Source organism: Sunxiuqinia indica, from assembly GCF_009847015.1.
Classification (GTDB): Bacteria; Bacteroidota; Bacteroidia; order Bacteroidales; family Prolixibacteraceae; genus Sunxiuqinia; species Sunxiuqinia indica.
In genome coordinates this window covers 173,015-230,685 of the sequence record NZ_WVEM01000008.1, presented here as the reverse complement: position 1 = coordinate 230,685, position 57,671 = coordinate 173,015, and the positions used below count along the sequence as shown (strand labels likewise).

Here is a 57,671-nt window from a genome sequence, read left to right as displayed (position 1 = left end):
GCCTTTGCGCGGAAATTCATGGTATTTTTCACCGTAAGATTTACCGTTCAAAAACAGCTCAACTGTATCGCAGTTGGTGTAACAAATAACAGGTAGAATTTGTCCTTCACGATCTTCAGGCAGGTTCCAGTGAGGAAGAAGGTGTAAGGTTGGTTCTTCTGTCCAGATACTTTTAAAGAAATAGTAGCCATCTTTCTTGAATCCACAATTATCGAGATACCCCGAAGAAGCACCACGTGAAGGCCAACGCCACGATTCGCCATAGTAATCAATGCCTGTCCACATAAAGTCGCCGATTACATAGTCGTACAAAAGGGTGAATTTCCATCGTTGCTCAACATCGATAAGACGTCCATGGGCATAATCAGCCTGAATTTTTTCCGGGTTTCTGCCAAGATTATAGGCTCCGCGAACGCCACCCATACCGCCTGATTCAGTCGCAACAACCCTTCGGTTGGGATATTTTTGCTTATCCAGATGATAATTTAACTCTCTCCGGTCGTGCCACCGATCGGGGTAATTGTAACCTACTATTTCGTTTTCGTATTCGGCCAGGTATGCTTCCGAAGCAGGATTGTCATCGGCTGCAATTCGGTCGTTTCCGGCAGTCACCAAACGAGTTGGATCGACTTCTTTACAAATATTAATCATTTTACGGGCGAGAGCAGGTCCTTCTTCCGACGACTGATCAGGTACTTCGTTTCCGATGCTCCACATCACCACCGACGGATGGTTTCTGTCGCGATAAACCATGGCTTTCAAGTCCTTCTCATACCAATCCTTGAAATAAAGCTTATAAGTGTAATCACGCTTTCCGTGTATCCATTCATCAAAAGCTTCATCCATCACCAGGAAGCCCATTTTGTCGCACAGGTCGTAAAATTCGGGGGCCATGGGATTGTGTGCCGTACGTATGGCATTGCAACCACCTTCTTTCAATATCTCCAGGCGGCGCTCCCAAACCCTTTTGGGAACCGCTGCCCCAACAGGTCCACCATCGTGGTGGAGGTTAACACCTTTCATCTTTACTTGTTTGCCATTGAGAAAGAAACCATTATCAACATGGTATTCAATGGTGCGAATTCCCAGGTTATTGAACACACAGTCGGTTTCTTTACCATCAACCAGGATAACTGATTTGAGAGTATACAAATTAGGTGATTCGACCGACCATAAATCTGGATTGGTTATTTGAATTTCCTGTACCGCCGAAATTGTGCTTTTTGCATTTACGGGAACAGATGTAAGTGCAAAAGCAACTTCATTTTCTTCATCGTCCAAAACGGAATGCCTGATAGCTGCATCTTTAATTGCGTACTGATTATCATTGATTAGCGTTGCTTCAAGGTGCAGTACGGCACTTTCGTTTGCGATTGATTTCGTATAATAAAACACGCCCCATTTTTTGAAATGCAGTTTTTCGGTTTCAACCAGGCGTACATGCCTGTAAATCCCGGATCCGGTATACCAGCGTGAATTGGGCTGTTGTGAATTATCCACCCGCACTGCAATCACATTGTCTTTCTTTTTGAGTAACCCGGAAAGGTCGTACGAGAAACTGGAATATCCATAAGGGCGTTTGCCCAAGTAGGTGCCATTAATCCACACTTCGCTATTCATAAGAACACCATCAAATTCTACAGAATATTTTTTGTCGGTCTCAAATTCCGGAAGGTCGAATGTTTTGCGGTACCAGCCTACTCCTGTTGGGAAGAAACCTATATTTCCACCTCCTGGGGCATCCTGTTCATTTTCCAACCCAATACTCCAGTCATGCGGAACATCTAATGTACGCCAACCGTCATCATTAAAAGCTACGTTTGATGCTTTGGGAAAATCTCCCAGTGAAAATTTCCAACCGGCATCGAAATTGGAAACGACACGACTTTTACTTTCTTGTGCAAAATTTACAATGCTTAATGACAGCAGAATAATTGTTAGAATATTTCTCATAACCCCGGAGTTTAGTTCGTAGTATAATTTTCGTGTAATTCAGGATAGATATCCATGTATTCATTGGTTGACCCGTCGCGGTTAAAAAGACCGCCCCAACGGGAAGAGGTGGGCTCCCAGATAAACGTTCCCAGCCCCATTCCATTGGGGATGTTGTGTACAATGTCGTTGACCTCTTTTCGATTGTGATGATATTCAACAACAAAAATTGGTTTGTCGTAACGTACAACAAGATCGTTGAGGTTGGCTTCCAAATCTTCGAGTGTTCCGTGATATTCAGGGTAATAAGACTGTCCGATTACATCAAATTTTACATCGCGGCTAATGATTTTGTCGAAGAAGGCAACGGACTCCGGGTTCTGTCCGCCACAGGCAATGTGCACCATAATGGTTATGCTTGAATCTGCCGCACGTACGCCTGCACTCGCGCATCGCAACAGCACACAGAAGCTTTCCATTTCTTCATCCGAATCAACTTTTTCTTTGCCTTCCGGTAGTTTTCCCTCAGGCCAAACCATTCCGTTGTTAATTTCGTTTCCAACCTGAACCATATCAGGCCGTACACCTTCATCAATAAAACGCTTGATTGTTTCGTTGGTGTAGCTGTATATTTGTCCTTCCAAGGCTGAGCCATGAATGTCTTTCCACGCCGAAGGTTTAAATTGTTTGCCCGGGTCGGCCCAGGTATCGCTGTAGTGGAAGTCAAGCAGAAACTTCATGCCGGCAGCTTTTACCCGTTTCGCCATTTCGAGTGTTTTTTCCAGACCGCAGTAGCCTCCACCACCTCTGGAATAGCCATTTTCAGCATCCGGATCAACAAATAAGCGTAATCTTATCCAGTTAAATTTGTGATCGCTTAAGATTTCCAATACATCTTTTTCTTCGCCATTGTCAGAATATTTTGCTCCTCTGTCTTCCGATTGAGGAACAAAGGATATGTCGGCGCCAATGACCGGCTTTTCAATTTCAATTGACCGTACAAACGGTGGCTCAACAACGGGCTGCGTTTCAGGATTAGAGTATTGCGCATAAAGATTATTGTAAATACCGAAAATCTCTTCATTCGCTTGTCCTTCGCGATTAAAAAGTACGCGGGTAGGTTCCCAGGCCATTGTTCCGTATCCGAGGTTATTGGGCACCGAACGTACGATGTCGTTAATAATTTTAATATTTTCGGCGCTGGCACCATATTCAGCAACACAAACCGGTTTGTTATATCTGGCTGACAAATCGTACAGGTTTGTTTTCAGGTCGTTGTAAGTTTCGTGCCAGCGTTCGTAATACGACAAGCCGATAATATCGAACTCTGCATCGTATTTAATCATTTTATCGAGGAATTCGCGGCACAGTATGTTTTCTCCGCCAAGTGCCAGGTGAATCATTAATTTGGCATCGGGCAGTACTTCGCGACATGCTTTTTCGCCGGCATTGTAAAGTCCCATCAACGCTGCCCAGTTTTCTTCGGTAGCATTGTCGAGCACTTTGCCATCGGGCCAAACCATGCCATGGCTGATTTCGTTTCCAATTTGAATAATATCAGGTGCAGCACCAGCCTCTTTAAACGTGTTCAAAGCCATTTTTGTGTATTCATACAAGGTGTTTTCCAGCTCTTCACCGGTTTGTCCTTCCCATGCAGATGGTTTGAATTGCTTATCGGGATCAGCCCATGTGTCGCTGTAGTGAAAATCCAGGGTAAAGTCCATGTCCGCATCTTTAGCTCTCTTAGCCATTTTTACCGTTTCTTCCAAGCCACAGAACCCATCACCTGAATAGCCGCGCTCTGCCTCAGGATTGACAAAGAGACGCAACCTGATGTTGTTAAAATGGTGATCTGACATGATTCGACAAATATCTTTTTCTTCTCCGGTAACGTCTTTGTAGTGTGCGCCTCTGGATTCACTTTGAGGGACAAATGAGATGTCAGCACCGATAACAAAAGGTCGTACTTTCTGCCTCTGGCAACTAATAGCTATCGACACGATTAATAGAAATCCAAGACAAAAAATGTGTGATTTACAGGTAGGTTTCGTTTCTTTCATAAAGCTTGATCAATAAAGTTTCTCAATTTGAGTCAAAATTATCCATTGGAGAGGACACCAGAAGTACATTTTGGACAAATACAGAAAGAAAATGGAATTAGTATGACACTTGTATTTTCATAGGATCAAATTTGAATTCATTCGAAAACAGCGTGTGTCCTTCTCAGTATAATAGAAAATGCAACACATTTTTTAGTCTGTTTTGTAGACTCCGGATATAGAGAAGAATGCCAAATATTTCCACCTGAAAACGTAAATGTCAAGTTAGCTCTTTCTAAAAAGCCTACATAAGCTCTATAAATTGGCGTGGGGTTTTTCCAAATTCAGCATTGAAACATTTGGCAAAGTACGAATGATTGGAAAATCCTACTTTATACATGACTTCGGCAACGGTGAAATTTTTGTTTGTCAAAAGCATTGCTGCCTTTTTCATCTTGATCGATTTTATATAGTCGATAGCCGTTAAGCCAGTCAGGTTTTTGATCTTTCTATATAACTGCTTTTGTGATATATCCGCTTTTTCGCATAAAAAGCTCACGTTTAAATCCGGGTCGGCAATATGCTTTTCGATGATGTCGGTGATAAAAGCGAGGAATTTTTCGTCCGCTGACTCAACTTTTTCCATCGTTGGGGTAGAAATCTTTTCTACCCGTATTCTCTTCCGTAAACTTTTTTGGGTTTCAAGTAATTGTTTTACGCGAGAATACAAGATGTTGGAATCAAAAGGTTTTGCAATAAAAGCGTCCACCTTCAAATTAATACTTTTAAGTTCAGTTTCCTTATCATCTTTAGCTGTTAGCAGAATAACGGGAATCGTTGATGTGAACGTGTTTATTTTTAGTCTCTGGCACATCTCCAAGCCGTCCATGACTGGCATCATTATATCTGAAATAATAAGATCAGGTTTCAGGTCTGTACAAATCTTTAATCCGGTTTTTCCATTAGAAGCAATAATGCAACGAAACTCCGGGACGAAAATATTATAGATAAAATTCGCAATGGCAGCGTTGTCTTCTACAATAACAATAAGGGATTTATCTGTTGATTCTCTGTTGCTATTTATTTTTGTCGTTGATTGTTCAACAGAAGCATTCATTATTGCCGGCAACTTCACAATGAACGAGGTTCCTTCTTCCTTGTTTGAAGTTGCATTTACCGTTCCCCCGTGAAGTTCTGCAAAATTCTTAACGAGAGATAAGCCAACTCCGGTTCCCTCTTTTCCTGCGTTTGTATTCGATTGAAAAAATCGCTGAAAAATGAAAGGCAAGTCTTTTTCGGGGATTCCTATTCCGGTATCCGAGACTTTTATTTCTATGCTGCTATGTATTGCGTTGAATTCGAGAGATAATATAATACTGTCTCCTCCATTTGTGTATTTGCAGGCATTAGACAGCAGGTTGTTTATTATCGATTCCATTTTTAATATATCAATGTCAATAAAAATCTCATCTACATTAGAATCAAATATAAATTCAACTTGCTTGCCTTTCATATTTTCTTTGTAAGTCGTAAAAATGCTTTTGGTAAATTCTACCATTTCAACTCTGGACAATACAAGGCCCATTGGAATTTTACTATTATCCCGGTAGTAATCAATAGCTTGCTGAACAAGGGAGTTTAACTTGATCGCATTTTGATGGATCATCTTAAGAGCATCTTTTTCTTTGCTATTTTTTGTTTCGTAGATGAGGCCACTCAGAGGAGCAATAATCAGACTTAGCGGAGTTTTAAACTCATGCGCAATGTTGGTAAAAAAGTCAATTTTTAACTTCGCCTGCTCAAGTGTTTTTTTCTTCTCAATTTGCGCGAATTTTAATTTATGCTTTTGATTGAAAAAAGCGATTCCCCAAATAATAAGTCCCATCAATAGTACAATATAACCAATCTGGGCTGTGTTTGTGAGATACCACGGAGGATGTATAACAATCAAAAATGGTTTAAAAGTCCGAATCGGAGCGTTTGGTGATTCTTTTAAGGCAACGGTTAGGTTGTAGTGTCCTGGTGATAATCTATTTAAATGGATTGTCCTTTCATTTGTTTTTAAAGCCGTCCAGTTCTCATCGTCTTCCAATTTAAAAATGTATTTACCGCTCTTGTTCTTTTTTGAATATTGGAGGTCCGAAAACCGAATAATAAGGTTGTTTTTATGATACGGTAGTTCCAATTTATTTGAGTAACGAACTGCTAACTCATTGCTGTTGGATAGATATTCTTCATTGTTCACAGTGATAGAAGAGATAACGATATTTCGAATTTCATCTTTTGTTTTGTAAATGGCTGGAGAGCACTTGGCAATCTCGTCATGGGCTCCGAAAAGAATCTCCTCTGATTGCTTGTCGTAGTACATATCTAAGAATAACTTATCTGTCATCGGGATATGATGTATCGCAAATCCTTGCTTATCAATGATCCAAAGTCCCTCTGTAGACGAAGCCCAAATACGGTTTTCCACCTCCAGTATTGACAGTATCGATGCATTATTCGCATCCTCAAAATTAATGGTTTGAGCTTCCTGACTTATCGGATCAATTTTTACAATTCCGTTTCTGAAGCCCACCCAAATAGACCCATCGGAGTCGTTGATCATATAATCCGGTGTGCTTCCATTCGTATAATCCAATATGGGGTATTTCGCAACTATTCCGGTTGAACTATTTATGACGTCTATTCCAGCGCTTGTGTTTAATGCCCAAATATTTCCGGATTTGTCGGATATGATTTGGTCTATGTTGTTGCTTGATAGTCCGTTATTTGTAGAGTAGTGGGCGTTGGCTATATTTAAGTTCGGACTAGTAAAAAGTCGACTTTTGCTAATTTTAAAAATTCCTCCGTTGAAACTCGATATCCACAAATTCCCGGCACTGTCTTCCAACATATCGTAAGCCCAATTGGCGTTATAGGAACGATCTTCGCTACGGATGAAATGAGTCGTGAACTTCTCGTGCTCATAATCATATCTGCTAATCCCATAATCAGTGGCAACCCATAAGTTGTGTCCCGAGTCTTCAAATATGTCCCTGATGTGGCTGTGAGAAATATAAGATTCTCTTTTGCCCATATTATACCAAAGCACACTGTCATCAACAGTTGTGTAATTGCGGGTGCGAATTATCCCATTATCTCCCCCAAGCCAATAATAACCCTTTGAGTCCAGAAATATGGAATGAAATTGATTTCCTTGTCCAGTTCCACTGATTTGAAAAATTGGAAAGAATTCGAATTTGAGGTGACGTGGTGCCATTGAAATACCAAAATCCGTTCCTAACCAGATATTATCTGAATGATCTCTAAAAACATCCCATATAATATTGCTTGCAAGCGAATTTGATTCTCGGGAGTCATGTACAAAATGTTTCGTTTCTTTTTCATTAAAGATAAAGAGGCCATTGTCGGTACCCAGAACCAGGTTGTTGTCAGAATCAAGTTCCATTGATTTAACCACGGGAAAACCGGAGAAGCTTTCAAATGTATTTGTTGACGGATAATACTTTGTGAGCTTGGAGCCTTCTCCGATCCAAATGCAATCGCGGCTTTCGTCTTTCAGTAATGAGTTGATCAGACGTCCGCAACGGTCAGAACGATCGCCTTCAAGTTTTTCAAACTGGTAACTGTCTAGCGAAATTCTACTCAAACACCCATAAGCTTCTGCGTAAAGATAGCCTTCGTCTTCGAGAAGGGAGTGTATGATGCCGGCGTTTGCGTCAACTAAAATGGGAAACAACTTTTTTTGATGAAAATTGTATCGGTAGAGTCCGTCAGCGCATCCTAACCAAAGATCTTTGTCGGAGATAACCATCGCTCTGATATCCTTCGTAGATTCAAGTTCGAAAGGTTCATAGGTGTCATATTTATAATTGTAATTTAGAATTCCAGCTTCTGTTCCTAACAATAGAAGGTCATCTTTGTAAAACAAACCACAATTAATGACCCGATCTTCCGTGCTTCCCGGAGTAAAATGGGGAAACGATTCGTAACCATCATAACTGTACAGTCCTCGATTGGTACCAATCCACATTAGTCCCTGTTTGTCTTGAAGGAGAACGCGGATAGAGTTCGCCTCAAGTCTAAGCAATGAATTGTTGAAGGACTGATATGTCATATCCTGCCCGAAAAAAATAGTAGACGTTAATAAACATATCAGGATTAAAATCAATTTGTTAGTCATTTTTTTATGCTGCTAATAAAAAGTGCAATTGAGAAATTATTTACGACTGTCATCGGAGTTAAATTTATATAAAAAGAACGCAATCGAAAAAAGACCCGCAATCGTACGATTCGAATTTCCATCGAGAAACGATGCTGCAAGAGCCACTCTCATGAAATCCAATTTTCAATCGAACAAAGGCGAAAGTATTTAATTATAAGGCGATAAAGGAAGGCTTTTTTATCGTCGTTTTAGCATTTAATATCTCTTCTCAATCCGAAAAGAACAAGAACGAAACTTTTAGCTCTTTAGTCTAATTTGTATTCAAAATCGTCCAATCTGTGTTTGTTCTATAGCACGGTATGTGTGGTCGGTTCTAGAACTTTTATTCTAATTTTGAAACTCAATATGAAAGCAGACATAAATAGTAGGTTAAAAGTTGGGGATGCTGACGCTTTTGAAGATATCTTTAAGCTAACCCACCCACGTTTACTCAGTTATTGTCGGTTATTTGTTCCTGATTTATCCCTAAGCGATGATTTAGTTCAGGAGTGCTTTATGAGCTTGTGGGAAAAAAGAAAGACAATCAAACCAAACCAGTCGGTAGAGAGTTTGCTTTTTGTAATGCTACGCCATCGATGTCTAAATTATCTGCGAGACAATAAATTTTTATATTCTGAAACCGAAATCCAGAACGTAAAGGAAGTTGACTTACAACATTTGTTTGAACTCGACTTTACAGGAATCGAACGAAAATCAATCGAAGAAGAATTAATAGATGCTATAACAGTCGAAATTGAGAAACTTCCCGAAAAGAGAAAAGAGGTTTTTGTGAAATCGAAGATTGAGGGCCTTAAAAACAAAGAGGTCGCGGAGCAACTGGGAATTTCGATAAAAACCGTTGAAAAACACCTTAAGCAGGCGAAGGAGCAAATTCGGCGAGAAATATTGGACAAATATCCCATGATGGCATTCTTAATTGCAGTAATTCTTAAATAATTTTTTCTGAAAAAGGAAGTATTAAGGTAGGGTATTTATAGAATACTGTGTACTCCTCATGTAAAACATTCATGTAAAGACATAACTGTGAAGACGCTTATCAAAAAATACTTATCTGGAAAAAGTGCCGATGAAGAACACCGTGATTTACTTGGTTGGATGAGAGAGGGACGGCATCTGGAGAAGTTTCAGGATGTTAAGAAAGAGTGGGAATCTGAGATGTTATCGGAAGATATGCCTGGTCAGTCGAAAGATGCCTGGAATATCATGCAGAAAGTAATTCTGGAAGATACTCAGCGTGAGTTGAGAAAGTCTACTCGTTACCTGAAGGTTTTTCGGTATGCGGCAGTTTTAGTAGCCTTTTTCACTGTTGTCGGCATCAGTGCAAAAATGCTGGGACTTCAGTTTAACACCAGTCAACAGTATAGTATTATAAAAGCGGATGCGGGGCAGATTGCCAACGTCGTTTTACCCGATTCGTCTGAAGTGTGGCTGAATTCGGGTTCATACATTAAATACAGTAATGATTTTGCCTCTTCAAATAGAAATATTGAATTATATGGAGAAGCCTACTTTAGTGTTAAAAAAAATAAAAAACTCCCATTTCTTGTAACCGGTTCCTCAATACATGTAAAGGTTTTGGGTACAAAATTTAATGTTTCTGCCTATCCCGAAGACAACCTATTCAAAGTCACTCTGGAAGAAGGAAGCGTTAAAATGTATTCTGAAAAGTATGACGATATAGATAAAGAGATCAAGCCCGGAGAATTAGCTTCTTTTAATAAAGAAAATAAAACGTTTTTCATCAAAGATGTGAATGTTGATCTGCATACCTCATGGAAGGATGGAATACTCAATATTTATAACCTGTCGTTAGAAGAAGTTGCAGTTAAATTGGATAAACGATACAATCAGAAATTTGAGGTGGATGAAGATGTTAAAAAGCTCCAGTACACCTACACAATAAAAAATGAATCGCTCTTTGATATCTTGAAGTTAATGGAAACCATTACTCCAATAGAAGCGATTCAGGAAGGAGACGTCATTCGAATAAAAAAGAATAACTAACTGAAATAAAAACCGGAAAGTGTTGGTCGCACTTCCCGGCAATTTGAATCATTCATCTTGGTCGGATGAATAAATAGTATTAACAAATCAAACAAAATTATGAAAAAAAACTGTAGTACCAGTGGAGTATTGCCTCCAATCTGGAACAAAAAATTTTTAAGAGTTATGCGTTTAACATTTCTTTTTGTGTTGGTTGGTTTGATGCAAGTGTCTGCTGGCGTATACAGCCAGAACACAAAGTTGAACTTAGCCATGCAGAGTGCTACTCTGGAAGACATCATGCAAGCTATTGAAAAACAGAGCGAATATCGCTTTGCGTACAGTGCTGAATACATTAATCTGAAAAAAGAGGTTACTGTAGAGTTCAATGATAAACCGATTACCGAAGTATTGAAAGTTTTATTTGATGGAACGGATGTTAGTTACAACATTCAAAATCGACACATCATGCTTTATTCGGAAAAACAGACTGCAAATGCTGCGATGCAACAAAAGACGGTTGCGGGACAAGTGACTGATTCGTCTGGAGAGCCACTCCCTGGAGTAACTGTTGTTATTAAAGGTACTACGATTGGTACAATTACGGACGTTGATGGAGCTTTTTCATTGAATGGTGTAAGTTCGGACCAGACGTTGGTTTTTTCATTTATTGGAATGACTACGGTTGAAGTTCCTGTTGGAAACCAAACAATCGTAAATGTTGAGATGGAGACTAGCTCAATTGGCTTGGACGAAGTTGTAGCCATTGGATACGGTACTGTTTCAAAGAAGAACCTGACGACTTCTATTTCTAAAGTAAATGCAAGTGAAATAGCTAAATCGGCAAACAGTAATATGTCTCAGTTGCTATTGGGAAGAGCGGCCGGTCTTCAGGCATTGACAACCAGTGCACAGCCAGGAGGAAATGTTGATATCTCAATTCGTGGTGCTGATAATCCAATTTATGTTGTAGACGGTGTTGTAATGCCATCAGGGTCTCTGGAATCCGGATCGGGTGGTTCAGCAACCGTAATACCAGCTTCAGTTGACCGTGCCGGTCTTGCCGGTCTCAATCCTGAGGACATCGAGTCAATCGAAATATTGAAAGATGCTTCTGCTGCCATTTATGGTATTGATGCGGCAAATGGTGTAATTCTGATCACAACAAAGAAAGGTAAAAAAGGTCCGTTAAAAGTTACTTATGATGGAAGTCAGTCACTGGTAACAAACTATGAATACCTTCAGCCTCTAAATGCACCGGATTATATGACTCTCGTGAATAACTTCAGTAGAGATCAGTATTTGTTTAATAATGATATGGGCGTTTTTGGATCGAATGAATTCGATGGAGGTTGGACTGCTCCATTTTCCGGCGAGCAAATTAGCAATGCCGAAACTGTCAATTGGAGCGACCAGATTTTAAAAAATGGAAGTATCTCAAATCATAATATCATTATTAATGGAGGTGGTGAGAATGTAAATTACTATGTGTCGGGTAATTATTACGACCAGGAGGGTACGGTTACCAACTCGAGTATGAAGCGTTATTCGTTGAGAAGTAATATTGACCTTCAGCTTTTCCCATTCTTAAAACTCACCTCTACAGTGAATGTGAACCGTAACCGTTACGATAATTCATCGGTAGGTGGAACGTCAAGTGGCAGAGGCTCACAAGCCGCCGGTGCCCTAACCGCCGCGCTGTCCTATCCCTCCTATTTGCCAATTAGAGATGAAGATGGAGAGTACACCCAATATTTAAACATTCCTAATGCAGTGGCTTTGCAGGAGATTGGTGATGACACGGAAACGGAAGGAACTTATTTGAATTTTGTTGCCGATGTGGATATTATCAAGAACACATTAAAAGGTAGATTGCTATACGGTAACAATAAAAATAATACAAAGCGTTCCGTTTATATCCCTTCCTATGTATACTTCGATCAAATGTACAGTTCAAGAGGGAACCTTGCGACCGATAGCCGCGAAAATCAAACGTTTGAGGCAACTGTAAGTTTCAATAAATCAATCGAAAACTTGGTAACATTTGATGTTGTTGCTGGTGTTGGGAAATATTTGAATTCAGCGAATGGACTGAATGTGGCGTACGATGGTCAGCATGATGCGATCGGAAATGATAACATCAGTGCCGCCAGTGGTGTATATAAGCCAGGTTCGTATCGCCGCGACAATGAAAAGAGATCACAGTTTGTTCGTGCAAATATTGATCTCCTGGATCGATACGTTATTGCTGCCACTCTTCGTAGAGATGGTACCGATAAGTTTTTCCCGGAGAAAAAGTACTCGTTATTTCCATCAGTATCGATGGCGTGGAAAATGTCAAACGAAGGTTTTCTTAGTTCTGTTTCATGGATTGACTTGTTAAAATTGAGAGCGAGTTATGGTGTAACAGGAAGCGATAATCTTGGTACCACATTGTATGGAACATACAAACCTTACAGTCGTGTAAGTTTTGACGGGGGATCTGTTCAATATATTCCTATCACACTGAGAGGATTAGATTATCCGAATGTTACTTGGCAGAAAACCACGATGAAAAATATTGGAGTTGACTTTTACGTTCTGAAGAACAGGTTATCCGGTAGTTTCGATGTATTCCAAAACGATATTACCGATATGCTTGGCGATGCAAATACGGCAGGCTTGTCAATGTTCGGATCCTACCCAATAAACGGAGCGCATCTCAGAAGAAGTGGTTGGGACGCTAATATTACCGGAAAGATTATCCAAACTGCCAGTTTCGTTTGGAATTCTACTTTAACACTTTCAAAATATGACGCGATTTGGAAAGAAAGAATGCCAAATTACGATTATAATGACTACGAACTTCAGGAAGATGCACCGGTCAATGCTCGCTATTATTACGAAACAAACGGCATAATAAATGGTGATATGAGTAATATGCCGGCTTCACAACCCGAAGAAGCCCGTCATCCTGGTTATCCTGTTATCGCAGATAAAAACGAAGATGGCGAGATTACAGTAGATGATATCGTAATGACAAACGAGGTTCCGGATATTTATTTTGGCTTTGGAAATACGTTTACCTATAAAAACTTTGATTTAGATGTATTTGTCTATTCACAGCTAGGCGTGAACAAGTATAACTATGCCCTGGATTGGGCTCATGCAGGCAACCTGGCAAATCAAGTGCAAAACTCAAATTCGTTTGCAAAAAGAATTTGGAATTCAGAGTCTAATCCTGATGGGACAATGCCAGGAATTGCTTGGAATCTTGCTTCGGTGGCTCTACCTGGTAGTGCTGGCACAGATGTAGGCTTTCAGGATGCTTCTTTTTTACGCGTGAGAAATATAACGCTGGGATATAATATCGCCGGACGTAGCCTAGGTCTCATGGGAGAATATGTGAGCAATATTCGTATCTATGTTGATGCACAAAATCCACTTACTTTCACGGATTTTGAAGGTTTTGACCCGGAAGTTCGAAGCGGTGGAGACTATAAAGGAGGCAAGGCTGAATATCCACAAACGAGGACCTTCTCAGCAGGCGTGAGAATTAATTTTAATTAAAAAATTAAGAATGATGACAATGAAAAATAAAATAATAGCTTTAATAATCATAGTATCTTCCTTGTTTTCAACAAGTTGTGAGGATAACTTTGAGCCCAAAATATATGGGAGCCTTTTTACGACTAATTTCCCTCAAACAGAGTCCGATTTTGAGTCTTACATGATGGCTTGTTATATTCCATTCTCTGTCAATTGGGTATACAACTTTACTGGTGTAAACCAGCATAACTTTTATGTGCCTGAAGGTGGGATTATTCGCGTATTCGATGTTACATCAGACCTTAGTAATGCCTGGGAAATAGGCACGTGGGGCGGTGCCTGGAGCCTTCTTTCGCAAGCCAATTACGAAGACTGTGTATATTATGGACGTAGCTCAAATAGTAGTGTATCTCATTTTGAAAAAGTAAGGGACATTACCCGGTTTACGCAAATTATTGGTGATATTCAGGCAACTGATGTGCTTACGGAAGATAAAAAGAATGCTTTGGTGGGAGAAGCCAGATTACTACGTGGTTTGATGATGTACTACCTCATGCACATTTACGGTCCTGTTCCGGTTATTGTAGATCCGGCATTGGTTGGAGATATTGAGGCTGAGGAAAGTCTCGAGCGTCCTACCTTGGAGCAAATGACTGAATGGATTACTGAAGATTTTGAATTTGCGGCAGCACATATGCCCAATAATCAGCCGAAGGGAAGATATACTGCTGATTACGCCCGGTTTTGTCTAATGCGTCACTGTTTGAATGAAGGTTCTTATATGAGCGGATATTATGACAAAGCGATTGCTATGTACAATGAACTGAAAACTTCAGGATATGCTTTATTCCGCAATGGGGGAGATGATGCGTATGCGAACCAGTTTAAGCAAGGTAATAAATTTAATGTTGAGGTGATTGCGGCGGTCTCCGTTTCTGATGCCGGCGATGGATCAGCTGCAAATGGAAACTTCAACCCGCTATCATTCTATGTTCTTCCCTGGGATGTGTCAAAATATCAGGATGAGGCAAAAACAATACCTTCTCCATTCTATCCACAAGGTGGCGGATGGGGACAATGTTTCAATGTGTCTCCAGAGTTTTATGATACATTCGATCCTGAGGACAATCGCGCCAGCACCATATTGACTTCGTATGTTCGGAACGATTTTACAGTGGTGACCAGGGATGATATTGGTGACTTGTGGTCCGGATTTATTATTAATAAATATCCAGTTGAAGTTGAAAGCTCATTCCAACCTACCGACATTCCGTTAGCTCGTTGGGCTGATGTACTATTGATGTATGCCGAAGCAGTAGCGCGCAAAAATCAGACGGTACCGACGGGAGACGCACTGCAGGCAGTTAATGATGTTCGTGATCGTGCCGGTTTGCCAGCATTGATCGGTGACGCAGTGGCCAGCTATGAGGGCTTTCTGGATGCACTTTTGATGGAACGTGGACATGAATTAATGTTCGAAGGATGTAGAAAAATCGACCTAATCCGTTTCAATAAGTACCGTCAGTTAACAGCTGAGCGTAAAGGGTACACGCCAACGAGTCAATATTTCCCAATTCCTGACTACGCCGTAAAACAAGCGGAAGGATATGGAAAGACACTAACACAATGGTACGAACGTCCTGGATTTGATCAGGATAATTAGCTAATTGTGAAATGAAATTAAATGCTTTATACCGGCTTCAACTGAAATCGGTATAAAGCATTTTTTTTGTCACTTTAGGTCGGAGGTCTCTCATAACTGAGCTTCAAATTTCCTTTAATATACTTCTGCAAAACAGCCTCCAGCCGATACGTAAACTTATAAAATCAAGCTATGGTACAACCATGGTTATTTACTGCTTTATTCGCAGTTTTTCTATTGGTATCGTGCTCAAAGCAGTCTGAGGTGCAGAGTAACAATCGAACTAGTTTTGCGAAAGGAGCAGACATTAGCTGGCTGCCGCAGATGGAAGCCGCTGGCTACAAATTCTACAACGACAACGGAGAGGAAGAAGATTGTTTCAACATAGTGAAAGACCACGGAATGAATTCGATCCGACTGAGAACTTTTAGAAGATCCGTTATACGACCCTAGCCGGCATGCCCGGGTTCTGGAAGTCAAATTTGATAGTGACGGGAAGCCGGTGTTTGCGTTTCATTAATCAAATAATTTTTGTAGCCCTATTAAAAGTTAAATATATAAATTGGGTTATATTCGTTAAGCCCAATTGCTTATTTTCGGTGTGAGTAAATTACTCTGTTGAAAAGGCAGAATAATGTCGTTATTCGTAGTCCTCTTGTTTGAATTTTGTCACCCAAAATAAAAAAACGTTGTCATACGATGTAGTTGTCTCTCCAGGTATTTACCTGCAAACAACTATTTAAAAGCCGTTGTTGGAAGCAAATTATTTTTTTGAGATTTAGAATGTTTAATAGAAAATAGGATGATACGAAAACTGTTGATTGCGTTTGTTTTAATAATATTTACCGGTGTTGCAAATGCACAAATTGTTGAACCGGTAAAATGGAGCTTTTCACAAAACAAAATTTCGGATAACGAGGTTGAACTGGTTTTTACAGCTACAATTGACGATGGCTGGCACATGTATTCAACCGATTTGCCAGAAGGAGGGCCAATTAAAACCAGTTTTTATTTTGAAGATCTTGAAAATGCGGAATTACTGGGGAAACCAACACCCAACAAGGAGGTCGTGGAAAAGTTTGACCAATCGTTTCAAATGGATTTGAAATGGTTCGAGCATGATGTTTCGTATACTCAGAAAGTGAAAACGACTGGTGCCGGCTCAGTAAGCGGATACATTGAGTTTATGAGTTGCGACGACGAAATGTGTACGCCTCCCACCCAGGCCGAATTTTCTTTTAATCTGGGAGGTGAAAGTCAACAAACCGCGGAGACAGCAGCTTCAAGTACCACGGATAATAGTGACACAAGAAATTATTGGAGTATATTCTTTTTGGCCTTTTTAGGAGGATTAGCAGCACTATTAACGCCCTGCGTTTTCCCGATGATTCCGATGACGGTAAGCTTTTTTACCAAACAAAGTAAAACAAAAGCCATCGGAATTCGCAACGGACTTTGGTACGGAATGTCCATCATTCTTATTTATGTGATATTGGGTACGGTTGTCACTGCTGTGTTTGGTGCCGAAAGTTTAAACAGTCTTTCTACCAATCCGTGGTTTAACCTGTTTTTTGCCCTGTTGCTTTTTGTTTTTGCGTTCTCGTTTATGGGAGCTTTCGAAATTGTGTTGCCCAGCAGTTGGGTAAATGCGGTCGATGAAAAGGCAGACAAAGGCGGATTGCTGGGTATTTTCTTTATGGCGTTCGCTTTGGCACTGGTTTCATTTTCGTGTACCGGACCAATTGTTGGGGCTTTAATTGTTGAAGCTGCACGAAGCGGAGGTTTGGCGCCTGTAATTGGTATGTTGGGATTTTCGCTGGCACTGGCCATTCCATTTGCCTTGTTTGCCGCGTTCCCGGGATGGTTGAACTCGCTGCCAAAGTCAGGTGGCTGGTTAAATTCAGTAAAAGTTGTTTTAGGATTTCTGGAATTTGCGTTTGCCTTTAAGTTCTTATCCATTGCCGATATGGTGCTTGATTTGCACATCCTTGAACGTGAAGTTTACATCGCCATTTGGATTGCCATTTTTATGGGACTGGCGCTGTATCTCTGGGGGAAAATCAAGCTGCCACACGATTCACCAATGAATCATTTGCCGGTTTCACGATTTGTGACCGGGACAATGGTATTTGCCTTCGTAATTTATATGATCCCGGGTTTATGGGGAGCACCGGTGAAACTGATAAGTGGTTTCCCGCCACCGGTTGATTATGCTGAGTCGCCACTTGGCGTTGGCCGTACGATGCCTGCCGGGGCTTATCGTTCTGGTAATTCGGCTGGCACAATGGCTTTGGGTATGCACATCGGTCCGCATGGAATTCCTTTATTCGACGATTACGAGGAAGCATTGGCTCAAGCCAAAGAAACCGGAAAGCCATTGCTAATCGATTTTACCGGAAAAGGGTGCACAAATTGTCGGAAGATGGAGGATAATGTATGGGTGAATCAGCAAGTTAAGCGAAAGTTAGTTGAAGATTTTGTAGTCGTTTCGCTGTATGTTGATTTAAAAACGAAATTACCGGAAGAAGAACAATATGTTTCCGAAACAACCGGAAGAAAAGTTAGATCCGTTGGAAATAAATGGACCGACTTCCAGATATCAAGATTTAACCGGAATACGCAGCCATACTATGTTATCTTGAATGAAAACGAAAAGCAGATAGGGGAAGGATACAGCTATGATCCCGATCCGAAAGATTTTATTGAGTGGCTAAATGAAGGATTAACGAAATTCAGAAAATAAAAATAGATACTGATGAAGAAGCTAATTTTCGCCTTGGGGTTTATTGCTGTAGCAGCGTTTGCCCACGCACAAATGATCGAGCCGGTAAAATGGGATATAGAACTTAAGCCTCTGAAAGGTGGTAATCAATACGAGATCGTAGCTACTGCTAAAATTGATATGGGGTTTAAACTTTATGGTTTAACTATGGACGATGGTGGCCCTGTAAAAACATCGTTTAACTTCGAGGCTCTGGAAAACTGCAAAGAGTATGGTAAGGCAGTGGAAGTGACTCCATCAAATAAGACGCACGATAAAATGTTCGATATGGAAGTTACCTACTTTAAAGGTGAGGCTACGATTTCGCACAAAATTTGGGTAATTGAAAAACCTGCTAAAGTTAGCGGTTATATCCAATGGATGAGCTGTAACGACGAAATGTGCACACCACCAACCGATGAGGAATTTGAGTTTGTGATTGAGTAGAATGCTTTTGTTTTAAATGGTGGCAAAAATTTTTTGAAGAGGCTATTTTATATTCGTACGCTGGAGAGATGAACGCTGGTTTTTGAGGAATGTTACCCCAAGCATTGAAGATTATTTTAAACTTAAAAATGGAAAAGACAGATTTACAATATAGTGCATATTTAAATATTATAAGGGAAGAGTTGATTCCCGCGATGGGCTGCACTGAGCCAATGTCGATTGCTTATTCAAGTGCCGTGGCTACAAAAATTTTGGAAAAAATGCCGGAACGTGTATTGGTTGAGGCCAGTGATAATATTATTAAAAACGTAAAGAGCGTTGTTGTTCCGAACACGGGTGGGTTAAAAGGAATTGAGGTCGCTGCTGTAGCAGGAATTATTTCGGGAGATGCAGCAAAGGTGTTGGAGGTAATTTCCTCCATTACGGAGGAAGAGCGATTGCAAATGCGAAATTTTCTCGAAACAAATGAAGTTAAGGTCACTTCCTTAAATAGCGAAATCATTTTTGATTTACGAGTAACTGTTTTTAGTGGTGCTGAAAGTGCATCGGTTCAGATATCTCATTTTCATACCAACATTGTACGCATAACAAAAAATAATAAATCGGAGATTTATAAACAGGATTGTAACGATATAACTCCTCAGCAAATTGTGGATCGTTCATTCATGAGTGTGGCGGGTATTCTCGATTTTGCCGAGTCAGTGGAAATAGCAGAAGTGAAAGATCTGCTTGAAAAGCAGGTAAGTTATAATACCGCTATTGCTAATGAAGGGATTAAGAACAATTGGGGAGCAAACATTGGATCGGTATTACTAAACAGCTGGGGCACTACTGACATAAAAGTGCGGGCAAAGGCTATGGCTGCCGCCGGTTCTGATGCACGAATGAGTGGCTGCGGATTGCCGGTAATGATTGTTGCGGGAAGTGGCAACCAGGGATTAACGGCATCGTTACCGGTGATCGAATACGCAAACGAACTGAACGTTGATCGGGAAACATTGTACCGGGGATTGATTGTTGCTAACCTGATTACGATTCATCAAAAAACCAGAATCGGACGTTTGTCGGCTTATTGTGGAGCCATATCGGCAGGTGTTGGTGCCGGAGCCGGAATTACATGGCTACATGGAGGACGGTTAGATGAGGTAGCACATACCATTGTAAACGCCTTAGCAATCGTTTCCGGAATTATTTGTGATGGAGCAAAACCATCCTGTGCAGGAAAAATAGCATCAGCTGTTGAAGCAGGCATATTAGGCTATCATATGTATAAAAACGGACAACAATTTTATGGTGGTGATGGTATCGTTAAGAAGGGGGTTGAGAACACGATTGAGAATATTGGGCAATTGGCAAGTAAAGGCATGCGTGAAACTGATAAAGAGATTATTCGAATAATGTTAGGTGAATAATTGAACCGGGTTGCCTGATAGTTTTTATTTTCAAGTTCATTCGCTTAATCTCGGACCAAATAGTATAAGTTGAGACATTCGTCTTTTAAATTTTCATGTTAATAGCTATGTTTTTCGAAATGATTGCGTGAGCTAAAAGAATGAAAGATATCGAAATGTAAAACTGCCGATAAATTATTCTTCGAATTGCTTTGTTGCTGTCGATTTATCTATCTTTTTTCTAATTTAGATTTTTAAATGAATTTGGATTAGTGCGTGTAGAAGATAAAATATTATTCAACGAGATAAAAAAAGGCAACAAAGTAGTCTACGAATCTCTTTTTCATGAGTACTACGAGAGCCTTGTTCACTATGCCGAGAAATTTATTTTTGATCAGGCTGAAGCCGAAGATCTGGTTCAGGAGCTTTTTATAGATATCTGGGATAAATCGCGAAAAATTGATATTGCTACCTCCATTAAATCCTATTTTTATCAGGCAATCCGTAATCGCTGTCTTAATCACCTGAAAAGCTTGAAGGTGAAGGATAAACACCATGTTTTGTACATTGAAGCCATATTGGGAAGTGATGATGAAGAAGTAGAGTTTATCGATTTGGATATCTTAAATAAAATTGAGAAATCCATTGATGAGCTGCCTCCACAAATGGCGCGAGTGTTTCGTTTAAAGCTTTTGGATGGGATGAAACAAGATGAGATTGCTTCAGAGCTCGATATCTCAGTAAATTCCGTAAAGACACAATTAAAAAGGGCACGCGTAAAGCTGCGTAAAGCTTTGTTGCAGAAAACGAACCTGTTGTTTATCCTCTGATGTTTTTTTTTTTGTCAAAAAAGTTGGTTTTACGGCAAACCAATTTTCACGAGTTGTTTTACCTGTTTGATGCAGTCTGTTGTCATTTAATAGTGTACTCATTTAAATTCTGGTCGTTCCGTTTTCGGTCCAAATCACTTCACAAATTTTGTGTTTTTGTATTTTTAGTTAAAATTAATTAAAAAAATTGTCACCCTCTCGTGTATTTTGTTGTCATAAAGGTGAAATTACTAACGTATTTATGACTGAGATGCAAAATAATATCGATTTTATAATCATCTGGAAAAAGATTAACGACAAGTTATCAGTGCGCCAGGAGAAGGAGTTCAATCAGTGGTTGAAAGCGGATTATTCTCATCAGGTCTTTTTCGAGAAAGTACTACACTATTATAAAACAGGAGAAGTAAAGAACGCCCGCGATCATGATTTTATAAATGCATGGAAATCAATAGAACCGCATTTAAAAGATCAAAAAATCAGAAGGATGCCCGACTGGATTAAAATAAGTGCGTCGGTTGCTGCTACAGTACTTATCATGTTGTCGGTGTATTTATTTGTCGATACAACTACTGAAAGTGAAAATGTAACAACTGCCCGGGAGATGATAATACCTCCGGGAAGCAGCAAAGCCAGGTTGATTTTTGATGATGGAGAAAGTGTCGACCTGGCAGAAGGACGTGATTTTCACGGTGAGGTTGATGGGGCACAGATCTTGAATAAGGGAAACCAGATTTCGTATGTCGGAACTAAGGCAACAGAGGTGGCCGAGGTAAAATACAATACACTGGAAATTCCGCGTGGTGCCGAATACTTTGTAATTCTTTCAGACAGCACAAAGGTGTGGTTAAATTCCGACAGCCGCTTGCGTTACCCCACTGCTTTTGTTGGCGATGTTCGTCAGGTGGAACTGGAAGGTGAAGCCTATTTCGAAGTAACTAAAAATACGGCCATGCCATTTCAGGTGGTGTCGCAGGGGCAGGTTGTGGAAGTTTTGGGTACCGAGTTTAACTTGTCGTCATATAACAACGACGATTTGATTTATACCACCCTGGTTGAAGGCCAGGTAAAAGTGTACACCGAGGATAACCCGGAATTAACACAAACACTGGTGCCCGGATATCAAACGTACATGTATAAAGAGAGTGGTGATATTTCGGTACGAAAAGTTGATGTAAACGAATATGTGGCATGGAAAGAGGGCGTGTTTTATTTTAAAAACGAGAACCTTGAAAATATGATGCATACCATTTCGCGCTGGTATGATATTGATGTCATATTTGAACAAGAACGTAAACGTAGTTTAAAGTTTACCGGTGAAATTAAACGCTACGAAAACCTGGAGCGGATGCTTCAACTTTTAGAAGAAACGCAGGAAGTGAATTTTACAAAAGAAGGAAAGGAGATCAGAATAAATTAAAAAAACTGCTTTAAAGAAAAAGAGGAGATCGTCTGCCAACGCCCCCTCTTCCAAATCTATAGTTAAAACAAAGTTTAACCATTTACAGTTCAAATGTATGAAAAAACTCGAAATGTTATCCCGGGATACCGGAATAAGAAAAATGCTGTTCGTTATGAGAATTACATTACTTTTTTTGCTTGTTGGCATGTTGCAGGTTTCAGCAAGTGTTTATTCGCAAAACACAAAACTGAATGTCGACCTTAGCAATGCAAACTTCGAAGAGATTCTTGATGAAATTAAGAAGCAAAGTGAATACAATTTTTTGTATCGTTCCGATATTTTTGAAGGATCGAATGAAGTAGATCTTAGATTTGAAGATGTCACCCTGGAAAATATTCTGGATAATTTGCTGGTACCGGAAGGGTATACTTATGTCATTCAGGATAATGTGGTTGTAATCCGCAAAAAAGGACAGGAGAATCAGTTGTTCAACTCACAACAACAGCGAGTTGTTAAAGGACAAGTAACCGATACCGACGGCAATTTGCTTCCGGGAGTTTCGGTTGTAGCGTTAGGCACCACAACCGGAACAGCAACTGCCGTAGACGGTAGTTATTCGATTAATGTTCCTGCCGGGGTCAATCAGCTTGTCTTTTCATTTATCGGTCTGGAGTCACAGCAGGTAACTATTGATAACCGCGAGGTGATTGATATTGTACTGAAGACGGATGGAGAATTGGTTGCTGAAGTGGTTGTGATTGGTTATGGTTCTGTTGAAAAGAAAGATTTAACAGGTTCGGTAGCAACGGTAAAATCGGAGGACCTTGTGCAAATAAAAACACAAACCATCGACCAGGCATTGGTGGGACAAATGACCGGTGTTCATGTTACAGCAAGCGGTGGTGCTCCGGGTAGTGGGGCTATTGTTCATATCCGTGGATTAAGCGGAATAAAAGGCGATAACCAGCCCTTGTATGTGGTTGATGGTGTTCCTATTGTACAAAATCCTAATTTCGGAACCTTAGGGCTGGGAACGTTTGGAAACAGAGCCAATCCTTTGCTTTCAATAAATCCCAATGATATCGAACGCGTTGACGTATTGAAAGATGCATCGGCGGCTGCCATTTATGGTTCGCGGGCTGCAAACGGGGTAATTCTGGTTACAACAAAAAGAGGAACCCAAAATCAGGCTCCCAGTTTTAACTTCAGCGCAAAAAGTACCATTCAGAATCCGACAAACACCTACGATTATTTAAGTGCAGACGAGTGGATACCTTTAGTAAAAAATGCTGCGCAGGCTACACTCGACCAGTATCCTGAAATGTACTGGCCGTATTTCCCTGCTGAATATGCCATTGTTAATGATCCAAATTATTTTGGCGATGCGGATACCGACTGGCAAAAGGAAATTACCAGAAATAATGCGCTGTGGAATGAATACAACTTCAATGTATCAGGCGGAAGCAGCAATGTTAATTACTACGTTTCGTTAACGGCTTCCGACCAGGAAAGTATTTTTAAAGGCGGACAATTCGATCGTTACGGATTTAGTTCAAGTCTTGATGCAAAGATTACGTCAAAATTTAAGGTTGGGACCTCAATCAACTACAACTACTCTGTAAATAAATCGTCGAACCTGTCGAACCTGCAGTATGGAAATTTCAGACCTGACCTGCCTGTTTATGACGAGGACGACAATTTTACCGGCACACAAGTAGATTATGGATACATCCTTAATCCATTAGGAGACGAGGCCCGGAATAAAAATAAAACAGTGGCCAAAAATATGTATGGCTCTGTTTATGGTGAGTTGGAATTAATAACCGGACTTAAAGCTCGCTCTCGCGTAAACCTTAGTTTAGCCGATAGTAAGGCTGAACGTTTTTCGCCTTCGTTCTCGAAAAATGCGGTTATGCAAGCAGCCTATTATTCCGAAGAGGGTGCACGTTTAGCCAATCAAGTAAGCACAGGTTATACCTTTAGTTTTGAAAATACGATAAATTATAAAAAGGCATTTAACGACATCCATAAATTCGATGCTTTATTAGGTATAGCATGGGATCAATCGCGTTTGGATCTGGAAGCACAAACTTATCTCGGATTTCCTGATGATGAGTTTTTAACGAATATTCAATCTTCCAACGATGTAATTGAATGGTCCAGCGAATCTCTCGAAAGCGGTTTGAATTCTTATTTTGGCCGGTTTAATTACATCTATGATGAAAGATTCCTGGCAACCTTTACAGCAAGGTACGATGGTTCCACAAAATTCGGACCTGATAACAAATGGGGATTTTTCCCATCGGGTGCGTTGGCCTGGAACATGCATAACGAGGCGTTTTTAAAAGATAATGCGCTTATTGACCAGTTAAAACTCAGAGCCAGCTTAGGCCGCACAGGCCAGGATAACCTGCCTGCATTCTCTTATTTAGCCTATTACAAGTCGATTGATAATGGCGATTCGTTTTACAACGGCGTTAACGGAATTGCTGTTGCCGGTGTACCTAATACCGGAATTAAGTGGGAAACGACCGATCAGCTGGATTTGGGTATTGAGTTTGGATTGTTTAATTACCGTTTGACCGGTGAAATTGTGTATTTTGAAAAAAATACTTCCGATATTATTTTATTGGTTCCAATTGCTGCCGAAACAGGATCGTCGGCATGGCAGGGCAATATTGCCGATGTATCGAATAAAGGTTGGGAGATTGGCATAGGTGGCGATATTATCCGTTCCGGAGATTTAAGATGGAACTCGTCATTTAATATCTCCTTTGTAAAAAATAATGTTGATGATTTAAAAGGAGGGACAACTACATCCTTCGGAAGTACCGGAATTAAGGAAGGTTATCCGATTGGTGTTATTTTGGGCTATGATGTGGTAAAGATTGCCCAGGAGCAGGATGAGATTGATGCATTAAACGAACAGGCTGGCGGAAGATATCAAAGTACACTTTTAAAACCCGGCGATTATATTTTCAGAGATGTTTCGGGACCGGACGGCAAACCGGATAATAAAATTACTACCCATGACCGAATTCCACTGGGGGATATTAACCCTGAATTTTTTGGCGGATGGAACAATAAAATAAGCTACAAAAACCTGGATTTTGGCTTTAACTGGCAGTTTGTGCAAGGTGCTGAAAGGAATTACGACGCGATTTCCAATCTCTACAGTTTTCAATCAACATACAATGCCTTAGACATTGTAAACGAAACCTGGAGAGAAGATTTCAGGGATGCTCCTTATGCACGCCTGTCATCCGGAACACACGGTTACACTCCTACATCGAGGTCGATTGTTGATGCTTCTTATATACGTCTGCGCTCGGCTACAATCGGGTACAGCCTACCTCAGGGATGGATGAAAAAAATAAGTTTGTCAAATGTACGCTTGTCGCTTACCGGTAATAACCTGATTACCATTACCGACTATCCCGGCTTAGATCCGGAGAGCGTAAATACCCAACGCGGAGGAGCTACCATTGATATGACCAATGACGGAGGATACGCCTATCCAAACACCCGTACATTTACAGTTGCATTAAATGTTACATTTTAAAAATACAACATGATGAAGATTCTAAAATATATATATATATTACCGTATTTAGCATGTTATTGCTTGGGCTGGCTTCCTGCGAATTAACGCCGAGCCTTGATGATTACGAACCGCTCTATTCTTTACCGGCCGAAACGGCTATTACCGGAGAACCTACAGCCGAACTGGCGCTTACCGGTATTTATTCAGGATTCAGACAACTAAGCAGTGGAACAGGAAATCCGGAAATTTATATTGTTCCCGACTTGATGAGTGGATATACCCAGGGATCATTCTACAACAGTACCAATCCTGAAGTTATTGGATGGATTAATAATGATCCTTTACTTGTTGGTGCCAGCAATCAGACGGGTATTTATACCAGAATGTATGACATTGTAAACAGGTCTAATTGGTTGATCGCCAGTTTAGAAAAATTATCGGACAATGACTTTGAAACACCCGGTAGAAGAAATGAAATAATTGCAGAGGCTAAAACATTAAGAGCAGTAGGCCACTTTTATTTGTTGCGTTTATTTGGCCAGTTTTACGATGCCGATTCTGAATATGGTATCGACATCAGGCTTACTCCTGCCGGGAACGCCGATGCACAACCCCGGAAGTCTGTAGCCGATTCATATAAAGCTATTTTCGACGATTTGGACGCAGGTATTGCTGATGGCCCCGAACCAAGGGGGACGATGTATGTCAATAAATATTTTGCAAAAGGATTAAAAGCCAAAGCTTTATTGTATAAAGGAGACTATGCGGCAGCTGCCAGCCTGGCAAACGAATTAATCAGTGATGGTATGTTTTCGCTGGCACCTGATTATGCTGAACAATTTCAGCCACATACTTCTACAGCACTTTTTGATAATCCTGAAATCCTTTTCGGATCAAGTGGTGATTCAGATGCCGGTCTTGGAATTGGAAACTTTTACAGTGGATTTTTTGGTGCAATTTCGCAGAATTATATTGATGCTGTTTCCGACTCAATTAGTATTGACGGACAAACCATTTTATTTGATGGAGGAAGAGCTACTTCGGTATTGAATGTCAATAACTCTTATGGTGGCTACTGGACTTCAAAATACACTTCTTATTTTTCAGACGGGACTTACGAAATGATTTACCATCTGCGTCTGGCTGAAGTTTATCTTATTTTGGCCGAAGCCAGTGCCCGGGCCGGTTCAAGTGTTACTACAGAAGCATTGAATGCTTTGAATGACTTGCGTATTGCCCGCGGTGCAACAGCCGGAGGAGATGGCTATGTTACCTATCCTGAATCCATTGGCTACGAGCAGTTTTTAACAGCAGTGCGTATGGAAAAGGCGGCGGAATTAATGGCCGAAACCGGCGAAACATGGTATGATCTGGTTCGTTATGATTATGCCGACGGATTTGGAACAGGCTTCCAGGTTTCAGATGTAAAACCATCGGCTACCAATCCTGATAAATTTATCTTCCCGATTCCTTTCGAGTCGCTGGAAGCAGGAGGGTACGTACTCGAACAAAATCCTTCATACGAATAAAAGCTAAAAAATAATAAACTCCGGGTGAAAGTTGATACGAGATTCAGCTTTCCCCGGAGATTAATCTAAATAATATGAAACGAGCATGTAAAACATTACACCCAAGAGGATCATTAAAATACGTGCGAGTTCCATACTATACCACTAAAAACAAACAATTTTAATAGGATGAAACGAACATGAATTTTAAGATGTGAAAATTCACAAACAAGCATATTAAAATTCATCGTGAGTTCCATCGAATACAAATGAAATAAACAATTTTAATGAGATGAAACAAATTATTTTAGGAATATTGGTCCTGGCTTTTGCTGCATGTTCTCAGAAACCATTAGAAGAGGGTAAATACCGAATTTCAGGTGAAGTTGTTGGTATGGAAGAAGGGAATATTTATAGGTATACTGGTCAGGGTATTGATACCATAAAGGTCGTAAAAGGGAAATTTCAGTTTGAAGATGAGATAGAAGGCCCTGTTAAGAACCTGTACATATTAAAGGATGCTGAAGATCGGGCAGCCGCAAATTCAATCAACTTGTTGGTTGAACCCGGGTTAATGAACCTGACCATTGATAATTCGGATTGGAGTAACTCGAAACTTACTGGTTCAACTGCCCAGGATGAGGCGTATAAGATGGAGGCAATTGTAGAACAGATTTCGGCTAAATATCAGTCAGACATCGATGCATCAGATGAAATAAATGCCAAATACAGGGAAGCGAAAAGTGCCGGAGCATCGGAAGATGAATTGGAAGCCCTGAAAGCAGAATCAAACAAATTGAGAGAGAAACTTGAGCCCTTGTATGAGGAATACAGGCAGGCTCAGCTATCTTTTGTAAAAGACAATCCACAAGCCTTTGTAAGTCTTCAACACATGCGGTTTTTAATTCAGAATATGGATTATAGTGAGGCGAGTGAAATTTATGCCAACATGGCAGATACCTATAAAACTACTGAATTGGCTAAAGAAATCGAGAGAGAGATTGAGAATATGAAACTGGGAATCCCGGGAGCAGAGGCAGGCGATTTTAATACCACCGACATTAACGGAAACCCAATTAAATTGGCTGATTTTAAAGGTAAATACCTGTTAATTGATTTTTGGGCCAGCTGGTGTGCACCTTGCCGTGCCGGAAATCCGCATTTAATTGAAGTTTATAATAAGTACAACGATAAAGGACTGGAAATACTGGGTGTTTCTGATGATGATAGTAATCCTGAAGCATGGAAAAAGGCAGTAGAAAAGGATCAGATCGGAATTTGGCATCATGTACTTCGCGGTTTTGAATACAACCGCGAAACCAGGGAGATGAACCGCGAAAATGATATCAGTGAAGGCTATAACATTCATACGCTTCCAACAAAAATTCTTGTAGGCCCCGACGGCATTATCGTGGGGCGTTTTGGCGGTGGCGGCGGTACCGATGAAGATATGGATAAAATGCTGGACGAAATTTTTAACAATTAGAAAATGAATGTAAGAAAATATTTGTTCGTTGTTGCGACGATACTGATAAGCTTAAACACTTTTGCACAAGGCATTGAATTTGAACACGGAACCTTTGCCGAGGCACTGGCGAAAGCTAAAGCCGAAAACAAAATGGTGTTTATGGATTGCTATACCACCTGGTGTGGCCCGTGTAAAGTCTTGTCAAAAGAGGTATTTCCTTTAAAAGAAGTTGGTGACTATTTTAATCCACGTTTTGTGAGTATTAAAATAGATATGGAAAAGGGAGAGGGAATTGAACTGGCAAAAAAATATGCAGTCGCAGCCTTTCCAACCCTTTTATTTATGGATGCGGAAGGCAAAGTAGTGCATACCCAGGTTGGAAGTACGGATGGACCCGGACTGATTGAACAGGCCAAAATCGCTTCAGATCCCAGCCGGCAAATAGGTGCTTTGCAGGAGCGTTACGATAATGGTGATCGGGATATTAAATTTCTGAGCGATTACGTACAAGCACTTGCCGGTGCCTATGAAATGGATAAAATTAAGGAAGTTGGTGCGGAGTTAATCAAGATTACTCCACCTGAAAAACTTGTGAATGAAGAGGCCTTCTTTATTTTGATGTATTCCGGTGCTCTTGAGTTTGATAGCCCTGCTTACAACTATCTTATTCAGAATAAAGACAAGGTGATAAACACCGAAGGTATTGAAGAGGAGGATTTCGAGGGTATCTTAACAAGATGTTATTATAACTATGGGGTTGAAGTGGCTGAAAATGGTAGCCTAAAATCAGTGGAAGATGCCTTGCAGGCTACAAAGGAAGACTACCTTCTGGCTAGGCACGGTGAGATAGAATCTGAAGTATACAGCGCTTACTACATAGCACATAAAGAATATGATAAATGGTTCGATCGCAAGTTGAAAAGCGCCGAGGAACAGAGGGAGACAAATGAGAGCAGAGGAGCTTCCATTTTGATTCAGACTGCCTATGAAGTGGCTGTGAGAAAGGAGTTTGAAGAAGCAAATGAGCTTACACCAAAAGCCATTAAGGCTGTCGAGAACCTTATGAAAGATGATATAGAAGGGATGTCGTCGGGATATTACTGCCTGGCCTGCCTTTATAAGAAGGAAGCCAATAAAGAAAAGGCATTAGAGAATATTAACGAATACCTGGCCGCATTAAAAGCACAGGAAAAGGAAGCCGACCAGAGAATAATAAAATTAAAGGAAGAAATTGAAGCGATGTAAAGAAAAGTTGGCTATTTTTTCATAGAAATAGATACAATGGGATTTGTAGCATTGCGCGCAAGTCCCATTTTCTTATCGAATTATTGAAATCTGAAAAATAATAGAACAAGCAACAGAAGGAAGTTCTTGTTTTCAATAGTCTTTTCCCCCCCGGGAATAGTTTTAAGTAGTGGATCGGGTATTTGCTTTAGCAAATGCCCTATTTTAGTATAGCGAGCAATAAAAATAGTAAGGCGAGCATGATAATAGGTAAGGCGAGCATGATAATAGGTAAGGCGAGCAAGGAATAATATTAAGCAAGTAATATAAAATATAAGGCGAGTAAGTAATATAGATGAGCGAGTAGTGCTCTCTTTGCAAAATAGCATACTTGCTTAATAAATTAAGATGCTTGCTTATTAAAATAACATACTTTCTCGATAAAATAGTATGCTTTCTAAACAAAAAAATATACTCGTAACATAAAATAGATTACGCTGTATTGATAAACGTTGTATATTCTTTTTCCCGTACCTGCTTTCCCTTATGAAGCTGGATTTTGTCTTGATCTTTTCTGGTATTTGTTTCTCCAAAATGGGCTGGTATATCCAATGTAGCGGCTTTTATCGTTTCTGAATACATATTTTCCGGCTTCCCGAATTTCGCTCACCAGCTGATGAAGGTGCCAATATGCTTTGTTGCGGTTCCGTTTTAACCCGGCATTGGAGTTTCGTTCTGCTTTAGCGGTTGCCCATAATTCGGCCAGCATTTTTGAGGTGTTGGCCGCTTCGTCGAGCAGGGATAAATCAAAACTAATGTTGGTAAGAAGTGCTGCGTTTGATCTTCCTAAAGAAGCGATATTGTTCAGATCCTGAATCAGGTCGGTATAGCCATGTCTTTTAGAGATGCCAGACAACAGGGCTAACGAAGCGGGTTTATTTTGAAAGGCATAGCGCATGGCGGTTAAAAGCTCTTTGCGCAATTGAATGGCTTGTGGTGCGGCTTTCCTCCATTGTATTTGCGATTCTTCTGTTGTATTCAGCTGTTTGTTCCAGTACGACTGGGCGTTTTTGCAGGTTTCAATACGAAGCGGTAATTCGTTTATCAGTTCAGTTGAAATACCGACCGAATTCAATTTTAACAGATCATCAAGACACCATACATATAAATTACTGGCCTCCTGAATAAAGGAAGCAACAGGTTGATTGGGTTTGGATGTTTTTCTGCCTGTTGATTCGAAAAGGGCAGGAGCTACTTTCGGGGGTTTTGCATTTTTCATGTGTAATCCGGGTTTAAAACTAGAGTTGTGTTGATTAAGAACATCAAGTTACAACATTCAGTTTATACTTGAAAAAGTTGAACTCCGGTGAGCGTATTCTCCGGTGAGGGCCTTGGGGTAGGCGAGCATGAAAATAAAAAGTCCTTACCCGAATCGGATTCCGCGTCAGCTCTGTTGCGAGGCGTTTCAATTCATTCCGTTTTTTATAGCATGATTTGTACATGCCTTAGTTAAAATATTTGCTTGAAAGTAAGATGTGCATGACGTAAATGTCCTTGACTTTCGAGAGATTAGAAAATCTACTCCGAGCTACAATTGCTTCTCTTAAAATAAACTCACTTAGCTCCTGGATTCATTTATAAATGGTTACGAACATTTTTTTTATAATACTTATGGTTAAATTGTAGAATGTTCTTAAATTTCGGAAATCCTTACTGATGTGACTGGCAATCCTCAAATATTGCTTTCAAACGAACACCACAACAAACTTCCTGTGATAAGCGTAAGATTTGAACCTTCCGTTCACAACCTACTAATAATATGAATGATTATTCATACATTTAACATCGCATTTATACGATGGATAAAATACTAGAACGATAGCACCAATGTTAAAAATTAATGAGTATGTTATATGAAATCAATAACATAGGGATAAAAGAACTAAAAAAGAGAATAAAGGAAAACTTTAAACTTCTCTTTATTTTTCCCTTTATTTCCGTTATTTATATAATCCTTACATACATCAGCATGAGAGGTTCACTCTTTTTTTGGATTACTTCTCCATTCTTAATAATCTTATGCATATTCATCGGTATTGTGTCGCCAATAATTGCAGCAAATAGATTTAATAAAGTGATTACAAAATTGGACTTCGAGAATGACGGAAATATTCATCTTGAGACTGGGAAAGTAAATTTCAAGAAGAAAAAGAGTTATAAAATATCGCCTTCTGACATTAAATCGATTAATGAAAAAAAACTTGCATATGGTAGTGGACTTGCAAACGGATTACTGATAAGGTTATACACAAATGAAGATTTATATTTAATTGAAAAATTCTGCTCTGAATTTGAGATGGTAAAAGCAGAGATAAAAAATAAAATAAACACTGGTGCTAACAAATTGTAAATTGCATTGCGGGGTTCGTGCGGTGTCGTACGCTGGATTCTCGTTTCGCAGTTCCGTGTCCTTCGGACAGGAACGCTCTCCGAAATCCGCAACGACAACTTACAAGTGACCGTTGAACTAAACCCCGCGATGCGGGGCAGCTTTACATTCTGCTGAAAATAGCTTACCTTTTTTTCCAATCCTTAAATTTTCAGTTATGAAAAAAAAAGCATTCGTGAGTTGATGGAACGCGAGATGCGTATCCGCAACTACAGTGAACGAACCATCCGCTGTTACATTTGTTCGGTGGGGCAGGTATCCCGCCATTTCAGCCTGCCACCGGGAAGAATCAGCACCACTCAGTTTAAAACTTATCTCCACCATTTAATTGTCAAGGAACATTGCTCGGTTAGCCGGATTAACCAGAACATCAGTGCCTGGAAAATCTTGCAACAAGATGTACTTGGGCGGCAATACCAAAGTATTGAAATCAAACGTCCGCGCAGGGAGAAAAAGCTTCCCGAGCTTCTTTCAGAAGATGAAGCCATCAGCTTATGCAACTCTTCGCGTAACCTGAAACACAAAACCTTGTTGAACCTGGCTTACGCTACTGGACTTCATCGTAGCGAGCTGCTGAGCATACGACCACGCAACATTGATCGCAAGCGAAGAGTGATTCGGATTACCGGCAAAGGTAATAAGCAGCGTGAGGTTCCCTTGCCAGCCTCTGTTTTACAGCTGCTCGAAGTTTATTTTCGGGCTTATCCGATTAATAACTCGGCATAAACTATCAACCCACAAACGTTCTTTGACCCAGTGAAACAATAATTTATACACCTACCCGATCCAAGGACATCGGGAATACTATGCCCGGATACCACGAAAAAAAGCCATCAATAACCAAATCGTCGGCAGGATGAACAGAGACAGATGCTTATAAAAAGGCTAAAAGAAGAATGCAGGAACTGACAAGCCCATAGAGCGTCGACGGGGAATAGCCCAACTATATTTTATCCATCATTTGAACCTTCCGTTCACAACCTACTAATAATATGAATGATTATTCATACATTTAACATCGCATTTATACGATGGATAAAATACTAGAACGTTATAGCCAATTTTAAAAAATGATACAATGACCAATACTTTAGAAAAAATAAAGAGAATTAAAGTTGATTCAATCTACGGAAAGAAAAAGCATTTTAATGCCGCAGATAGAAAACAAAATATTCACTATTGGATAGGTGTTCCTCTTGTATTAGTTAATATAATTACGGGGACATCGTTATTTATATTATTAACAGAAAATGTTGAAAATTGGCTTAAATATTTGCCTGTTGTTTTCGCATTTATTGCAGCAATCCTAGGGGGTTTACAAACGTATTTTAATTTCAATAAAAAGGTAGAAGGACATAGGAATTGTGGGAATGATTATCTAGCTGTATTAAAGAAATGCGACAGACTCCAAGCACTAATTGGAGACAACCTAATTTCGACAGATAGAGTCCAAGAAATTTTAGAAGAAATAGGCGTTGAAATAAATAGAATAAATAAAGTAGCCGAATCTTACCCTACCTCAAAAAAAGATTATCTGAAAGCTCAAAAAGGAATAAAAGATGGAGAAGAAAGCTATTTGCCTGAAGAATTAGATTTATAATTTATTACCCAAATATTTCGATATGTTAACAACGACAGTTTCTGATTATAATAAAATATATAAAAGTATAGCTAAGAATTTAGATATCTCAAATGAACAATTTGAAAAAGCAATTTCACACTATGAAGCAGTTGCGGATTGGTTAACACGTGAAAGTTCCCCTTTACGATTAAATAATCCAGATATATATGTCCAAGGTTCTTTCAGCTTAGGAACAGTGATTAAACCATTATCTGGAGAAGATGAATTTGATATTGACCTGGTTTGCAAACTGGACTTACATAAAACTAATACTACACAAGAACGTGTAAAAAATAAAGTCGGTGATAGGCTAAAAGCCAACTCAGACTATAACAGAATGCTCTTAGAAGAAAGTGAAATTTGTTGGACATTAGAGTATCAAGAAGACCCTAAATTCTTTATTGATATTCTTCCATCTATAAATGATGAAACTCAATGGTTACAAGAACTTGCTGTTCCACAAAGACTAGCACAAACCGCCATTTGTATAACTGACAAAGATTCTTTTGATTACAAAATAATTACCAGAAACTGGAGAAAAAGTAATCCAAAAGGTTATTCTTCTTGGTTCAAAGAACAAATGACAGCCCAATTTTCACGACGTTTACAACTTCTTGCAGAACATCGTAGTGTTTCAATTGATAAGATTAAAGAATACGAAGTAAAAACACCACTTCAGAGAGTAGTACAAATATTAAAGCGTCATCGAGACATAATGTTTGGAAGTGATGAGCATAAACCAATATCTATTATAATAACTACCCTAGCAGCCAAAGCATATGCCAACGAGGATAATATTGTCGATGCAATAAAAAATATCCTTTTAAAAATGCCTTCATTTATAGAGTCCGTAAACGGTGTTACTTGGGTAAGAAATCCAATTAACCCTAGCGAAAACTTTGCAGACCAATGGGAAAATCACCCAGTAAAAGAAACTAATTTTCGAGATTGGATTTCAAAAGCTAAAATCGACTTAGTAAATATTGTAGGAACAAAAACTGTTAATGATGCAAGAATACTACTGGGAGAAAACTTGGGCAATAAAATTGTTAATGAATCATATAGAAATGCAGGATTCGATATAATCTCAGAATCATCACCTGCTTTAATAAGACATAAATCAATTGTAAGTTTAGCCGTCCACAAAGAAACTCCAAAGTGGACAATGAGGCTGGAAAATACAATTTTTGTATCTGCCAGATACAAAGATGGAAATTCTTGGTATACAGTTACGCCGGAAACTATACTTCCTAAAGGTAAATCCGTAGTATTTATCGCACGAACAAATGTCAAAAAGCCCTTTGATGTTTTTTGGCAAGTAGTAAATACAGGTGAAGAAGCGAAAAATAATGGTCAATTGCGAGGTTCTATTTTTAAAGCGCAGACAGCTGGGGCTGGTGGTTTAAGGCACTCAGAAGACACTGCATATACAGGGACTCACTGGGTTGAGTGTTATGTAATTAAGAATAATGTATGTGTTGCGAGAAGTAATGAAATTTTTGTTCAAATAAAATAAAAAAACTGGCTATAACACGTGGTATAAGGCATGGCTGGGTTCGTGCGGATTCGACAAGTCGAATCTCGTCCCAATCTCAGTTTCGGTCGGACTGTTCAGACTCTCGTCTGACCGCCACGACCTCATACCACCACCGTCAGACTGTCTAAAAACCTCTTTCCATGAAAGAATTATTTGGGTAGCTGGCTTTAATAAGAATGAAATATTGAAACCTCAATGGCTTAATTTTACTTTTCAGACAGACTGCCGTTAGCATTCAGTTTAAAAGACACGCGATAACATGAAAATTATAATTGCAATATTCTTATTCTTAGTATTCCTATACTACGTTCCTTTGGGATTCTATTTTAAAGCAAAAGTGAGTGGGATAAACGTTTCATTAATGGAATTATTCAGGTTAAGAATAAAAAAAATCCCGACTTATTTAATTTTCAACTGGTGTAAAAAGCTACATGACAACCAAATAAAAATAGATTTTAAGAGCATTGCAAAATGTTATTCAAATGGAATTGACTTAGACAATGTTGTTAATGGGCTAATTAAAGCAAAACAGGAAAAATTAAAATTATCATTCGAACTAGCCTGTGAAGCGGACAAACAAAAAATAGACATAAAAAAAACTGTTATCAACACCGTGGCTCATGTGGGTAAAGAAAAGTGAAAATAAAATTAGAGAGGAATTGCAAAAGGAAAAAGAACTGGAGAGCAAGAATAAGCTCCAAAAGACTTTGAATACTGGTATTTGGGCTTTTTTAATTGCATTTTCAGTAAAAATACTGTTGTCAATAACATTAGGTGTTAATTACAGTCCTAATATTCCTCCACCATACGAGATTATTAAATTGAGCGAAATCCCAGAATATTTTCCAGAATTTCTTCGAACAGGTTTGTACTGGTCAATTGGATTAATGTTAGTAAGGTTCTTTGCCCCAAATGTTTTTAAGGACAAATCATCTTCTGTAATGTGTGACACGTGTTTTAAAGTCAAAGAATCTGACAATAAATTAATTTGTGATTGCAGAGGCAGTTATTTTCCAATGAATCAATATGAGTGGGTTGAGGCAAAAAATGAGTATTTGGACGAGGATTCAAACTGGATATTTAAATATAAAATAGAAAAAACCGAATGCTAACAAAGTACATATTGCAGGGCGGGGTTCGGTGGTACGCCAACTGCGGATTCTCGCATCGCAGTTCCATGTCCTTCGGACAGGAACGCTCTCCGAAATCCGCCCCGACATCATGTACTAACCGTTGTATGCAAGTGTGAAATGACATAACACATTAAGTGAGATTGAAATAAATATAAAAAATAGATTGACTGGATTGGTACTCCTTGGATAGGTCAGTATAATGGGTGGGAATTTATTTTGTTTTTTCTCCCTCCTGCACGAAGAAAAAGTGAAACCCCTCCCGCAAAACTGCACATTTGCAAACCTCAAGATCCGACCCGCAAACCAATGTTTGCAAAAGAGCCGTTTTTATCAACCCTTAGCCACAATCAATCATCATTTTCTTTTAATGAAGTTCTTTACATATTTCATATTTTTGTGCAATTAAATGCCACGCTAACCGATTAATAAATGCAGAAACTAATAGATTACATCGAACAATTTGTAAAACTGGATAGAGAATCGATTGAAGCAATAGAAAGCCTTGCTGAAATTGAAATCTATAAGAAGAATCTATTGATTCTTAAACCAGGTGAACGATGCAATAAAATCTGGTTCATTAAAAAAGGCATGGTTCGAAAATACCATTTACACGATGGTGAAGAAATTACCTCGTGGATTCATACCGAAAATGAAACTTGTACATCCTTGCAAAGCTATGCTCAAAATACTCCTTCCGAAGAATATCTGCAAACCTACGAAGATTCTGAACTCATTAGTATTACAAAAGACAATAGTGAGAAACTGGCTGAATTTCCTAAAATTGTAGCTTTTGTAAATGCCATGATGGGCCGGGAATTTGCAAATATTGATAAGCATACAAAAGCACTTAATCAGCGCGATGCAAAAGGGAGATATGAATATTTGAGAGAAATTGCACCTGAAATACTTAAACGTGCAAAAATCGGGCACATTGCTTCAATTATAGGAGTATCAAGAGAAACCGTCAGCAGGATTAGGAAAGCATAATTTTGTGACCTACATCAAAAGAAAACATCCTTTTCCTTTTCAACTTTGCCAAATAAAATTTTTTAAGAAATGGCAAAGAAATCAATTTACAAAACAGAGACTGGGAAACAACTTATTCAAAACAGCTATTCCCAATTACTTTCAAATTGGGTTCAACCCAGTACACAACGGTTTTTAAAAACACAACTTGGTGATACATTTGTAATAGAAAGCGGAAAGGCTGATTCCCCAGCTGTTATTTTATTGCATGGCTCCGGTTCAAATTCAGCAATGTGGATGGCCGATGCAGCAAAATTATCGGAACATTACAATGTATTTGCTGTCGATATCGTTGGCGAATGCGGTAAAAGTGCAGAAACACGCCTTCCTTTCAAAAACAATCATTACTCCGATTGGTTGCTTGAAATTATTAATCGGTTAAACATTTCAACAACAGCTATTATCAGTAATTCATTGGGTGGATGGATTGCCCTCGATTTTGCAATTAAATACCCCGAAAAAATTTCCAAACTAGTTCTGATTGCAACAGCAGGAATTACCAATATCCGCTTAAAAACGGTTTTTTGGATTATTGTAACATCACTTTCCGGTCAAAAAGGATTTAATAAACTCAACCAGTTGGTTTATGGCGATTTAGAAATTGACCAACAGAGTTTGGCATTTGCAAATCTTGTCAGGCAACATTATGCGCCAAGAACCGATGCATTGCCTGTTTTTTCTGACGAGAAATTACAACAAATTAAATGTCCGGTGTTATTCATTGGTGGCGAAAACGATTGTTTCTATGTTTCAGAAAAAACGGCTAAACGAATTCAAAGAAACATCCAATATGCAAAATCGATGGTGCTTAAAGATTCGGGGCATGTGGTGGTCAATCAAACAAATAATATCATCCCATTTTTAGGAAAATAAATGCATGATTATGGAAAATTTAAAGACAATTGTAAAAGGTACAACAGCTAAGTTATCCTTTGTCTGTGCAGGTAAAATCTATTACCACATTGAAACCGAAAAACATCTATACCAGTTGGAAATAAAGAGTATGGACGAAGAGCTTAAAACAACCTATATGGAAAAGAGTATAAGGCAATTACACTTATGCGCTGGATTCGAAAAGGGATTGAGAATACAAACAATACATTTATTCAATTAAAATAGATGGCTATGGTATTTCAATTTAAAGGAGAATTGCAGTTCCTAATCAATAAAGCTCAAAACGGACAAAAAGAGGATGTTGACTATATTATGAGTTGTTTAACAATCGAATCAAGTCTTGCAACAACACGCTATGTCGATTTTGCGTTGAGCCTAATTGAACCAAATTCAAACGGATTTGAGCGGATAAAATACTACTTGTTTAATGGAACATTAATACAGCGAAATTATGCAAGCCTCTATTTGAACCGGCTTGGCGAGTGGAAACCTGTAAAAGAAGCATTTGAGAAAGGATTGAATTGATGAAATTCAGGCATTTGCTCGTTAATTAGGATGAAGAAAACTGAAGTAATTTTTTGATAAAAATAAAATAGGGTGTATTTTTACAGCACTAAAATTTTTGGATGTTTAATATTAATTCGGAACTGGTAAAGTAAATAATCATCGTCTTTCTTGGCTTTGATTATACCATTTGCAACTCAGACAAATTCTTGTCGGAGTTTTTCTTATGTATTTTATTTTAGTGTAATTTTAGATTGATTATGAGGGGCACAAACTCTTGTATCAATTGATAATAATTTTAAACATCATGATTGAGAATTATTCAATTGAAGATTTCAAAGACTTCTTAAAAACATATATTACTTTACCGGAAAATGACTGGAACCAAATAAAAGCAGAATTCGAACCACAAGTTTTAAAAAAGAATGAAATGCTACTTGAAGAAGGTTCCGTTTGCCGGTATTTTTACTTTTTCAACGAAGGTTTATTCCGTTTTTGCTGTAATATCGACGGAGAAGATATAACAAAGACTTTTTGTAAAGCTCCTTATTGTTTTACATCGAAAATAAGTTTCCGCAATCAAACACCAGCAAGCGAAGGCATTCAGGCTCTTGAAAAATGCGTTGTATGGCGAATCACTTACGAACAATACAAAAGGCTGGAACAAATAGCATCCTGGAATACTTTTATGCGAAAACTAATGAACGAAATTCAGGAATTTCTTGAAAATCATTTGTTGGAGTCCAAAATTTTAACTGCGGAACAGTATTACGATAAGTTACTTGAACGTTTTCCGGCTGATTTTATGCAAAAAATACCCCTTAAACACTTAGCATCTTTTCTGGGTGTAGCACCTCAATCGATGAGCAGAATAAGAAACAAGCTGCACAAAAAATCGAAGAAGTTAACATAGGTGAATTTTTATCTCTGACTTTTGATTGAATTTTGTATCAGATAAATAGGATACAAATTCATGACAAGTCTAAAAGCAAAAATAATGATTGGGCTAATGCGAAATCGGCATTTGTTCAAAGGCAGGTTAAGAAAAGAGACGCAGAATGAAAGTGTTGAAGCTGTATTGAAGTTTCGGGCGGCATGCGAAAAAGGTGCTGAACGTTTTGGAAAACTTCCTGAAGGCATTAGCATTAAACAGGAAGTTATACACACCATCATAACCGAGTGGATAATACCTGAAAATGCACTTGAAAACAAACTGATTTTCTATGTGCATGGTGGTGGCTATGTTTCGGGCTCATGTAACGACCATCGTGCGCTGGTTTCGAAAATAGCACTTAATTCAGGTATTACCACTTTGTTGTATGAATACGGGCTGGCACCTGAGAACCCATTTCCTGCAGCCTTAGACGATTCGTTAAATGTATATAAAGCAGTTCTTGAAAAGGGATACAAGGCTGAAAATATTCTAATGATGGGTGAATCAGCAGGTGGTGGGCTCTCTTTGGCATTACTTTTAAAGCTTCGCGATAATGGTATTCCGCTTCCTTCGGCTGCTGTTGCTATTTCGCCCTGGACTGATTTAAGTTGCTCAAGCGAAACATACCTTACCAAAAACAAGGTTTCGTTAGCCCCGCTCAATAGCTGGAATGTTTTTAGCCATTACTATGTTGCGAAAAGCGATGTGCGGAATCCCTACATTTCACCCTTGTTTGGCGACCTGAAAGGATTACCGCCTCTTTTTATCAATTCCGGAAATAGTGACGAACTGTTCGATGATGGTAAGAAATTCGCTCAAAAAGCAAAACAGGCAGGTGTCGATGTGTTTTTCAGAGAAGGAGAAGGCATGGTGCATTGTTATCCAATGATGGCTCCGTTCTTTCCTGAAGCTACCGAAGCCATGAACGAGATTGTGCAATTTATAAAGCAGCACCTTGATAAGTGAGAAATTTTCAAATAAGAATCGCAATGAAAACAGAAAACATCATCATAAAAGAAACAGCAAACAAAGACCTAACAGCAATATTTGAGGTAGAAAGCCAGGCTTTTGGACACGATAAAGAAGCTCGTTTAACCGAAGCACTGTTAGGCGATTCTACAGCTAAACCTGTTTTGTCGCTACTGGCATTTTATAATGAAAAGGCTGTTGGGCACATCCTTTTCACAAGGGTTTATATGAACGAGATGTCAGAAAATCAGCCACTAATGCACATACTGGCACCCTTAGCAGTAATTCCAGAATATCAAAAAAAAGGAATCGGTAAAATGCTTATTATGGAAGGGCTTGAAAAACTAAAACAATCAGGTTCGGTTTTGGTCTTCGTACTTGGCCACATAGGTTATTACGACAGGCATGGATTTGTTCCTGATGCTGCCAAACTTGGTTACCAGGCACCTTTCCCTATTCCCGAAGAATTTGCCGATGCATGGATGGTGCAATCATTGAATTCCTCAGATATTAACCTTGAAAAAGGAAAAGTATTATGCGCCAATGAGCTGAATAAACCGGAGCATTGGAGGGAATAAGGTTAAAATCTCATATCACTTAAAAAAATAGTAATGCAACAATTCAAGCAACATATTAGCAGGCAAATAGAACTTAACGCTGGTAAAAACCTGTTTGCCCAACAAGACGGATTATTTCGTTTTATGGCCTTGCCTGATTCTATAATGCAGAATTTAAAGGCCATAACCAAAAGCGAAGAAAATGCTTTAGTAAGTATGGCCACTTCGAAATCCTTGGAAGCATTTTATAGGTTGAACCAGTATTACTATTTCAGCAATGACGATAAAGAGAAGTTAAAGGCTATTTACGCCAGTTTGTTTCAATATCTAAAAGGCCATAATGATTTATCGTTGTACGAAGAAAAGCATTACAATAACTTAAAAAGATGGCTGGCAGAAACGAATCCATTTGCCATGAAATTGTATGCTGATAAAAACGAAAAACTTCAGGAGGTAGTTTGCGAAGAGTACAATGTCCAACTTCAACTGGATTTATTACGCATTGATCTGGATGGCATCAAAGAGCCGATCCTGGATATTGGTTGCGGTAAAAATGGTGAATTGGTAAAGTATTTAAGGAAATCCGGGATTGAAGCTTTTGGTTTCGACAGGAGTATAACCAATACTGAATTTTGCAATGATACTGATTGGTTCGATTATCATTATGGAAATGAAAAATGGGGAACAATTATTAGTAACCTGGGCTTTTCTAATCATTTCAATCACCATCATCTCCGCACAGACGGAAATTATGTTGCATATGCTCAAGCATATATGCAAATCCTTCATTCCTTAAAATCTGGCGGCTCATTTCATTATGCGCCTGCATTACCATTTATTGAACAATTTCTCGATAAAGAGAAGTTTGAGATTAGCACATATAATGTGTTCAATTCTGAGTATCAGGCGAGCATTATAAAAAAGAATTTTAAGAAGTAAACCACATTTATTAATTGATACAATGAAACGATACAACAGAAAACGACAGCTTAGTCTTTACTTAGGTTGGATTTTAGTAGTTATTGGTCTTTTACTATTGACCAACACGCTAAGAGCCCAATCAAATTATCCACAAATGGTTACATCGAAAGATGGGACTCAAATTTCTTATGAAGTTTATGGTGTTGGTGAGCCAACACTTGTGTTTGTGCATGGCTGGAGTTGCGATGCCAGATATTGGCGCAAGCAAGTGCCCTATTTCTCCAAAAAATATAAAATAATTTTGGTTGACCTTGCCGGACATGGCCATTCGGGTATGACCCGTGAAAAATATACCATGAAGGCGTTCGGCGAAGATGTTCAGGCCGTAGTTGAAGAAACAGGTAGCCAAAACGTACTGTTAATAGGCCACTCCTTTGGAGGAGCTGTAATTGCTGAAGCAGCACGGTTAATGCCGCAGCGAGTTAAGGGGCTTATTGGAGTAGATACCTTTGAAAACATTGAATACCCCTTAAGTCGCGATGAGTACAATGGTATGATGGCTCCATTTCAGGAAAACTTTCAATCTGGAACTCGTCAGTTTGTAAAGCACATGCTTCTTCTGAATGGCGACACTCTACTTAATGAGTGGATTATGGCGGATATGTCAGCAGCACCTCAATCAGTTGCTATTAGCTCAATGGAAGAATACTTGTCACAAAGTATAACCGGAGAGGCTGCTGAAATGTTTAATGAAATTCATCTTCCTGTTGTGGCAGTAAAAGGAGATTTGTGGCCTGTTGATTATGAGGCAAACCGACGACACATGCATTCATACGATGCTATTGAGATTAAAAATACTGACCACTTTTTGATGCTGAACCGCCCTGATGAATGTAATGAAGCCCTACAGCAAGCAATAACGAAAATCATAGAGAAGAACAATTAGACTAACGACTTTTAATAATTACTGACCAATGAGTAACGAACAACAGACAATTCACGAATTTGACTTGAATATTATCCACGATTTCTTTTCAAATACAGAACGACAAGGCCCTGGAAGTAGTGAAGAAACGCTGAAAGCACTTAGTTTTATAGAAGGGCTTACCGGAAAATCTAAAATAGCCGATATTGGTTGTGGAACAGGTGGTCAAACCATGGTGTTAGCTCAAAATACAAGCTGCGAAATTATTGGTATTGATGCTTGTCCTGATTTCATAAATCAATTCAATAAAAATACTCAAACCAGGAATTTTCAAAGCAGGTTAAAGGGAATAATTGGAGATATGAAAAATCTTCCGTTTCAGGATAAAGAATTAGACTTGATTTGGTCGGAAGGCGCGATTTACAACATTGGCTTTGAGCGTGGACTGAAAGAGTGGCGAAGATTTTTAAAACCGGGTGGATATATCGCAATTACTGAAAATACTTGGTTTACCGAAGAGAGACCTGCCGAGATTGAACAATTTTGGCAAAAAGCCTATCCCGAGATAGATACTATCCCGAACAAGGTTCATCAAATGCAAAAAGCAGGATATCTCCCGGTTGCTACATTTAAAGTCCCCGATACGTGTTGGACAGACTATTATGCTACTATGGAAGAAGTACAAAAACCTTTTCTGAAAAAGTATAAAGGCAACCGAACCGCAGAACAATTTATAGAATATCAGCAATACGAAACAGCGTTATACAACAAGTACAATAGCTATTACGGGTATATGTTTTACGTTGGAAAAAAGCTATAAAACAGAAAATAATGGCCCCAAAAAATAAAGTAGATTCCTTATCCGAAACGCACATAAATTCTATTATATCCAAGAATTTTGGCCGTACCGATTATTCCGATACCTATCGGGTTGTTTACAATGGAGTAAGCAATGTCGATGCCCTTTTATCAAAAATATTCTCGGTTCCCCGATGGGTAAATAACCTATTAAAGTTCCGCGATAAGCTGGTTGGTAGCTTTGGCCTTAAAACCGGAAAAGAAAGTTTAACCCTGGATTATTATCCGGTAGGCTCTAAGGCTGTTTTCTTTAAGGTTATTGCCCGTAACGAAAACGAAATTGTAATGGCCGAAGACGATAAACATCTAAATTTTCGCACATCGGTTTTAGTTGAATGTAGTGGCAACAATACAACTGTATACCAATCGACCATAGTTCGCTATAATAACATTTGGGGACGCTTGTATTTTTTACTGGTTAAGCCAATACATAGAATCATAATGAAATTGTTGTTGAGAAATGTGAATTGAAAACTAAACATGGAGATTAAGTTCTACTTTGAGAATAGTGTTAGATAATGAAATACTTTTTTGAGGTTCAGACCTTCACGTTTGAGCGAAGCGACTTATTTATTACCTGAATTTTGTACACAAAAAGAAAAAGCAGGAAGAATGAACACCAATAAAAACGTTAGTCAGGAAATAGTTTCTGACCCAACACCTCTATTGTTTGATAGTACGATCTTATTAGAATGTATAATTATTTCGATTATTAAACTTAGAGGTTTTATAAAGAACTATCTAAAACTGTAAACATATGTATAAAAGAATCATTGTTATAGCCAGCGCAATAGTTGTATTATTCAGTTGTACCTTAAAAAAGGAGGATACTAAAAAAGCAAAATCAAGAAGCGATATTCCATCGGAATATAAATGGGATATATCAACCCTATGCAACGATTCATCCGCATGGACTAACGATTATGCTAAGATTGAAACTGAAATTGAAAAATTTGCTCAATCTGAGTTAAAATTAGATAGTCCACAAAATCTATTTGCCACATTGTACTATCAAGACAGTCTTTATAACGAGTTACTTCGATTATATCTCTACGCCATGATGCAGGAGCATGTTGATTTAAATGACGAATCGGCTCAGGCTATGCGTATGCAAATGGATATTCTTGAGAGCAATTTTTATGAAGGGTTTGCTGTAGTTGAAAGAAGTGTATTAAAACTTGACTCCTTAAAATTAAAAAAGTGGATAGCCGTTTACCCAAAATTGAATCAATATGATTTTTATATCAAAGACTTAATTCATAGACAAAAACATATTCCAACGAAAGAACAAGCACAAATTTTAAGCAATTATTCTTTACCGAGCGAAACGATTAAAGGAGTTTATAACGAATTGTTTTACAGTGATCTTACTGAACCGGATTATGATTATTTAAATCCGAATAGAAGTGAAAGAATAAAAAGTTACGAGGAATATACCCACTTTTTCAAGTCGAAAAGGAATACTGTTGCAGCTTTAATAGTTACCGATATTCAATTAAAATATGCTTATGCAAAATCTATTGGATATGCTAGTGTACTTCATGAAGATTTATACAATGATAACGTACCGGTTCAACTTTATCACAACTTGTTATTGGCTATGAAGACGGGCTCAAAAGCAATACAGAAATATCACCGCTTAAGAGCCGAAATTCTCGATGTGGAAGATTACCAGGCATCGGATAAAGATTTTCGTTTACACACATCCTCAGAAGAATATAATTATGATACGGCAAAAACAATGATTAAACATGCATTAATTCCGTTAGGCCCCACTTACCAGAGCTATTTAGATTCCATGTTTACTAATAATAAGATTGATGTTTTTGATAACGAAGGCAAGGTGAGCACAATGGCATATACGGTTTCAGCTTTTGGCAATTCTCCATTTCTGTTAACCACCTACCAAAACGAGCAATCCGACATCTTCGACTTAATTCATGAATTAGGGCATTCCGTACACGTTATGTTTTCAATGGAAAGTCAACCCATTTCAACATATGAATCATCCATTATTAAAGATGAAATAACATCTACTTTAAACGAGCTGTTTCTTACCGATTATTTATTGGAAAACGCACACAACTCTGAAGAAAAGCTGCATGTGTTGGAAACTGCCATTAATAACATTGAGTATTATTTCTCGCAAGCCAAAGTGACTGATTTTACATACCGGGTTTTTTCCGAAATTGAATCAGGAAACTCTGTGACGGCTTCAACTTTAGACTCATTGTTTATGCAAACCCTCAAGGATTACAATAACAGAAAATATGTGGACAATAGTTCAGCAAGTAACTGGACAATGTATGGCATGTTAGACTATTATAGTTATAAATATGTTCTTTCAATGACTGTATCCTTGCTGTTTTATGAATCAATTAAAAATGAGGGTGATAAAGCCATCCAGCAATATCTCGATTTTCTGAAAATGGGAGGTGATGATTATCCGTTGGACCAACTGAAAAAAGCAGGTATTCATTTAAATAATGAAAAAAGTTTAAGTGCTATCGTAGACTATACAAAAACCCTGGTTGATAGGTATGAGGAGGAGTTAGCAAAAGCTGAACAATAATAATTTACAGATTTTGCGTTAAACCACACTTTTATGCATCATACAATAAAACCAAACCCAATGACAAAGAAGTTAAGCGATGAAAAACAATAACATTATTGATTTTGACAAGGTTGCAGACATTTATGATTTCTATGTAAATGTCACATTTGATATTCCATTTTTCATAAAAGAAACTGAAAATCATGGAGGAGAGATATTAGAATTAATGTGTGGAACCGGAAGGGTTTCCATCCCACTTTTAAAAGCAGGCAAAAAAATGACTTGCGTTGATTATTCTAAAGGAATGCTTGATTCATTCAAAGAAAAAATCAAAAATGAAAATTATCCTGTTGACTTAGTGAAAATGAATGTGACGGATCTTAAACTAGATAAAAAGTTTGGATTGATAATATTGCCTTTTCACTCCTTAAGCGAAATTTTAACAACAGAGAAACAACAAGAAGCATTAACAGGTATTTCAAATCATCTTGAAACCGGAGGAACCTTTATTCTAACATTACAAAATCCTGTAAGCAGACTTAAGCAGGCAGATGGAATAGAGAGGGTTATTGGAAAATTCTCCATCGATAAAAATAACCATATGATTATGTCATTCACTAACCAGTACAATGCAAAAAATGATATCGTTTCCGGCTATCAGTTTTATCAGATTTATAATGCTGATAACATCATGACAGAGAAAAGATATTTAGAAATAAATTTTAAACCCATCCAACTAAATACATTAAAAGAAATGGTTTCGAATACAGATATGCAAATCACCGCGATCTATGGAGACTATTCATATAACGAATTTAACATTCAGAAAAGTGATTTTATCATATGCAAGCTAACGAAGTAATAAAAAAAGAAAAACAATTATCGGCAAAGAGGTTAAAGCATTATCTGGAGCCAAATTCAACTTTTTCGTGCACAGATGGAGGAATACCACTCAATCGGATACTATTCTTATATCCTACCTTATGCACCGTGAGAAAAGTTCAAATAATGTTTATATCATGATCAAACAAATTAAAACTCCAATGTGGGATCAAATGCAGGTGTTTTGTAAACACATTGCAGACCATCAAATCCGGATGATATTAAAATTTAATAGTATGCTTAATGATTCCTTGCTGAGAGCTGCAATTGAAATTGCGATCAGACAAAATCCAATCATTTTTGCCAAATTTGTTGAAGAAGACAAACATGCCTTTTGGCGTTTTTCAAGGAGTGAGGTTGATAAAGTTTTCTTATACAAAGAATGTAATGATCCGGAACCTGTATTGAATAAGACGATCTTAGAAAGAATTGAAAGTTCTACAGAACCACAGTTATTTATAACCTTGATCCGCTCAAAGCGATCGAAATCCGATATTTTGGTCTTAAACTGCAATCATGCTATTACCGATGCTGCCGGAGTAAAAAACTTTGCATATCAGTTGGCTGAATTGTATAACGATGTATTGAATAACTTGACTTTTATTGAATCACCCTATCATCCAATGCGAAGTTTAACGGTTTTATCCAACGATCTGAAATTCAAACAAAAATTGGACGTATTGAAAGTTACTGCCTCCAATAAAAAAAGTGCCCCAACTTTTCATCGTCCAATTAAGGTCGATCAATTGCAAAATCCGGATTTCAAAATATATTCAGTCGCTCCTGCTGCTTTTGAGAGGATCAGGAATTTTGGAAAACAACATGGAGCTACAATTAACGATGTGTTATTGTCTTTGTTTTATAAAACCTTTAAATCGCTTTTACCAAATGTGAATGAGACAAACAGGTTAAGCTATGCATCCGATTTAAGGGTGTTTATGGCTGCCGGGGAGTACGATGTTTTGTCGAATTTTTCTGCCATTCATAACATCGATATCGATAATTCAATTGTTGTTTTTGAGGATATAGTAAAAGAGATTTCGCGACAAACAACCATAAGAAAACAGAAAAAATATAGCCTGGCAGACTTTCCTGTAATAGCAATGCTTTTTAAGGTAATGCCTTACAACAAGCTTAAAAATGTATTCCATAAACAATTCGATACAATTAAAGAGGGTAAGTTGCATGCAGCGCCAAGCTTAACCAATATAGGTGTCATTGAAGAAACAAAACTAAATTTCGACGGAATGTTTCCGGAGAATGCTTATGTGCTTGGTGGAGTAAACCATCCGGCTTTATTTCAAATAGCTGTTTCAACCTATAAAAAACAGATGACAATATCAATTGGAACCTATTTTAATGATACGAACAAAGCTTTTGCTACAAAATTCATTAATGAGTTTCAATCGAATATTAACAAAGAAATAGTGGGCAAGATGCCTGAAAATCCTTCTGGATTAGAAAATTAAAAAGTAACCCAAAAGTATAATTCTCAATTAAAATCCAAACATGAAAATTTACTACATTTTATTCGTGTTGTTTTTTACACAGCCCCAGCTAAGTGGGCAGAATATTACAGGTAAGTGGTACGGTTTGCTCGACCCCGAGGGGGAAGCACTTCGTATTACACTAGATATAGAACAAACCAAAAGAAGCTATAAAACTACCTTATTTAGCATCGACCAAACGACTGAAGGCTTTGAAATGAAACGTAGCAAATTGAAAAACTCAATCTATTCAACAAAAGCCTTACTTGGTTTATTTAGATTTAGTGGTGCTTATACCGGAGATTCCATTGCAGGTACTTTCATACAATTTGGAATGAAATATCCTTTAGTTTTTACCCGACAGAAAATCGAGAAAACCGTTTTTAAAAGAGCTCAAGAACCTGAACTTCCATTGCCGTATTATACCGAAGATGTTAAGTTTGCTAACAACACAGATAGTGTTACTCTGGCAGGAACCTTGAGCTTACCGGGTAGGGAAAGAGCGTATCCGGCAGTTATCCTGATTTCGGGCAGCGGGCCCCAAAATCGCGATGAAGAACTGGCCAGGCATAAGCCTTTTTTGGTGCTTTCGGATTATTTAACCCGAAATGGTATTGCAGTTTTACGTTACGACGACCGGGGATATGGTGAATCAACAGGTTGTCACGAATGTGCAACAACAGCCAATTTTGCCGGCGATGTTAATGCTGCCATTGAATATTTAAAAACAAGGACTGAAATTGATATTAATAACATAGGACTTATTGGTCATAGCGAAGGCGGCATGATTGCACCAATGGTAGCTTCAGAAAACAGTGATGTGAGTTTTATTGTAACACTGGCAGCACCCGGAGTTTCGTTAAAAGAAATTGTTTTAAAGCAAAACGAATTAATAGCAAGAGCCGAAGGAGAATCGGAAGAAAAAATTGCTTTAGACAGAACCATCACTAATAAAGCAATGGATATGATTGCCGAGGCTGATGATGTTGATGTGCTACAAAAACAATTATCAAAATACATTAAAAAGGAAGCCAGAAAACACAAAAAGCTTATTAAAGAAGAATCGAGTGTAAAAGATTATGTCGACTTTTATTTGTCGGAGTATGCCAATGTCTGGATGATTTATGCCTTAAATTATAATGCTATAGAATATTTTGAAAAGGTACAATGCCCATCTTTAATTCTGAATGGCAAAAAGGACTTACAGGTCGATTCTGAAGATAACTTATTAGCCATAGAAAAAGCGTATAAAAACAGTGGCAACAAAAATGTGAAGTTTATCGAGTATCCAAATCTTAATCATTTGTTTCAGGAATGCGAAACGGGTAGTCCAAGTGAATATTCTGCTATTGAACAAACCATTTCACCCAAAGTGCTTGGCGACATTACAAGATGGATACAAGGTATTATTGATTAAACAGGCTTAATAGTTCAAGTATATGATACGAAATATTTTTAGACCTAAGTGGTTGTTGTTTATCGTACTGTTAATTGCAGTTATTTTCTTCATTGCAAACGCTTTTCAAGCTCCTCAGTTAAGATGTGCTTTAGTCCACTTCTCCAATTTTAAACAGGTTTCGGATAAAATTTATGTAAGCCCGGAACTGGATAAATCAACCTGCGATAGTTTAAGGTTATTGGTTACTAAAGCTATACAGCGTAACAAAGAATTTTGGTTAACCCAACCCGAAGAGTTCACACTTATATTTTGTTCTTATGATTCTGAATTGGAGCGATATACAGGAGTTAAAAATGCACAAACATTAAGCCATATAACTCCTTTCGAAACCTATATTGTTTTGGGCCCTCGAGGCTATAATTTAGATATTATAAGTCATGAAATTAGTCATTCCGTGTTGTTTCAGGTTGTTGGCTATAAAAATATAGCGCATAAAATTCCAGTCTGGTTTAATGAGGGTTTAGCCCTTCAGGTAGATTACCGCAAGGACATGATGGATGGCCAGGTGGAGAATAACTACAAAACAAATCCTGAATACCTTGATGGCATTTCAGATTTTACCAACTTTCATACGAGCAGTTGGAGTGAAACCCGGAAGCATTACTTAGCCTCGCGTTACGAGTTGAAACATTGGCTGGATCAGAATCATAGTAAGTTGGAGTGTTTTTTAGTTGGTATAGCTGAACAACCGGACTTTATAAAGTATTATTCCGATTATACATTAACAACCAATAGTTCTGAAGTAAATTAAGTAGTTATGCCAAATTTTAAGTTTGAAAATAAGAAGGTTTATTATAAAACAACAGGGCAAGGAGAGCCTCTGATGTTGCTGCATGGCAACACCATGTCGTCGAAAATGTTTGGTACAGTAATTAAAAAATATGCCAAAAACTTCAAGGTTATTCTTGTCGATTTTCCGGGGCACGGAATGTCAGACCGGGTTGAAAAGTTCGAAACTGATTTCTGGTATTATAATTCTGAAGTAACATATGCGCTAATACAGGAATTGGAATTGGAAAAAGTTTCGGTTGTCGGAACAAGCGGGGGTGCATTGGTTGCTCTTAACCTTGGTTTAGAACATCCGGAATGTATAAAATGCTTAATAGCCGATAGCTTTGAGGGCGAATTCCCGTTAACATCCTATGTTGAAACAATTGAGAAAGATCGGGAAGCTGATAAGAAGAAACTATTAGCAAAAGTTATATGGTGGTATTGCCATGGATCCGATTGGGGAAAAGTTGTTGATCTTGACACTTTAGTTAATATTGAGTTTTATAAAACGTGCAAATCGTTTTTTCATAAATGCATTTCAGAACTCAACGTGCCGACATTAATTACCGGAAGTAAGAAGGATGAATATTGCGATCAACTGGATAAAATTTATAGCGACTTAAAAAAGAAAAATGAAATGCTGGATATCTATCTGTTTGAAAAAGGAAGTCATCCTGCCATGATTTCGAATAAAAATGAGTTTTTAGAAATTGTTAAGCAGAAAATTAACCACAATTAGCATCATTTCAAATTAAATAAAAAGAATAGAGAATGGGATACTATATTGATTTAACCAAAATTAGTTTAAGTAAATACAAAGAGATTCTGGAATCAGCTGATTTACTACCTGGCAGAATGATATTAAAGAATAATCTGGATTCTAATTTCGAAGTGTTAAAACGTGAGGGAATAAAAAACGTTGATGAAATACTAAAGGCTTTAAAAAATAAGAAAAGCATAAACAATTTCGCACTAAAGAGTGGATTAGAAGAAGAATATCTAACTGTTTTGGTTCGTGAAATTAAAAGCTACCAACCAAAACCTAATAAAATAAGCGATTTCCCGGGAGTATCTGAAACTGATGTGGTGAAATTAGAAGGAATTCAAATAAAAAACACAGTGCAGCTATTTGAAAAAGTGACAACTAAGCAAAAAAGGGATGAAATAAGCAAACAAACTGGAATTGATGAAGTTGAGTTACTAAGAATTACAAAGTTAACTGACCTATCAAGAATACGATGGGTTAATCACACTTTTGCTTTTGTGTTATATGAGGCAGGATACGATACTGTTGCAAAGGTTGCAAACGCTGATTTTGAAAAGCTGTATCATGATGTAAAGCTTCTGAATGAAGAAAGAAAGCTTTACAAGGCTCATATTGGATTACACGATATAAAACTTTGTGTTGAAGCAGCGAAAGATGTGTCATTAGAAATCGATTATGAATGCTGAATGTGAAGCTATTTGATTTAACATATCTCGCAACAGAAATAGATAATAATGTTGAGCCGCAATAAAATACTGCTGTGCATAATCTTGATTTGCATGTTGGCTTGCAATGCAGAACGTAGAATTTATAGGCGTGTAGGAGGAGAACATTTACATTTAGTATCAGGTAATAAAGAGTTATTTTGGTTTAATGGCATACATGGAGTTGATCCTTCAAATCCAATGTTTTATGATATTAGTGTTGAATTTTCAAAGTTTAACCCGGATATGGTTTTGGTTGAAGGAAATGCATCAGCCCCAAACGATAGTCTGGAAGCAATTAGGCACGGAGAGAGTGCGTTTGTGGCTTACTTGGCACAGGCAAGTAATATTGCTATTCAAAGTACTGAACCTACCGATTCCTGCATCTTTAGTTATGTTTTGAATTCATGCACTAAAGATGAGATATTAGCCATGTTTGTAATCAGGCAAATGGTACAATGGCAGCGCCAAAAGGCAAATATTAATTTTGAAGAAATGGCTGTGGATTTTGTTAACAATACTAATAAAACATTGAAGTATTCAGCAACGCCCATAACTATTACACAGTTATCGGTTCTCCTGGAGCCTTATACCAATATTGCAAATTTAAATAACAATAACTGGAAAAATTTTGAAGCTAAAAAATATCTGTATTTTTCAAAAAACAGGATTAATGAAATCTATGAAAAAGTTTCAGCATATAGGAATATCTATATGATGCAACTATTAAAAGAGAAATTTGAATGCAATAATAAAATATTTATAATGATGGGATTTGACCATGCAAAAGAGCTTAAAAAAGCACTGACAGAGATTTTTGAAAGTGATAACTGATTAATTATTGCCTCACTTATTACTGCAATAAGGTAGCTGGCTTAAATTAATTAATATATAAAACATAGTTGAACTAAACCCCGCGATGCGGGGCAGCTTTACATTCTGCTGAAAATAGCTTACCTTTTTTTCCAATCCTTAAATTTTTAGTTATGAAAAAAAAGCATTCGTGAGTTGATGGAACGCGAGATGCGTATCCGCAACAATAGTGAACGAACCATCCGCTGTTACATTTGCTCGGTGGGGCAGGTATCCCGCCATTTCAGCCTGCCACCGGGAAGAATCAGCACCACTCAGTTTAAAACTTATCTCCACCATTTAATTGTCAAGGAACATTGCTCGGTTAGCCGGATTAACCAGAACATCAGTGCCTGGAAAATCTTGCAACAAGATGTACTTGGGCGGCAATACCAAAGTATTGAAATCAAACGTCCGCGCAGGGAGAAAAAGCTTCCCGAGCTTCTTTCGGAAGATGAAGCCATCAGCTTATGCAACTCTTCGCGTAACCTGAAACACAAAACCTTGTTGAACCTGGCTTACGCTACTGGACTTCGTCGTAGCGAGCTGCTGAGCATACGACCACGCAACATTGATCGCAAGCGAAGAGTGATTCGGATTACCGGCAAAGGTAATAAGCAGCGTGAGGTTCCCTTGCCAGCCTCTGTTTTACAGCTGCTCGAAGTTTATTTTCGGGCTTATCCGATTAATAACTCGTCATAAACTATCAACCCACAAACGTTCTTTGACCCAGTGAAACAATAATTTATACACCTACCCGATCCAAGGACATCGGGAATACTATGCCCGGATACCACGAAAAAAAGCCATCAATAACCAAATCGTCGGCAGGATGAACAGAGACAGATGCTTATAAAAAGGCAAAAAGAAGAATGCAGGAACCGACAAGCCCATAGAGCGTCGACGGGGAATAGCCCAACTATATTTTATCCATCATTTGAACCTTCCGTTCACAACCTACTAATAATATGAATGATTATTCATACATTTAACATCGCATTTATACGATGGATAAAATACTAGAACGTTAGCGGTCAGCTTGAAAAAACTAAACAACTATGGAAAAATTCTTATTAAAACTATTCGACATCAACAAAATACCAACTAAGCTTATCTTCGTTTTATGGTTAAGCTCCTCCTTAATTCTTTTTGTACCTGAAAGATTTCTAACTAGACTTAATCTGACAGACTTCTTAGTAGAATACGGCAAATATATTGGCATAACTTTCATTGTTACATCAGGATTTCTTATAGTTGTGTTAATAAGCTACATTTCTCGCTTAATAAATTCAAAAACCTTCTCCAGAAAGATTAAGCGTAAAATCTTGAATGAGATACAAAACCTAAATTTTCATGAAAAAGCCTTACTTAGAGAATTTTATATCAATGGAAAAAATACGTTACAACTACCAATAGATGATGATACTGTAACGGGGCTTACTAACAAGCACATACTATACCAAGCTTCAAATACTGGCTTTACATATATTCATGGTGCGTACTTCCCATATTCAATCACGGAAATCGCCTCAAAGAATTTAACCCACGAAATGATAAATTTACCTAAGAACCTTACTGAAGAGGACGAACAATTTTTAATTGAAAATCGTCCGGAATGGGCAAAGCAGAAAAGTAAAATGGATAATTTATTTAACTCAGTGTATTGATATGGCGAGTAATTTTTCATTTTCAAGACAAGAATTGGAACAGATTGCTGAAGACTTAATGGATAACAAAGAATATTGTTTTTTGGAATTAAGATATTAAAATAAAAGCCGAACCGCTAACAAAAGCTATATGTAATGCGGGGAACAGCGGGTAATTCAACCGCAGTTCTTCGTAGCTGGCAACGCCAATTCGTCTTTGACGATTTGGCTATAAAAACTAAAATATGAATAAACGAATTGGCTCAGTGGCAGCCTGACTGTGAAGTATTTCAAAGTCCCGCACTCCACATAGCCAAACCGTTAGCGTTCATGTTGAAATCCTAAGCGAAAGAAGCACTAATGAAAGAAACGATAGAAGAACTAACCGCATTATTCGATGAAGCTAAGGCGAGAATCGAATTTGAATTTGTTCAAACTCTGATAAACTATAGGGGAATCGGGACTAAAGAACTTTCGACAAACCTACATGAATGGTTTGATGCCATTGATTTTTACAAAGAACTTTATCATTCAACAACACATAAAGAAAAAACAAGAATCGGGTGTTTGTTGTATGCAACGTTCTTTGAGAATAGTGACTTTTACAACATAATCGGAAGTCTTTGTAAAATTAAGTTGGGATACAAAGGTTCTTCTTACCTATTTTGGAAAACCAGAAAATATGAACGGTTATTAGGTATTGGCGAAAAAAAGGATTTTTTGCTCGAATTATTAGAAGATGCAGGCAAGCAAAACATCATTTCCTTTTTTGATGAAAACCATTTTAAAGAAATTCGAAATACTTTTTTTCATTCAGCTTACTCATTGAGTGATGAAGATTACATTCTTCACGACTCTGAACCAGTATTTATCGGAGGTGTTGGTCATACTCATTTTAATGTCACAGAGTTTTTATATCCAAAAGTTGAGAACGTAATTCAATTTTTTGATGCATTTAAAAAATTATATATCGAAAGTTTTTCTGCTTATCAAGCAGACAAAGAAGTTGATGCACTTTTCCCCAACCCTTGCAAAGCAATTATTTTAGGTTCAGAAGATGGATTAAAAGGATTTCGTATTAAAAATGCAGTTCAACTTTTTGGGGCATGGCACGATTCAGGAGTTTGGTATGATGAAAAATATCAAATGTGGGCGGGGCATAATTGCCGTATAGATTTTGCTAATGTTGAGACTATTGAAATTCAGGACTCGCTTACCAGATATGAAACTAAAGAAGATATCACAAGAAGTGATTTAGAATTTCAAAACTTAGTTGATAAAATAGTTGAAAGGAATAATCCTGATGAAATATATAGAGCAACTCATTTACTTGTAAAATTTGGCGATGTTCGTTTCAAAAAGATGATTGCAGAAACAAATGGATTTAAGCAGAAAAATTTTCCAAAAATTATTTTGCCATTTTACAGACAAGCGGTTGAAATTGGCTCTAAAATTATGGATATGAAAACCGTAAATAAAAACATCAAAACTCTTGAAGAATTTATGGAGAGTTGACAATAATGAAAAAATTAAAAACACGAAACGCTAACACGTGGTATAAGTCATGGCTGGGTTCGTGCGGATTCGACAAGTCGAATCTCGCCCCAACCTCAGTCTCGGTCGGACACTCAGACTCTCGTCTGACCGCCACGACCTCATAGTGTGCCGAGAAGCGATGAATCGGCAAAATAAAGTTCATTGCATGCTGTAATTGAGATGGTGGAAGTTGCAAACGAGCAACTGGACACTGGTGTCGCCTTACAGGAGGAGGCATCAAACCACCTAAAGGTGCTGTGTTTAAGAGGCATGGTGCTGAGCGTTTAGGAAAAGATATAGCACGATTATATCAGGTGTGAATATAGGAGCTGAACGCAAGTGAACCCTTGAAGAGGAGTCGAGAAGTGGCCATATCCAGTCAAAAGCTACGGAGTATGTGACGGAGTGATGAGCTTAGCGGTCACCTGTTTACTGGCTAAGCGGCTGGCGTCTTACAGAGGGCAGGAACTATATTTGGGCTCAGTTACGGAACTCGGGAACCAGTCACATTGATGTTAAGCGAAAGGCACAACAGGCACAACCTGGAGGCCGAATAGCGATGCAATGTACTGGGGCAGACTAACTCGTAGTAGTGCTGAAGCTTCTGTAATGGGAGTGGAGCGAAGGGGTTAGCTAATATAGTTGAATCTCTTGCCAACCTGAAAGGGGATGAGCTTCATAGAATTAACTATATTAGAAGAGCCGGATGACGGGAGACTGTCAAGTCCGGTTCTGAGAGAGGCTTGGGGTGAAATTCCCCTT

The 57,671-nt window shown here is 38.3% G+C and carries 46 protein-coding genes (1 of these 46 cut by a window edge); 42 read left to right on the top strand and 4 right to left on the bottom strand.

What is annotated here, in order from left to right; translation table 11 throughout:
- The 3 genes from GR929_RS13640 to GR929_RS13630 all read right to left on the bottom strand — a co-directional run.
- Positions 1-1,953 carry the 5' portion of a glycoside hydrolase family 2 TIM barrel-domain containing protein gene (locus GR929_RS13640; protein ID WP_159520683.1) on the bottom strand. The gene continues 486 nt to the left of window position 1, outside the view, so only the first 1,953 of its 2,439 coding nucleotides appear in the window; its start codon is at positions 1,951-1,953; its stop codon lies beyond the left edge, outside the window.
- An 11-nt stretch (positions 1,954-1,964) separates the two neighbouring features.
- On the bottom strand, positions 1,965-3,992 hold the full coding sequence (locus GR929_RS13635; protein ID WP_159520681.1) for a glycoside hydrolase family 53 protein: 2,028 nt from the start codon (positions 3,990-3,992) through the stop codon (positions 1,965-1,967).
- 283 nt (positions 3,993-4,275) lie between these two features.
- On the bottom strand, positions 4,276-8,157 hold the full coding sequence (locus tag GR929_RS13630) for a hybrid sensor histidine kinase/response regulator transcription factor (RefSeq protein WP_159520680.1): 3,882 nt from the start codon (positions 8,155-8,157) through the stop codon (positions 4,276-4,278).
- A gap of 387 nt (positions 8,158-8,544) precedes the next feature.
- On the opposite strand from GR929_RS13630, the gene GR929_RS13625 reads away from it, so the two are divergent.
- The 14 genes from GR929_RS13625 (at position 8,545) to GR929_RS13560 (ending at position 29,945) form a co-directional block, all read left to right on the top strand.
- Positions 8,545-9,135 (top strand): RNA polymerase sigma-70 factor, encoded by a 591-nt coding sequence (locus GR929_RS13625; RefSeq protein WP_159520679.1) that lies wholly within the window; start codon positions 8,545-8,547, stop codon positions 9,133-9,135.
- Between the two features lie 87 nt (positions 9,136-9,222).
- Positions 9,223-10,203 carry a FecR family protein gene (locus GR929_RS13620; RefSeq protein ID WP_159520678.1) on the top strand — a complete coding sequence of 327 codons (981 nt, stop codon included), beginning with the start codon at positions 9,223-9,225 and terminating at the stop codon, positions 10,201-10,203.
- Positions 10,204-10,302: 99 nt separating this feature from the next.
- Positions 10,303-13,731: a SusC/RagA family TonB-linked outer membrane protein gene (locus GR929_RS13615; protein ID WP_201301013.1), complete on the top strand. Its 3,429-nt coding sequence runs from the start codon at positions 10,303-10,305 to the stop codon at positions 13,729-13,731.
- A 10-nt stretch (positions 13,732-13,741) separates the two neighbouring features.
- Entirely contained in the window at positions 13,742-15,373 is a 1,632-nt protein-coding gene (locus tag GR929_RS13610) for a RagB/SusD family nutrient uptake outer membrane protein (RefSeq protein ID WP_201301012.1), read from the top strand.
- A gap of 171 nt (positions 15,374-15,544) precedes the next feature.
- Entirely contained in the window at positions 15,545-15,805 is a 261-nt protein-coding gene (locus tag GR929_RS22170; protein WP_159520677.1) for a glycosyl hydrolase 53 family protein, read from the top strand.
- A gap of 349 nt (positions 15,806-16,154) precedes the next feature.
- Positions 16,155-18,095 carry a protein-disulfide reductase DsbD family protein gene (locus GR929_RS13600; protein ID WP_159520676.1) on the top strand — a complete coding sequence of 647 codons (1,941 nt, stop codon included), beginning with the start codon at positions 16,155-16,157 and terminating at the stop codon, positions 18,093-18,095.
- A gap of 12 nt (positions 18,096-18,107) precedes the next feature.
- Complete coding sequence (locus GR929_RS13595) at positions 18,108-18,560, top strand: protein-disulfide reductase DsbD domain-containing protein (protein WP_159520675.1); 453 nt, start codon at positions 18,108-18,110, stop codon at positions 18,558-18,560.
- 128 nt (positions 18,561-18,688) lie between these two features.
- Entirely contained in the window at positions 18,689-19,972 is a 1,284-nt protein-coding gene (locus GR929_RS13590) for an L-cysteine desulfidase family protein (RefSeq protein WP_159520674.1), read from the top strand.
- Between the two features lie 251 nt (positions 19,973-20,223).
- Positions 20,224-20,781 (top strand): RNA polymerase sigma-70 factor, encoded by a 558-nt coding sequence (locus GR929_RS13585; protein ID WP_159520673.1) that lies wholly within the window; start codon positions 20,224-20,226, stop codon positions 20,779-20,781.
- Between the two features lie 241 nt (positions 20,782-21,022).
- Positions 21,023-22,198 carry a FecR family protein gene (locus tag GR929_RS13580; RefSeq protein ID WP_159520672.1) on the top strand — a complete coding sequence of 392 codons (1,176 nt, stop codon included), beginning with the start codon at positions 21,023-21,025 and terminating at the stop codon, positions 22,196-22,198.
- A 154-nt stretch (positions 22,199-22,352) separates the two neighbouring features.
- On the top strand, positions 22,353-25,742 hold the full coding sequence (locus GR929_RS13575; protein ID WP_159520670.1) for a TonB-dependent receptor: 3,390 nt from the start codon (positions 22,353-22,355) through the stop codon (positions 25,740-25,742).
- Positions 25,743-25,795: 53 nt separating this feature from the next.
- Positions 25,796-27,253 carry a RagB/SusD family nutrient uptake outer membrane protein gene (locus GR929_RS13570; RefSeq protein ID WP_159520668.1) on the top strand — a complete coding sequence of 486 codons (1,458 nt, stop codon included), beginning with the start codon at positions 25,796-25,798 and terminating at the stop codon, positions 27,251-27,253.
- Positions 27,254-27,524: 271 nt separating this feature from the next.
- Positions 27,525-28,718 carry a TlpA disulfide reductase family protein gene (locus tag GR929_RS13565; protein ID WP_159520666.1) on the top strand — a complete coding sequence of 398 codons (1,194 nt, stop codon included), beginning with the start codon at positions 27,525-27,527 and terminating at the stop codon, positions 28,716-28,718.
- A 3-nt stretch (positions 28,719-28,721) separates the two neighbouring features.
- Positions 28,722-29,945, top strand: a complete 1,224-nt coding sequence (locus GR929_RS13560) for a thioredoxin family protein (protein ID WP_159520664.1) — start codon at positions 28,722-28,724, stop codon at positions 29,943-29,945.
- A 523-nt stretch (positions 29,946-30,468) separates the two neighbouring features.
- On the opposite strand, the gene GR929_RS13555 is transcribed toward GR929_RS13560, so the two are convergent.
- Positions 30,469-31,203, bottom strand: coding sequence for a hypothetical protein (locus GR929_RS13555; protein ID WP_159520663.1), 735 nt, complete (start codon positions 31,201-31,203; stop codon positions 30,469-30,471).
- A 627-nt stretch (positions 31,204-31,830) separates the two neighbouring features.
- Here GR929_RS13555 and GR929_RS13550 point away from each other — a divergent pair.
- From GR929_RS13550 to GR929_RS13415, 28 genes are all read left to right on the top strand, one after another.
- The gene (locus GR929_RS13550) at positions 31,831-32,334 is read left to right on the top strand and encodes a hypothetical protein (RefSeq protein WP_159520661.1); all 504 of its coding nucleotides are present in this window, start codon (positions 31,831-31,833) and stop codon (positions 32,332-32,334) included.
- A 222-nt stretch (positions 32,335-32,556) separates the two neighbouring features.
- Positions 32,557-33,099 (top strand): tyrosine-type recombinase/integrase, encoded by a 543-nt coding sequence (locus GR929_RS13545; protein ID WP_159520659.1) that lies wholly within the window; start codon positions 32,557-32,559, stop codon positions 33,097-33,099.
- A gap of 352 nt (positions 33,100-33,451) precedes the next feature.
- Positions 33,452-33,973 (top strand): SLATT domain-containing protein, encoded by a 522-nt coding sequence (locus GR929_RS13540; RefSeq protein WP_159520657.1) that lies wholly within the window; start codon positions 33,452-33,454, stop codon positions 33,971-33,973.
- A gap of 22 nt (positions 33,974-33,995) precedes the next feature.
- Complete coding sequence (locus GR929_RS13535; protein ID WP_159520656.1) at positions 33,996-35,510, top strand: nucleotidyltransferase; 1,515 nt, start codon at positions 33,996-33,998, stop codon at positions 35,508-35,510.
- A 280-nt stretch (positions 35,511-35,790) separates the two neighbouring features.
- On the top strand, positions 35,791-36,171 hold the full coding sequence (locus tag GR929_RS13530) for a flotillin-like FloA family protein (RefSeq protein ID WP_159520654.1): 381 nt from the start codon (positions 35,791-35,793) through the stop codon (positions 36,169-36,171).
- Positions 36,152-36,643, top strand: a complete 492-nt coding sequence (locus GR929_RS13525; RefSeq protein WP_159520652.1) for a hypothetical protein — start codon at positions 36,152-36,154, stop codon at positions 36,641-36,643. Before GR929_RS13530 ends, GR929_RS13525 begins: the two co-directional genes overlap by 20 nt.
- 450 nt (positions 36,644-37,093) lie before the next feature.
- The gene (locus GR929_RS13520) at positions 37,094-37,651 is read left to right on the top strand and encodes a Crp/Fnr family transcriptional regulator (RefSeq protein WP_159520650.1); all 558 of its coding nucleotides are present in this window, start codon (positions 37,094-37,096) and stop codon (positions 37,649-37,651) included.
- 69 nt (positions 37,652-37,720) lie between these two features.
- Positions 37,721-38,563 carry an alpha/beta fold hydrolase gene (locus GR929_RS13515; protein WP_159520648.1) on the top strand — a complete coding sequence of 281 codons (843 nt, stop codon included), beginning with the start codon at positions 37,721-37,723 and terminating at the stop codon, positions 38,561-38,563.
- Between the two features lie 10 nt (positions 38,564-38,573).
- The gene (locus tag GR929_RS13510; RefSeq protein WP_159520646.1) at positions 38,574-38,804 is read left to right on the top strand and encodes a hypothetical protein; all 231 of its coding nucleotides are present in this window, start codon (positions 38,574-38,576) and stop codon (positions 38,802-38,804) included.
- Between the two features lie 11 nt (positions 38,805-38,815).
- Positions 38,816-39,109 carry a hypothetical protein gene (locus tag GR929_RS13505; protein WP_159520644.1) on the top strand — a complete coding sequence of 98 codons (294 nt, stop codon included), beginning with the start codon at positions 38,816-38,818 and terminating at the stop codon, positions 39,107-39,109.
- Positions 39,110-39,395: 286 nt separating this feature from the next.
- A complete protein-coding gene (locus GR929_RS13500) occupies positions 39,396-40,001 on the top strand; it encodes a Crp/Fnr family transcriptional regulator (protein ID WP_159520642.1) in 606 nt (201 codons plus the stop codon).
- Between the two features lie 84 nt (positions 40,002-40,085).
- Positions 40,086-40,988, top strand: a complete 903-nt coding sequence (locus tag GR929_RS13495; RefSeq protein WP_159520640.1) for an alpha/beta hydrolase — start codon at positions 40,086-40,088, stop codon at positions 40,986-40,988.
- A 23-nt stretch (positions 40,989-41,011) separates the two neighbouring features.
- Positions 41,012-41,569, top strand: a complete 558-nt coding sequence (locus tag GR929_RS13490) for a GNAT family N-acetyltransferase (protein WP_159520638.1) — start codon at positions 41,012-41,014, stop codon at positions 41,567-41,569.
- Between the two features lie 33 nt (positions 41,570-41,602).
- Positions 41,603-42,487, top strand: a complete 885-nt coding sequence (locus GR929_RS13485; protein WP_159520636.1) for a methyltransferase domain-containing protein — start codon at positions 41,603-41,605, stop codon at positions 42,485-42,487.
- Positions 42,488-42,509: 22 nt separating this feature from the next.
- Positions 42,510-43,415 (top strand): alpha/beta fold hydrolase, encoded by a 906-nt coding sequence (locus GR929_RS13480; protein WP_159520634.1) that lies wholly within the window; start codon positions 42,510-42,512, stop codon positions 43,413-43,415.
- 28 nt (positions 43,416-43,443) lie between these two features.
- A complete protein-coding gene (locus GR929_RS13475; protein WP_159520632.1) occupies positions 43,444-44,214 on the top strand; it encodes a class I SAM-dependent methyltransferase in 771 nt (256 codons plus the stop codon).
- Positions 44,215-44,225: 11 nt separating this feature from the next.
- Complete coding sequence (locus tag GR929_RS13470) at positions 44,226-44,723, top strand: DUF2867 domain-containing protein (RefSeq protein ID WP_159520630.1); 498 nt, start codon at positions 44,226-44,228, stop codon at positions 44,721-44,723.
- 286 nt (positions 44,724-45,009) lie between these two features.
- Positions 45,010-46,824 carry a gluzincin family metallopeptidase gene (locus GR929_RS13465; RefSeq protein WP_159520628.1) on the top strand — a complete coding sequence of 605 codons (1,815 nt, stop codon included), beginning with the start codon at positions 45,010-45,012 and terminating at the stop codon, positions 46,822-46,824.
- A gap of 79 nt (positions 46,825-46,903) precedes the next feature.
- Entirely contained in the window at positions 46,904-47,668 is a 765-nt protein-coding gene (locus tag GR929_RS13460; RefSeq protein ID WP_159520626.1) for a class I SAM-dependent methyltransferase, read from the top strand.
- A gap of 157 nt (positions 47,669-47,825) precedes the next feature.
- On the top strand, positions 47,826-49,157 hold the full coding sequence (locus tag GR929_RS13455) for a hypothetical protein (protein WP_159520624.1): 1,332 nt from the start codon (positions 47,826-47,828) through the stop codon (positions 49,155-49,157).
- Positions 49,158-49,197: 40 nt separating this feature from the next.
- Entirely contained in the window at positions 49,198-50,592 is a 1,395-nt protein-coding gene (locus GR929_RS13450; RefSeq protein ID WP_159520622.1) for an alpha/beta hydrolase family protein, read from the top strand.
- 22 nt (positions 50,593-50,614) lie between these two features.
- A complete protein-coding gene (locus tag GR929_RS13445) occupies positions 50,615-51,385 on the top strand; it encodes a hypothetical protein (protein ID WP_159520620.1) in 771 nt (256 codons plus the stop codon).
- A gap of 6 nt (positions 51,386-51,391) precedes the next feature.
- Complete coding sequence (locus GR929_RS13440; protein WP_159520618.1) at positions 51,392-52,144, top strand: alpha/beta fold hydrolase; 753 nt, start codon at positions 51,392-51,394, stop codon at positions 52,142-52,144.
- Between the two features lie 32 nt (positions 52,145-52,176).
- Positions 52,177-52,857, top strand: a complete 681-nt coding sequence (locus GR929_RS13435; protein WP_159520616.1) for a DUF4332 domain-containing protein — start codon at positions 52,177-52,179, stop codon at positions 52,855-52,857.
- Positions 52,858-52,950: 93 nt separating this feature from the next.
- Positions 52,951-53,709, top strand: a complete 759-nt coding sequence (locus GR929_RS13430; protein WP_159520614.1) for a hypothetical protein — start codon at positions 52,951-52,953, stop codon at positions 53,707-53,709.
- Between the two features lie 177 nt (positions 53,710-53,886).
- Entirely contained in the window at positions 53,887-54,429 is a 543-nt protein-coding gene (locus GR929_RS13425; RefSeq protein ID WP_159520612.1) for a tyrosine-type recombinase/integrase, read from the top strand.
- Between the two features lie 356 nt (positions 54,430-54,785).
- Complete coding sequence (locus tag GR929_RS13420) at positions 54,786-55,394, top strand: superinfection exclusion B family protein (RefSeq protein WP_159520610.1); 609 nt, start codon at positions 54,786-54,788, stop codon at positions 55,392-55,394.
- 339 nt (positions 55,395-55,733) lie between these two features.
- Positions 55,734-56,888 carry a hypothetical protein gene (locus GR929_RS13415; protein ID WP_159520608.1) on the top strand — a complete coding sequence of 385 codons (1,155 nt, stop codon included), beginning with the start codon at positions 55,734-55,736 and terminating at the stop codon, positions 56,886-56,888.
- Positions 56,889-57,671 lie beyond the last annotated feature (783 nt).

Coding starts and splice junctions, on each gene's coding strand:
- GR929_RS13635 (WP_159520681.1), bottom strand. CDS start 3,992: ATGAAAGAAACGAAACCTACCTGTAAATCACACATTTTTTGTCTTGGA.
- GR929_RS13630 (WP_159520680.1), bottom strand. CDS start 8,157: ATGACTAACAAATTGATTTTAATCCTGATATGTTTATTAACGTCTACT.
- GR929_RS13625 (WP_159520679.1), top strand. CDS start 8,545: ATGAAAGCAGACATAAATAGTAGGTTAAAAGTTGGGGATGCTGACGCT.
- GR929_RS13615 (WP_201301013.1), top strand. CDS start 10,303: ATGAAAAAAAACTGTAGTACCAGTGGAGTATTGCCTCCAATCTGGAAC.
- GR929_RS13610 (WP_201301012.1), top strand. CDS start 13,742: ATGATGACAATGAAAAATAAAATAATAGCTTTAATAATCATAGTATCT.
- GR929_RS22170 (WP_159520677.1), top strand. CDS start 15,545: ATGGTACAACCATGGTTATTTACTGCTTTATTCGCAGTTTTTCTATTG.
- GR929_RS13600 (WP_159520676.1), top strand. CDS start 16,155: ATGATACGAAAACTGTTGATTGCGTTTGTTTTAATAATATTTACCGGT.
- GR929_RS13595 (WP_159520675.1), top strand. CDS start 18,108: ATGAAGAAGCTAATTTTCGCCTTGGGGTTTATTGCTGTAGCAGCGTTT.
- GR929_RS13590 (WP_159520674.1), top strand. CDS start 18,689: ATGGAAAAGACAGATTTACAATATAGTGCATATTTAAATATTATAAGG.
- GR929_RS13580 (WP_159520672.1), top strand. CDS start 21,023: ATGACTGAGATGCAAAATAATATCGATTTTATAATCATCTGGAAAAAG.
- GR929_RS13575 (WP_159520670.1), top strand. CDS start 22,353: ATGAGAATTACATTACTTTTTTTGCTTGTTGGCATGTTGCAGGTTTCA.
- GR929_RS13570 (WP_159520668.1), top strand. CDS start 25,796: ATGTTATTGCTTGGGCTGGCTTCCTGCGAATTAACGCCGAGCCTTGAT.
- GR929_RS13565 (WP_159520666.1), top strand. CDS start 27,525: ATGAAACAAATTATTTTAGGAATATTGGTCCTGGCTTTTGCTGCATGT.
- GR929_RS13560 (WP_159520664.1), top strand. CDS start 28,722: ATGAATGTAAGAAAATATTTGTTCGTTGTTGCGACGATACTGATAAGC.
- GR929_RS13555 (WP_159520663.1), bottom strand. CDS start 31,203: ATGAAAAATGCAAAACCCCCGAAAGTAGCTCCTGCCCTTTTCGAATCA.
- GR929_RS13550 (WP_159520661.1), top strand. CDS start 31,831: ATGTTATATGAAATCAATAACATAGGGATAAAAGAACTAAAAAAGAGA.
- GR929_RS13545 (WP_159520659.1), top strand. CDS start 32,557: ATGGAACGCGAGATGCGTATCCGCAACTACAGTGAACGAACCATCCGC.
- GR929_RS13540 (WP_159520657.1), top strand. CDS start 33,452: ATGACCAATACTTTAGAAAAAATAAAGAGAATTAAAGTTGATTCAATC.
- GR929_RS13535 (WP_159520656.1), top strand. CDS start 33,996: ATGTTAACAACGACAGTTTCTGATTATAATAAAATATATAAAAGTATA.
- GR929_RS13530 (WP_159520654.1), top strand. CDS start 35,791: ATGAAAATTATAATTGCAATATTCTTATTCTTAGTATTCCTATACTAC.
- GR929_RS13525 (WP_159520652.1), top strand. CDS start 36,152: ATGTGGGTAAAGAAAAGTGAAAATAAAATTAGAGAGGAATTGCAAAAG.
- GR929_RS13520 (WP_159520650.1), top strand. CDS start 37,094: ATGCAGAAACTAATAGATTACATCGAACAATTTGTAAAACTGGATAGA.
- GR929_RS13515 (WP_159520648.1), top strand. CDS start 37,721: ATGGCAAAGAAATCAATTTACAAAACAGAGACTGGGAAACAACTTATT.
- GR929_RS13510 (WP_159520646.1), top strand. CDS start 38,574: ATGGAAAATTTAAAGACAATTGTAAAAGGTACAACAGCTAAGTTATCC.
- GR929_RS13505 (WP_159520644.1), top strand. CDS start 38,816: ATGGTATTTCAATTTAAAGGAGAATTGCAGTTCCTAATCAATAAAGCT.
- GR929_RS13500 (WP_159520642.1), top strand. CDS start 39,396: ATGATTGAGAATTATTCAATTGAAGATTTCAAAGACTTCTTAAAAACA.
- GR929_RS13495 (WP_159520640.1), top strand. CDS start 40,086: ATGATTGGGCTAATGCGAAATCGGCATTTGTTCAAAGGCAGGTTAAGA.
- GR929_RS13490 (WP_159520638.1), top strand. CDS start 41,012: ATGAAAACAGAAAACATCATCATAAAAGAAACAGCAAACAAAGACCTA.
- GR929_RS13485 (WP_159520636.1), top strand. CDS start 41,603: ATGCAACAATTCAAGCAACATATTAGCAGGCAAATAGAACTTAACGCT.
- GR929_RS13480 (WP_159520634.1), top strand. CDS start 42,510: ATGAAACGATACAACAGAAAACGACAGCTTAGTCTTTACTTAGGTTGG.
- GR929_RS13475 (WP_159520632.1), top strand. CDS start 43,444: ATGAGTAACGAACAACAGACAATTCACGAATTTGACTTGAATATTATC.
- GR929_RS13470 (WP_159520630.1), top strand. CDS start 44,226: ATGGCCCCAAAAAATAAAGTAGATTCCTTATCCGAAACGCACATAAAT.
- GR929_RS13465 (WP_159520628.1), top strand. CDS start 45,010: ATGTATAAAAGAATCATTGTTATAGCCAGCGCAATAGTTGTATTATTC.
- GR929_RS13460 (WP_159520626.1), top strand. CDS start 46,904: ATGAAAAACAATAACATTATTGATTTTGACAAGGTTGCAGACATTTAT.
- GR929_RS13455 (WP_159520624.1), top strand. CDS start 47,826: ATGATCAAACAAATTAAAACTCCAATGTGGGATCAAATGCAGGTGTTT.
- GR929_RS13450 (WP_159520622.1), top strand. CDS start 49,198: ATGAAAATTTACTACATTTTATTCGTGTTGTTTTTTACACAGCCCCAG.
- GR929_RS13445 (WP_159520620.1), top strand. CDS start 50,615: ATGATACGAAATATTTTTAGACCTAAGTGGTTGTTGTTTATCGTACTG.
- GR929_RS13440 (WP_159520618.1), top strand. CDS start 51,392: ATGCCAAATTTTAAGTTTGAAAATAAGAAGGTTTATTATAAAACAACA.
- GR929_RS13435 (WP_159520616.1), top strand. CDS start 52,177: ATGGGATACTATATTGATTTAACCAAAATTAGTTTAAGTAAATACAAA.
- GR929_RS13430 (WP_159520614.1), top strand. CDS start 52,951: ATGTTGGCTTGCAATGCAGAACGTAGAATTTATAGGCGTGTAGGAGGA.
- GR929_RS13425 (WP_159520612.1), top strand. CDS start 53,887: ATGGAACGCGAGATGCGTATCCGCAACAATAGTGAACGAACCATCCGC.
- GR929_RS13420 (WP_159520610.1), top strand. CDS start 54,786: ATGGAAAAATTCTTATTAAAACTATTCGACATCAACAAAATACCAACT.
- GR929_RS13415 (WP_159520608.1), top strand. CDS start 55,734: ATGAAAGAAACGATAGAAGAACTAACCGCATTATTCGATGAAGCTAAG.